The organism is Akkermansia sp. (assembly GCF_020860705.1).
GTDB lineage: Bacteria > Verrucomicrobiota > Verrucomicrobiia > Verrucomicrobiales > Akkermansiaceae > Akkermansia.
The window spans coordinates 1-41,798 of sequence record NZ_JAJBTT010000047.1 but is presented as its reverse complement, the minus strand read 5'-3'; the positions used below and the strand labels follow the sequence as shown (position 1 = coordinate 41,798).

Below are 41,798 nucleotides of genomic sequence, written 5' to 3'. Positions count from 1 at the left end.
CCCCGGGTTCTCCAGTTCCTGCCCCCGCCCCGGTGCGACTATTTCGGACGTGCCGCCCACTCGGGGTTGGGGGGGCAGACCGGGGGGCACGGGCGGGTACTGCACCGGGGGAAGGGCGATGGTGCGTTCCGGAGTCCAGGGGGTAGTCAGCCGGGAATCTTCCAATTCCTTTCCGGGCATGGAGGGAATGGCGGGCTGCTCCTGGCCCGGCTGCTCCACAGGGCGGGATTCCTGCGGCGGATAGGCGCCGGAATCTGACGGTTCCTGTTCCGGCTCCCCTTTCAGGGCGCGGATGATCTGGGCCGGGTACGGCGTGAACAGGGAGGCCGCCATGGCCGCCAGGCAGAGGCAGACGGCAAGCTTGAACCAGGTGAAGCAGGGTATTCCGCGGCGGTGGGCTTTCATGATGCAGAAGAGGGGGAATCATTGGGTACGGCCTGGACTTTCCGGGGGCGCCTGCCCATGAAAAAGCGGATCAGGTCCAGGGGGGCGATGTTCAGCAGCAGGGCCGCCAGCCGTATTTTCATGCCGGGGAACACCCGGGCGCGTCCGCGGGACAGGGCGCGGAGGCTGTCTTTCACGACGGTTTCAATGGAGGTGTCAAACGCGTTTCTGCCCGGCATCATGTTTCCGGTAAAGCCGGGCCGGCGCGCCGCTTTCCCGAAGCCCGTGGAAACCGGACCGGGGCAGACGGCCAGCACGCGGATGCCGTGTTCGCGCAGTTCCAGCCGCAGCGCTTCCGACAGGCTGGAAACATAGGCCTTGGTGGCCGCGTAAACGGCAAAGTCGGGGATGGGAAGGAGGGCTCCCAGGGAGCTGATGTTGATGATGTCTCCTCCGTTCCGCTTCATGCCGGGTATCAGGGCGTGGCACAGGCGGGTGAGGCTTTCCACGTTCAGCCGCAGCAGCGCGCGTATTTTTTCCCAGCGTCCGTCTGCGAATTCTCCATAATCCCCGGCCCCCGCATTGTTGATCAGCAGGGTATTGGCCGGAGGAAGCGCGGCCAGATGGGAAAGGAGCGTGTCCAGGGAGGCTTCGTCCGCTAGGTCGCAGGGGAAGACGGTGGCACGCAGGCCGGGATGCTCTTCTTCCAGGGTGGCGGCCAGCCGCCTCAGGGCGTCTTCCTTCCGGGCAATGAGCACCAGCTCCGCCGCATGCGCAGCCAGCGTTCCGGCAAAGGCTTCCCCGAAGCCGGACGAGGCGCCCGTAATGATAATCCTGTCGTACTGGAGGCGTGAGGGGGACATAGTGGTTTGGAGCAGCCCGTATCATGGTCAATCCGGTGCGGAACCGCAATGAAAAAGGGGGGTGGAGAACGCAAAAAATGGAAGCTACCCTTTTCTTTCCCAAGGGAAAAGAGAACTGCGTCCGCCGTGCTGTTTTCATCCCCGGAGGATAGGCGCCAGCGTGCCCCTGGGAAGGAGGGGCTCCGGCCCCTCATCATTACATGCAACCAACATACAGTAAGATCGGCCTCCGCTTTGCTTCGCAGTTTTTTAGTACGAAGGCCGGGAAGCCTCCGTTCCCAGGTGGAGGCTTCGTGAGCCAATCGGTCTTCATGGCGGCATGGTACCGGGATGTTTCTTCTTTCACCCCGCAATACTCATCCTCGTAGGATGGGCGTTAGCGTGCTCCTGGGAATGAGGGGCTCCCGCCCCTCATCATTGCATGAACCCGGCATATAGTAAGATTAGTCTCCGCTTCGCTTCGCAGTATTTTTAGTACGAAGGCCGGGAGGCTTTCGTTCCCAGAAGGGAAGCTTCATGGGGCAACTGGTTCCCTGTGGCAGGGAACCGGAAGGTTCTATCTTCCGTGTTCCGGACAGAGAGAAGTTTTCTCCATTTGCCCTAATAAAAAACCGCCTGCCGGATGAACGGCAGGCGGTTTGATGAAAAGGAGATGGATTAAGCCTGGGAAGCTTCTTCCTGCACCTGCACCACGCGGAAAGGCACGCGGGAAGCCAGTTCGCCGTCAACCGTCAGGTCGATGGAGTAGTTGCCCGGCTTTTCAAAGCGCAGGCCCTGGAAGTTCATGATCAGGTTGCGGGTAAAGAAGGAAGCGCCTTCCGGGAAAGCGGGCACCGGGAAGTTGATCTTGATGGGCATGCGTTCCTTGTCCAGCGGCGTGCCGTCGGCGTCAACGATGCTCAGTCCCAGTTCGTGGGTGCCTTCGTCTTCAGGGGTGAGGCAGATGCGAAGCGCAACGGCGCAGACGGGATGAACGACCGGGAACTGACGGGCGACCAGGGAGTCAAAACCGCCCTGGATGCAAAGCTTGCCCTGGTAGTCGGCGGCGAAGTCACAAAGAGTAGAAACTAAGATATCCATGTTGTGATAATGTTGATGTATTTGGCTCGCTTTCTCGTGGAAAGCATGAACATTGGACAGAACTATACTTCCTCGGGACCTATTGCAAGATAAAGGTGTAGAAAATATTGTCATTTCTCCGTGAAATTCCGGTTGCGCTTGAGGTGGGAGGGGAATCCCTGTACTACTGGTTCCGGCAACGCGTTTCCTGGCATGATCCGATGGTTTTTCGACATACCCTCCAAGCTGATTCACTGGAGGCTGAACCTCGTCAAGACGCTGGGCGCCTACGTGCCGTGGCTGCGCCGGGACGACGGTTCCATGAAAGTGCATGCCGGCACGCTGGTGGACCTGTTTGCCACGATTCTGAGCGGCCGCCGCCATTTGAGCGCCCGTGACGCGGATGCCGCGCTGGATATTCTGCGTTATACTTTCCCGGAGGTGGAGCACCGCTGGCTTTCCAACCGTTTTGAGCGTTCCATGCGGGCCAATCTGACGATGGCGGACGTGCTGGCTTCCGCCGCTTCCGGCAGGGATGAAACGGAGCGCATGGCGATTGCCCTGGAAGTGCTCTCCCTGCTGATCAATACGGGGGATCCCCGCATGACCGGAGAGTTGTTTGACCAGGTGACGTATGGCCTGGAACTGCCGGGTACGGCAAACCATTTGAGGCAGCTTCTGATGACGCCGGACGTGGAAGCCCAGGAACCGGCTTACAGCGTCAGTTTTTCCGCGGGCATCGGTGCGGAGGTCTCCCTGCCGGAACAGGACAAGGGCATTTCCTTCCGCCTGGTCCGGTGTTCCCGCCTGGTGCTGGTGGTCAATGACGGCTCCCGGTCCATTGTGGTGCGCGGCCGCCATCTGGCTCCCGGCGGCGTGATGCCGCTGACCAACGGACAGGTGGTACTGCTGCCGTCCGGGCCGCTGAGTTTTGAGGACTTCGCGTTTTTCTTGGACTGCAAGCGCTCCGGAAAGCAGGAGGTATGCTACATTTCCCTGGATAACGGCGCCCTTCAGATCAGCCGTGTCCGTTCACGGGCCAGCGAGGTGCGTGTGAACATGGGGCTGGCGTGTGAGGTGGAGGTGCTGAGGCCGGAGGTGGAGTTCGCCGTGGACGGCCGGCGCCTGTACCCCGGCGAAAACGTACGCATGGCCTATTATTCCTCCTTCACGCTGGACGGGGAGGGGCCCTTTTCCATGGGAGAGGTGCAGAATTCCATGTCTGACATCGGGCGCCGCTTCCGCCTGGACCCCGGCACCCGCAAGCTGCGCGTAACCAATCTGCCGGAAAAGGCGCGCAAGGGGGACATGCTGCTGACGCCGGGGCTGGCCCCGGGAGCGGTTCTGGAAGTTTCTTTTTCCAGCGCCACCAATTCCGGTTGGCTGGAAGTGGTGGAGGCCTCCATGCCCCTGCTGCTCAACGGCAGGCCCGTGAAAGGGAGAATATCCCTGCGCGACGGGGATGTGGTCCACCTGAACGCCTACCACGCGCTGCGCTGCCGTTTTTCCGCCGGGGTGCTGGATGAAGAATACCACGCCATCAGAACGCTCAGCGTGGAGGGAGTGACCAAGGAATTCATGCGCTCCGGCCGCGTGCTGGACAACATTGACCTGAGCGTAAAGCGCGGAGAGATGGTGTGCATCCTGGGGCCCAGCGGGTCAGGAAAAAGCACGCTGCTGTCCATGCTGGCCGGGCATCTGCCGCCTACGCGCGGCTGCATCCGTTACAACAACCAGCTTCTGTACAGTGACCCGGACCTCATCCGGCCCTACATCGCCTTTATTCCGCGGGAGGATATTCTGGATGCGGCCATGAGCGTTTCAGAGCATATCTCCCAGGCCACCATCATACGCCGTCCGCGCCTGACCCGGTCGGAACGTGCGCGGCGCGTGAACGCCATCCTGAAGTTCCTGGGGCTTACGCACATCGCTTCCCGCCGTGTGGGAGAGATGAATGCGCGCACCATTTCCGACGGGGAGCGCACGCGCCTGAACCTGGGGCTGGACCTGGCGGGCATAGCGGATGTTTTCCTGCTGGACGAGCCCATCAGCGGCCTTTCCACCTCGGACGCCAAGCTGGTTATGCAGACCATGCAGAACATGAGCCGCGACAAGATGGTGATCGCCACCATGCACCGGCCCAGCACGGCCATCCTGAACCAGTTTCACAAGGTGTTGGTGCTGGACCACGGCGGCCAGATGGCCTACTGGGGGGACGTGCCGGGCATGATGCGGTATTTCCGGAAGGCGGCCGTGGACATGGTTATTGACGTTTCCGAGGAGGCGCGGACGGCCGGAGGCGCGGATTACGTGTTTGAAGTGCTGGAAGCCCCCCTTTCCTGGCATGACCGCCGCAGGCGCCAGCATCCCCGGTTGTGGCAGGAGCGCTTTGAAGGCTACCGGTTCCGCAACGTCATGGGGCATCACCATGAAGGCGGCGGCCCCAGGACCCTGTATGAAGGAACGCTGGAATTTCCTCCTGCCCCCAAACGCAGCGTAATGCAGCTCTGGCGGCTCTTCCGCATCTGGGCCGTGCGTACTTTCCTGGGGCGCGTGCGGAGCCGCATGGGGCTGTATACCATGCTGCTGGAAGGGCCGGTGCTGGCCCTGCTGATTTCCCTGACCCTGCGCGCCTCTTCCAGTCCGGAATACACCTTTGCCACGGCCCTTCACATTCCTTCCTACCTGTTCCTGGCGACCATCGTGGCCATGTTCTTCGGCCTGACCGGGGCGGCCAGTGAAGTGCTCAAGGACCGCGCCCTGCTCAAGCGGGAGAGCAACGCCAAGGTATTTGTGACCGGTTACGTTCTTGCCAAGGCGCTGGTGCTTACCGGTCTTTCCGCCGTTCAGTCCGCCCTGTTCCTGTGGGTGGGGAACGCCATTCTGGAAATCCATGAAATGTTCCTGATCTATCTGGGAACCATGACCCTGACGGCCTTCATCGGCGTAAGCCTGTCCCTGCTGGTTTCCGTCTTCGCGAAAACGGAGCGGGCGGCGCTCAATATGGTGCCCCTGCTGCTGATTCCCCAGATTCTGATGGCCGGAGCCATCGTCCATTTTGATGAAATGAACCAGTTTATCCCATGGTCCGCCCACCGTACGGATGAGCATGGACGCCTTAAACCTGGCCGCGTGCCTCTGGTGGCGGAATTCTGCCCCTTGCGCTACTCCTTTGAAACGATGGTGGTGGACCAGGCTTCCAAGAACGTCTGGGAAAGGGAGCGTGAAATCATTCAGGAGAAAGTGGATGATCTCAAGGCGCGTCCCCACCTGGACAACCGGGAATTTGAAGAATTCAAGCTGCTCAAGATGGCGCTGCTCCATATTGCCGCCATTGGGGCGGATGATCCGGAGCAGGCCAAGGCTGCCGTGCGCCAGGTCCGGAGGGCGGCGGTCAACGGCTATGAGAAAAATTACAGGCAGGTGATCGCTGAATTGGAACGGCAGGGGAAGGGCAAGCCCTCCGTTAAATCCTTTTATGTCAATGACCGCATCGTGATGCTGGATGAATCCGCGGAAATCCAGCGCGTCAGCCGGGATACGCTGGACCGTCCGGAAATTTTCCTGGCGCGCAGACAGCCCCTGCCGTGGGGCAACAGCGGCAAGGCTCCGGACGATCCCGGCTACAGCGCGGACGAAGGCACGGTGCCCACTCCCTGGAAGGATTCCCTGCTGCTGTTCCTGATGGGAGCGGTTCCCCTCTTCATCACGGGCCGTGTGCTCAAGCGGCGTTTGGAAAAAGTCAGGTAAAAAACGCGTCTGCCGGGGTGGAACGCCGTTCTGCGGCTTATGGAGTTAGAGGAGGAGGTATCTTTTGGGAGGATTTTTGTTGACGGTAGATACAGTACTGTTAGAATCTGCCCAATACTTCTTTTTATGGATACCAAACATCTTCTCGTTTCTAGTGTTTCTGTCCTTGGCGCTGCTCTCTCGCTGGCGTTGTCTGGCTGTGGAGGAGCGGGCGATTCCGAGACCATGGTGACGCTGCCTTCCGATCTTGATATTGCTTTTGCTCTGACGGGCACCCGAGACCTGGTTTTCAAGGTGAACGAATTTTCCAACAATTTTTTCTGCGTTATTTATGATAATGGATGGCGGGAAGACTCCGGTTCCGGGAATAACGATACTGCCCCGAACCTGACCAGTCAGTATCAGGTTTACGGGTATAATGCCGATGCCAAAACCATCAAGAGTCTTACTCTGATTTGGAAGGAAATAATTCCCAATCCCATTTACAGTTTCAAGAACAACCTCACGATGACTGAAATCAAGTTGCCGTCCGCCCATCAGGGTACGGGAACCGTAGGTCCGTGGAACGGCTCCATGTTTGACTGGGATACAGAGGCGATGGGTCCCGTGAGCGGGGCTGCCGGTACTGTTACTTATGCCAACTGAGTAAAAAAGAGAACGCTTAGTCTGTAACTCAGGCTGTAAGATGACGGGAACATTCGTGGAATGTTCCCGTTTTTTATGTTGCCGGATTCAGGGAGAGTTATGGTGCAGGGAAGTTTTCGCCAGAGAGGATTGGGGGAAGCGGGGCAATATTTTGCCTGATTGAAAAAGGAGCTGCCCCAGATGTATCTGGAACAGCTCCTTATATCTGAAAGGAAAATCTTTTTTTCTAATTTGTGGGAGCAACAGAGTTGGCGTCACTGATCGTGATTGTGGAGGGGGATACAGCTGCGTTGTTGGCAAAGGGATTTGCCTGCGGAGGAACGGCGTGCGGAAATTCTACGGCAGCCTGGGGAATGTTGATGATGCAGTCTCCTTCCGCATGCGTTCCGTTGTTTCCGTATTTCAGCTCGTTCCAGGTCAGATGCATGTTATAGGAGTTTTGGACAAGACCTCCAACGCCAAGAAGGTTCGTACGTTTTTTTACCGTGTAGTAGAGTTTCAAAGATGCTGTATCCGTGCCCGTTTTCTGGTAATAATAGGATATATAACCGCCGTTGCTGATATTGCCCGTAGAGCTTGTCAGCGTACCCGTCATTACGGAAGAGGGAGTCATCACAAAACCGCCGATGCCGGTTTCCGCAAGAGCCGTTTGAGCTGCTTCAGGCAGATTGCCCGTTTGAATGACGATGTTGTAGACTTTGCCGACGAGGGATTCTCCTGTCTCCCCACTATTGCCGCTGCCTCCGCAAGAAGCAAGCCCGGCGCCGATAAGCAGGGAATAAAAGGATGTACGGAAAATGGGAAAAGATTTGGGTTCCATAGAAGAATGATTATGGCGCATGTTAGCAGACTCCCTGCGTGCGTCAACAGAAAACCTCCCCGTCCATGGTTTTTTGCTATTTAAGCACTTTCCCGATCTGCCGGTTGGCGGAAATGATGATGGGAATGGAGGAAACCAGCACGCAAATGAAGAGGGAGATGCCCAGAAGAGTGAGGTCCGGCATGATGTCCTGGAGGGAGAGGGAGGTGTTATGAAGTTTGAAGAATTCCCCCAGCACGATTTTCTGCGTTTTCATGAAACAGAAGACGGCGGCGATGAATGCTCCCCCCACCAGGAAAATGTTTTCCATAATGAAGTTGAGAACCAGAAAAACCGGACGCACGCCGAAACTTTTCATCAAGGTGTAAACGTATTCATTCTGCTGGAATTCCATGGAAGCCAGGGCCGTCAGCAGAATGCCCACAATCACGGCGATGCCGATGGAAAAGGCGGCGCGGCATTCCGCCTGGTTGCCCATCAGGATATCCAGCCTGCGGAGGATGGGGGCGGTACTGCGGATGGAGGTAAAGCGCTGGTCCAGGCGTACCAGGTTGTTCAGGGTGTTTTCAATGACGGAAATCAAGGCGGAGGTCATTTCCGTGGCCTGGATGATGTAAATGTTGGTTCCGCTTTTGCCAAGGGCGCCCTGGGAGGAAAACGTTCCCGACGGAACGATGATGAGCCCCTGAGGAAAGACCTTTCCCAGAACGTGGTGTTCCGGCAGATGGCAGGCGTGGATGGGAAAGGAGAACTGGTTCATCTGGATGGTACGGGGTCCTTCCTGCTCCCGTTCCTGCTTGAGCCCGAAAAGCAGCAGTCTGGGGTGTCGGTTGATGGGCAGGTCCTTCAACTGGCCATACGCGGCAATGCTGTATTCCACAATCGGGTAATTGACTTTTCCCAGTGTGGCGGAGGCTGCCTGTTTCAATGTTAGTACATTGCAGGAGTGGAGCCGGGGGAGGTGTTGCTGAAGAAGGGTTTCCAGGGGCGGTTTCCCATCCGGGTTTACGTCATAGGCGATGATGAGGTCCCCCCCGCTCTGCCTGATTTCATCCTGAAGCATCTTAGTGGAAAGCACGTAGTTGGCCAGGAAGGACAGGGCGCACAGGGAAAGGAAAAAAGAAACCAGTACGCGGGAAAGCGGACTGGCAGGACGTTCCTTCCAGCGGTGCAGCGTATCCTTAAAGAGATACAGGAGCGTTAAAATCAATGATTTCATGGGCTATATCCAGAAGCCGGGAATCGTGCGTGCTGACAATGCAGATTTTATCAGCCGTTTGGGTGGCGATGAGATCCTTGATGATGCCTGTGTTGGTATCGTCAAGTCCTGAAGTGGGTTCATCCAGCAGGAGGATGGAAGAGTCTTTCATCAAGGTTCTGGCAAGGGCTGCGCGCTGGGCCTGTCCTCCGGAGAGCGTTCCGGCCTTTTTGTGGCGCAGGTCGCCCAGGCCCAGTTGTTCAATCAGCCGGGAGGACCGTTCCTTCCATTCCCTTTTGGGCAGCATGGCCATTTCCGCACACAGCTGGAGATTGCGTTCCACGCTGGCCAGGGGCAGCAGGTTGATGCCCTGGAACATGTAGCTGACTTCTTTCCTACGGTATTTTGTGTTGGAAAGGGGGACGCCGTGCGGAGTGACGATGCGTCCCGAACGGATATGGAGATAGCCGGCCAGGATTTTGAGCAGCGTGGTTTTTCCGCAGCCGGAATATCCCTTCAGGATGGTGATGCCGGAACGGAAGGTGCGTGAATAGTTGTCAAAAATCAGGCTTCCTTTCGTGTAGCCGAAACAGACAGCCTCACAAACGAGTTTCATTTTTTGCGGGCTATCAGTTGGCTTTCCCCTTCCAGGATGAGTTCATATTCCGGATGGACGGCTTCCAAAAGCTCCTGCCAGGATGCGCTGGTTTTGGCCGCGGGAGAAGAGGCAAGAGCCATTTTATCCAGAAGAATGACCGGCGTGTTGGGGACGTAGTACAGCCGGGCGGTGCAGTTGGAGCCGATCATGCCGTGGGCATCGTCGTGCTGCGCAGGCGGAAGTTTGAAGAAATAGGCCAGGATGTTGCCCCCGGTGGACGGGTTTTTCTCCACCCTCTTGTGGGAAAAGATTCCGGACATGGAGCCTCCGTTGGCCAGGGGAATCTCCACCCGCAGGGTGGAGGGATCCAGACGCGTCAGGTCCGGGTTGGAGATGGAAACGGTGATGTAGTAGGCGGAGTCGTCACAAACGGTGGCGATGGGGGTGGAAGGTTCCAGGTAAACAGGCTGTGCTTCGTCCGCCGGCAGGGTGAACTGGTATTGCAGCCTGCCGTCAAAAGGCATGCGGAGCACGTAATTTTCCTCCTCTTTTTCAAAGTCCCGGCGGGGTTTGATGTCGATGAGTTCCAGCTCCTTTTCCGCCAGGGAGATTTTTTCCTTGAGGGATTGGACGGCTTCCTTGTCGGAGGGGTTCTTTTTGTCGTGCCAGCGTTTTTCCTCCGGTGTCAGCCCCGCATAGAAATTGATTTCCTCCAGTTGTTTCCGGAGAGCCACGATTTCATCCCGCTTGGCCGTCTTGTCCTTCAGAATCTGGATTTCAAGCTCCTTCCGCTTGAGTTCCATATCCTCCTCATTCACGGTGGCGATGATGGCGTCTTTTTGTTCCCGGGTTCTGTCAGGCAACCAGTTGTTGACATGCCCGGCGGCCGGCATGACGAAGGTGCGGATGCGTTCGGGCGTGATCTGGGCCTGCATCTGCATGATGAAGACGCGGACAGCCGGTACAGCCTCCTGCAGTGCAGGGGCGGGAGTTTCCTCCGCCCGGGCGAGGGCCGGGATGCAAAAAAAGGCCGCTATTCCCGCGATCCACCCTGTCAAGGCAGGGAATCCGGAAGGAACGCGGCCCGCTGAACGGTGGATTTTCAATCTCACTGGTTATTTGCCGACATAGTCCGCAGACGGATAAATGGTCACGGTGCCTCCGTCCAGAAAGGTTTCTCCTGTGTCGAATTTGCCAGGATTGGAGGAATTGGTGCTGCCCTGGGTTATAAGGCGGTATTTGGCCGTACCAGTGACAATTTTGTTGTAGGGATCGTCGGCGGTGTCAAAAGTCAGCGTACTGTTGATGGACACCTGTACGAACTCATAGCTCTGGACCGGGCCGGGACGCGTGATGACGTTTGAGGAAACGGTAGCGCTGGTGGAAAGGGTGCCGGACGTGCCGTTTCTGCGGAAGATGACTATTGTGGGATTGCCGTTTCCGGCGCCTCCGGTGGAGGTGGGGATACTGGTAGTCGTGTTGTTGAACAGGAGCGGCATGGTATCGGTGCCGGTTCCGGTGGCGAAAAGGGTGAAGGCATGACGGAAAGCATCTCCTTCAGGCAAGTTTTCATATTCCGGATTGGATGAAAGCACGAGAACCTGCCCCACGCCCAGCTGGGAGGAACCATCTGTTCCGCTGCCGCCGCAGGAAATGAAGCCGATGGCTACAGCAGTGAGGGAGAGAAAGGCAATGGTGCGGTTGCGGGACGAAGTGGTCATAAACGAATATTGAACTTTAAAGTAGGCTATCTGTTTTTATCGTACCCGTCAATCATGAAATTCTTTTGATCTTTCAAGCTTGCGCAGTGAGGCGTGCGGAATGCTTTATGGCTTGACTTTTGAAAGGGTGCCGTAAAAATCCCCGGAAGATTTATGGCTCCTCTGTTACACCCGGCCGGCACGGTTCCGCTGCCGATGGCTGCCGTCCGGCAGTGGCTGAGCATAAGTTTCTTGTGTTTCCTCTTTTTGCTGCCGGCGTCATGTTCCGTGAATCGCCATATGGAGGAGAAGACCAGGGAGATGATGAAGCAGATTGATGCGGAGCCTCGCTGGGAGCAGCTGCCGGAGCGCACCATCTCCTGGGATGCAGCCATCAAGATGATGATGGACAATAATTTGGAGCTGAAGGAATCACAGCTGAATCTCCAGCAGGCGGAGTGGTCCGTAAAAAGGGTATTTACTCAGATCATTCCCGGAGTAAATCTGGACCTGATGATGACCCGGGACATCAGCGGCCTGTCCAGCATGAGCGCGCGGGACATGGAATACCATACCAACATTCTCTTCAACATGCCGTCCCTCACCCAGGTCCCCTTTGACTATTATTCCGCCAAGGCTTCCGTATATGCCTCCAGGAATATGCTGGAAATGAAGAAAAGAGAGCTGGTTTCCCAGCTTTACCGCCAGGTGCTTTTATATGATAACGCGCTGCGTTCCCGCCAGAATGCCCTGGATAGCATTCCCTTTGACGACGACGGTACCCAGCGGGCCAAGGCTGACCGGGAATGGGAGAAAACCAGAAAGGACATCTCCAAGGCGTTTGTCGCGTTATTCGGGGACATGAGCGCCCGGTGGTTCGTGGAACCCTCCACGGTGCCGCGCATCAGTTGGGCAGCTTACCGCAAAGCCTGCCGCAAGCTGGATTTTCTGGTAGTCTCCATCATGGCGATGGAACTGGAGGCGTCCCGCCTGAGCGTGCTGAACGTCAAGATGCGTTTCTTCCCATCCATGGACATCAACTTTTACAGTCCTTCCCTTTTCTCCGGATCAGGCGGCACTTATTCCGGCTTCTTTGCCGGGGCTGGAGACATGCAGGTCAACATGAGCCTGAAGGAGCAGCTGGATACGCGCCTGGATGTGTGGAACCAGTACCGGAATGCGCGTGAGAATCATAAAATCTTGGAAAAGAAAATGCGCATGCGCCTGGTGGAGCGCCGGGAGAAGGTGGAGGCTCTGATCAAGAGCCGTGATGAATTTGAAAGCTGGCAGTCCTACTACAGGAAGAAAGCCGCTTTCCTGAAAAAGCGCCTGGCTTTTTCCGGGGAGGAATACTTGCAGCAGCGCAAGGATCTTCAGGCAATCTACCACGATCTGGATTCGGAAGCCGCTAAAAACGCGGAAGTGGAAGCGGCCCTCATCATGGAATACGGCTGGTTGAAATAAGGTCACAGGAAGTGAAAGAGTGCGCCCCTGTGTGACTGCGGCGGCTTCCCTTCTTGATGCCTTCAAGAGCTTGTGCTAGGGTCCGGATATGCAAAAAGTTCGGCAGCCCGTGGGTATGGCGTTGATGATTCTGGCTTTTCTGTCCGCCATTTACGGAACATTCCCGTGGGGAATTGCCGTGGGCGCCTTTTTGTTTCTGCTGGGTGTGATCGTGGCGGTCAGCCGTTTTTCAGCCGTGGTGTGGTCGTGGTGCCTGTTTGCCCTGGGGATTTATCTGGCCGCGCCTTTTATCTGGATGTGGAATCCGGACTATTTTTTCAGCCGCTCGTTTGACGTGCTGTTCGTAAGCGGTTGCCTGGTGGGCAGCTTGGTTCTGCTTACGATCCGGTTTGCGGTCATCCCCGTGCTGTGGCCTAAAATCTTCCATCATTTTGTGAAGGGAGGCCCCACACTGGAAGACCTGGCCCCGGAAAGGGGAAAGACGGTGGCGGAACTGCGGAACGGCATTGAACCCAGGCAGGTGAACTTCCTGTTCGGGCAGGCGGATGAAGAGCTGGTGGAAAAATGGGGGAAGATCGCCCAGGGCATTGCAGCGCTTTCCAAAAGCCGTAAACGTCTGACGATATGGGTAGTATCCGTTCTTTTGATCTGGCCGGCAGCGGTATTTCTCCTTTCCGGAGGAATGGGCGGCGCTCTGGACCGGGATATTGACCGCATGTGGGCAACCCGTCCGTTCCGGGACGGCATGGTGGTCTCCACCCCTGAGGCCATGAATGCGGCGCGGCGTGTTTTCAGGAATGCCCGCTCCCTGCGGGGACTGACGATGGAACAGGCGCGCTCCTGGTTGAAAACGGATCAGAGAAATGCGGCATTCAAGCTGGGAAAACCCAGGTACGATTTTGAAGAGGATGAAACCGTGCTGGTGCTTTCGGACGGCCGGGATTCCATTCGCCTGGTGGCGGTTTTCAATGACGCGGGCCAGATTATCCATTCCTGGCCGGAAGAATACATGACCCTGATGGTCCGGGATCTGGAAAAAGACTAGATACGGAATATTAAAGACGAAAGTTTAAATTAGTCTTTGATATTTAGTATTTAGTAACTTTAATAATCCTGCGACCTCTCCGTTAAAGCGTGCGTTTTTGCGGGGGCGTCAGGTTCAGCCTTCCTTCACTGATGTGGATGCCCATGCCGCTTTCCTCGATCATGTGGACGAGCGGCAGGTAGGCCTGGAGCAGGTTTTCAAACGCGGGAAGGAGAAAGATCATGTAGCCCTGGGGAACGGAAATGCTGCCGATGGTGCCCCCCACATGGATGCCCCCCGGCAGGGTCTCGTCATTGTAGAATTCAAAGCGGGTCTGCACTGCCATGTAGTTGTGCGGGTCCATGGACTGGAAGGGTGTCAGGAACAGGGAAATCGTCTGGCGGGATTCGATGCCCGTATAACGTTCAATGATGATTTCCATGCAGCCTTCCCCCACCGTGCCGTCCGGCTGTGTCTTGCCGCCGTGCAGCCGGACGCCTACGGCCGGATTGGTGGCGAAGATGGCCATGACCCCGTGTTGCTGGGGGCGGACGGAAGAAGCCAGGTAGCGGTTGATGTCTTCTTCCGAAAAGGAAACGGAGGCGTCCCTGTTGATGGCCTGCTTCAGGATTTTGGGGATGTCCGGGGCGTTCTCCTTTTGGCGGAAACCGGGCAGGTCAGCCGTGTTCTGCGGGCACCAGGAGGAATAAACCAGCCAGGAAATAGCCGCCAGAATGGCGATGGTGAACAGGAAAATAAGATTGCCGATCAGGGAAAAAGGCGTTTTTTCACGAACGGGCTTCTCCTCGCCGGCCTGCTCCTCCGGATCGTAGAAATGTTCCACGATGTTTTCATGTTCCGGCAGGCCGCGCAGGGCTTCCCTGCTGTTGGAATCGTTCCGGAGGGAATTTTCGTTGTCGGAGGAGGGGGACATGGTGCTGGGGAATTACGGGAGCCTGGGGAATTTGGAGAAATCCGGAGCGCGCTTTTCCACGAAAGCGTTTTTGCCTTCCTTGGCTTCCTCGCTCATGTAGTAGAGCAGGGTGGCGTTTCCGGCCAGGTCCAGCAGGCCCATCTGCCCGTCGCAGTCCGCGTTCAGGGAGGCTTTCAGGCAGCGGAGCGCCAGGGGACTGTGCCGGAGCATCTGGCGGCACCAGGAAAGTGTTTCCTCTTCCAGCTTCTCCAGGGGAACCACGGTGTTGACCAGTCCCATGTCCAGCGCCTGCTGCGCATCATACTGCCTGCACAGGTACCAGATTTCCCGCGCCTTTTTCTGACCCACGATGCGCGCCAGGTAGGAAGAACCGAGTCCGCCGTCAAAGGAGCCCACCTTCGGCCCTGTCTGGCCGAATTTGGCGTTGTCCGCGGCGATGGTGAGATCACAGACGACATGGAGGACGTGGCCTCCGCCGATAGCGTAGCCGGCCACCATGGCGACGACGGGCTTGGGCATCGTGCGGATGGTGCGCTGAACGTCCAGGATGTTCAGGCGGGGCACGCCGTCTTCCCCGATGTAGCCGGCGTTTCCGCGCACTTTCTGGTCGCCTCCGGAACAGAAGGCGTCCGGGCCTTCCCCGGTCAGGATGACCACGCCCACCTTGGGATCTTCATGCGCGGCGTTGAGGGCGTTGAGCATTTCGTGCACGGTCTGGGGACGGAACGCGTTGCGGACGTGGGGGCGGTTGATCGTGATTTTTGCGATGCTGCCGTCGTCCGTTGTCTCATACTTGATATCCGTATATTCCCTGGCGGTGGTCCATCGTGTGCTCATGCGGACTACTTTAATAAGGCGCCCGTCAATGGGAAGCTTAAAATGCGCCGCCTTTCCGGGACATCCGCGTCTTGGTGGGGGTAGCGCGTCAGGGTGAGCCCGCCCGTGTTTTTCCACGTTTTCCGGGAGACGCTTCTTGCTGTGCTGTCCGGTTCGCCCCCTTCTTTCTTTTATTCCGGTTTTTCTCAATTTTCCCGGAGGTCGTCTTTCGTGACGGAAGCTGGCGGCATTTGTAATTTACGGCATGCGCTTCTGTGCTACATTGGGAACGGTATGATACATGACCTACTGGTGAGCGGCGTGACGGTGTTTCCCGGCAGTGAACATTTTGAGTTTGTTCCGGGGATCAATGTGGTGGTGGGCGGCAATGACTCCGGCAAAAGCCATTTGCTGAAATTGTGCTACACCGTAGCCAAATGGAGCGCGGACGGGGGCAAAAAATCCCTGCCCGAGAAATGGGCGGAAGAACAGCGGCTCAGGAAAGACCTGATGCGGGTGTTTGCATCCCGCGGACTGGCCGGACTGACGGCGCGGAACCGCGGCAACGCCCATGCCCGTGTGGAGGCCTCCATGGAAGGGGAAGGCGTGCCGGAGGGAATGGGGAACCTGGTGTTTGATTTTCAGGCAGGGCATGAGGAGGAAGGTCTGAGCATTCAGGAAATGCCCCAGCGCTTCCTGAATGTGCCGGTGGTGTTTCTGGCGGCGCGGGAGGTCCTGACCATTTATCCCAGTTTTGTGCAGGTGGGAAGCAGGTTTCCCGAGTTTCTGGACGGCGGCAGCTGGGACCTCTGCCGTTATCTGGATGCGGATGCGGCAGCGGAACCCATCAGTACGGACGCGGGGCGCGTGGTCGCCAGGCTGGAAAAGATCATTGGCGGAGAGGTGGTGAAGCGTGACGGGCGTTTCTTTCTGCAGCGCCCCGGCCAGCAATTGATTGAAATGAGCCTGGTGGCGGAAGGCTTTAAACGGCTGGGCACGCTGAGCTATCTGATCCGGAACGGTTCTGTGAAGAGGGGGTCCGTGCTATTCTGGGATGAGCCGGAAATGAACCTGAACGCCTCCCATCTCCCCGTGCTGGTGAAAACCCTGACGGGGCTTGCCAAAACAGGGGTGCAGGTGATTCTTTCCTCCCACAGCCTGTTCCTGCTGCGGGAGCTGATGATTCAGCTTTCCGAACCGCGCAATGCCATGGTGCAGAGGAAATTTTTCGGTATGAGCGTTCCCAGGGGAGAGCGTTCCGGAGTGAGAGTATCCTGGGGGGAATCCCTGGAGGATGTGGGGCCGATCGAGTCCCTTGAAGCGGAGATTGAGCAGGCGGACAGGTATTTGAAGCTGAGCTATGAGTCATAAGCCGTCAGAAGCTCATTACGTGGAGGGAGTCCACCGTTTCTGGATCGATGAAGGCTACGTCGTGTGCCGCATTGAATGCTCGGACTATTATGCCCGTCAGGCGCAGAATTTCTGCGGAGGATGCAAGGAGATGGACTTCCTGCTGTATCATCCGGAACGCCGGGATCTGTGGCTGGTGGAAGTGAAGGATTACCGGTTTGACGCCCGTCCCAAGGTAGGGGAACTGGTCTGCGCCCTGAGCCGCAAGGTCAGGGATACGATGTTCCTGCTCCGGGCGGCTTCCGTGGCCGCCCCGGCGGAAGAGCCGGCGGAGGGCATCTCCCTGAGGGAATTTTCCATCCTCGCCTCGAAGGCGGAAACGCTCCATCTGGCTTTTCTCCTGGAAATGGGCATGGGCGGCGTCTGGACGGACGGAGGACTGCTGGCAAACGTTAAAAACCTGCTGGTGGCCTCCATGCGTTTTCTGGATGCGGAGCTGATTTGCGCGCCCATTACGTATCCCCGCCGCATCGGACCCTGGCGCGTGACCTCCGCCCATGGGGAGGTGAGCAAGCGGGTAGAAATCCGGAGGGCCAAGAAATTGGCGGAAATTCAGGAACAGCGGCGCCGGGAAAGGCAGGAGGCGCAGGAGGAGCGTGCGTGGCAGGAAAGAGGCCGGAAAGGGAACGGTTTTCATGCAGCTGAAACGGAAGAAAAGGTGCCCCAGTGGAAGCTCCGCCTCCAGCAGCGTTTGAACGGGGAAAGCGCCAATCACGGGGGACGACGCAGAAAAAGGAAACGGGACTGATTCCCGTACTGTCTATTGTCTCATTGCCGGAAGACGCTTCCCGGGGTGGAACGGTTCGTTTCCCTCCTGCGCCGACTGTATGGCATGTCTCGGAAAAAAGTTTTATTTTACAAGGACTCGCGTATCATGCCGCCCGATTCATTAACTTCTGTGTGCTAACCACATTATGTCTGACAGAATGCCTCCCAGTCCCCCCCGTCCTCCCAAATTTCCCGGCTCCGGAAAGCCCGAATCCCCCAACTGGGGCGTGTGGGTCATGGTTCTTCTCATTGTAGGCGTCCTTGCGTTTGGTTTTTTCACCCCGGAATCCTTTGGCCTGGGGCCCCGCAAGGAAAACCTGGAATCCTTTGAGGCCCAGTACAAGGCCGGCCGCGTGGTACTGAACGATCCGAAGGCTCCCGTGGAAGTGGTACTGAGCGAGAATGGCTCTGAAGGCGTCATTCATGCGCTGGTGTATAAAAAGGATATTCAGCCGAAGGTGGAAATGAAGCCCTTTGTGCTGACCTATTCCATGTCCCTGCCGGACCGGGACAAGCCCCTGCTGAATGAAATTTCCGGTTATAAGATCGTGGAAAACCCGTATCAGGCCAAGGATGGAAAATATAGTTCCATCGTTGCTGATGAAGCGCAAAAGCTGTCCGTGCCCGAATTTAACCGCCTGGCTTTGGAAGGCCGCATTGCGGGCGGCAATGAAGGCCTTGTTCTGGTGGAAGACGGGAATCAGAACATGCTGGTCGGCCAGATTGTCACCCGCATCTGGCCTGCCGCCACGGGGGATGCCTCTGTGGACAAGCAGCGTTTTGAACGGGTGGAAGTTCCTTTTACCCTGGAATTCCAGGGTGACCGCGTCAAGCAGCTGCTGGGGCCGGATACGAAGTTCAAGCGTGAATCCGGTTCCTGGGGCGGCATTCTGCTGAACCTGCTGCCCATCGTGCTGATTCTGGTGATTCTGTTCTTCATGTTCCGCGCGCAGAGCGGCGGAGCCAGGGGGGCCATGAGCTTCGGCAAGAGCCGGGCACGCCTCATCGCCCCGGATAAGAACAAGGTGACGTTCAAGGACGTGGCCGGCATCAGCGAGGCCAAGGAAGAAGTATGGGAACTGGTGGAATTCCTGCGCAATCCGGAAAAATTCCGTGATCTGGGCGCCACTATTCCCCGTGGCGTACTGATGGTGGGTTCTCCCGGTACGGGTAAGACTTTGCTGGCCCGCGCCATTGCCGGGGAATCCAACGCCTCCTTCTATTCCATCAGCGGTTCGGACTTTGTGGAAATGTTCGTAGGCGTGGGCGCGAGCCGCGTGCGCGACATGTTTGAGCAGGCCAAGAGAACGGCCCCCAGCCTGATTTTCATTGATGAAATTGACGCCGTGGGCCGCCAGCGCGGCTACGGCATGGGAGGCGGCAATGACGAACGTGAGCAGACGCTGAACGCCCTGCTGGTGGAAATGGACGGTTTTGAAAACAACGCTAACGTGATTGTGATCGCAGCCACCAACCGCGCGGACATTCTGGACCCGGCCCTGCTGCGTCCCGGCCGTTTTGACCGGCAGGTGGTCGTGAACCTTCCGGACGTCCGGGGGCGCGAACAAATCCTGCAGGTGCACGCCAAGAAGGTGAAAATGGCTCCCGGAGTAAGTTTTGAGCGGATTGCCCGCGGTACGTCCGGCTTCTCCGGCGCCCAGCTGGCCAACCTCATCAATGAGGCCGCCCTGCTGGCCGCCCGCAAGGGACTGAAGGAAATTACGGAAGCCGAACTGGAAGAAGCCCGCGACAAGGTCAACTGGGGCCGTGAGCGCCGCAGTCTGGCGATCAACGAACGCGGTCGCCGCATCACCGCCGTGCACGAATCCGGCCATGCCATCTGCCTGCTGAAAACCCCGCACAGCGAACCCCTGCACCGGGTGACCATCGTGCCCCGGGGTGGGGCATTGGGCATGACCATGTGGCTTCCGGCGGACGACAAGATGCACCAGCTCCGTTCCGAAATGCTGGACCAGCTTGTTGTAGCGATGGGCGGGCGTTGCGCTGAACAGATCGTGTTCGGTGACGTGACCAGCGGCGCTACCGGAGACATCAAGAGCGCCACCAGCCTGGCGCGCCGCATGGTGTGCGAATTCGGCATGAGCGAAAAACTGGGGCTGATCGAATACGGCGAGCACCAGGGGGAAGTTTACATTGCCCGCGACCTGGGCACGCGTTCCCGCAACTATTCTGAATCCACGGCGGAACTGATTGACTCGGAAGTCCGCTTCCTGGTGGACAGCGCCTATGAACGCGCCATGTCCATTCTGATGGAAAACCGGGACAAGCTGGATATTCTGACGGAAGCCCTGATGGAATTTGAAACGCTGGAAGGAGAACAGGTCATGGATATCCTGGAATACGGGGAAATGAAAAATCCCCCCGCCAAGGTGACGCCGCCCCCCATGCCTTCCGAGGTGGAAGAACAGTCCGGGAAGAGCGATTCCGACCATCCCGTGAAGAAGGATTCCGAAAAGGACTACCCGGAGGAGACTGCGGAACCGAAGGAAGATAAAGGCCCCGCGGAACAGGACCCTTTCTCCTACAATCCCGTCGAGGAATATGGCCGGGAAGGTGAAGAAAAGAAATAATCCAATAGAAACGAATCGAATATGGTAGCCAACGATGCGATGGAACTGGCCAGGATATGCGCCCGCGCCGCGGATGACGCCAAGGCTGAAAATGTGCGGGTGTATGACCTGCGCGGCATGTCTTCCCTGACGGATTTCATGGTGGTGTGCACAGGCTTGTCCGTCCCCCATCTGCGCGCCGTCATCCGGGAGCTGGAAGAATCCGTTCAGGAAAAAGCGGGAGCCCTCCCCACCTACGTGGAAGATACGCCCGTAGCGCTGTGGTCCGTGGTGGACTACATTGACGTCATGGTCCACATCATGGGGCAGGAAACGCGCGAGTTCTACGGAATGGACACCCTGTGGAAGGATGCTCCCCTCGTGGAATATTGATCCTTGGTCATCCGAGTTTTCCCGCCGTGCCGCTATTCGACAAGCGGCACGGTTTTTTTTGTCTCTAAAGTTGTTTTTGCATGGACTCAGGATCCTTGACAATGGCCTTTTTGCGGCTTTGATCATGATGAGTACGTCATCCAAGCCGGGAGAGAAAGATACGATGGTTGCTCCGGGAAACGGAATCCCGGTCCGGTTCTAACAAGATTCCAATCTTGCTTTGGGAGCGTAATCAGATTACTCTTCCACCGTTATTTATGAGTAATTCCGGACCCACTGCAACCCCCATGATGGACCAGTACCTTCGCATGAAGAAGGGGTTGCCGGAAGACGTCCTGCTGTTTTTCCGGCTGGGGGACTTTTACGAGATGTTTTTTGAGGACGCCAAGGAGGCGTCCGCCATTCTGGGGCTGACGCTGACCAAGCGCCACGGCATTCCGATGTGCGGGGTGCCCCACCACAGTGCGGAAGGGTACATCGGCCGTCTGGTGAAGGGCGGCAAGCGCGTGGCGATTGCGGAGCAGACCACTGTTCCGCAGCCGGGCAAGCTGGTGGAGCGGGAGTTGACCCGCGTGATTTCCGCCGGAACCCTGGCGGATATGAATCTGCTGGATTCCTCCCGCCACAATTACATTGTGGCCCTGTACAGGGACAAGAAGCATTTGGGGTTGGCATGCGTGGACCATACCACGGGGGAATTTTCCGTAGCCCAGTTTGAACACATGGACCTGCTTCTGGATGAATTGTCCCGCATCAATCCTTCCGAACTCCTGGTCAGCGACGAGCAGACGGATTGCTTTCCCGGAGCTCATCCCACCCTTTATTACGACGGGTATACGTTCCTGCCTTCCACGGCCATTCCCAATCTGCTGAGCCATTTCCGCGTGCATTCCCTGGATGGCTTCGGCTGCGGGGAGATGACCGCCGCCCTGGGGGCGTCCGGCGCGGTGCTTCATTACCTGGGCTACCAGCTGCGCCGTCCGACGGATCATTTGCGCCGCATTTCCGTGCGCGCCACGGAGAACGCCGTGTTGATTGACCAGGCCAGCCAGAGGAACCTGGACCTGGTGGATTCCCGCGGCGGCGTGAAGCTTTCCCTGCTGGGAACCCTGGACAGGACGAGCACCCCGATGGGCGCGCGCAAGCTCCGGGACTGGCTGCTCCACCCCCTGTGCGATCTGGAAAAGCTCCAGGCGCGGCAAGAGATGATTGCGGTTCTTTTGCAGGAACCCTACCTGATGAGCAAGCTGCGGGAGAGTCTGAAAAACGTCCGGGACATGGAACGGCTGACAGGCCGCATTTCCCAGGGCGCCGGGAACGCCCGGGACCTTCAGGCGCTGGCTTCCTCCCTGGGGCGCATTCCTGCGCTCAGGGATGATCTGGAGTCCCTGCCCGGGGGCGGGGAAATGCTGAAAAGCATCCGTTCCCGCATGGGCTGCTTTGACGAGTTGGTGGACCTGCTCCAGCGGGCCCTGGTGGATGAACCGCCCGTGACGATCAAGGAGGGCGGCATTATCCGTGAAGGATACCACGCCGGGCTGGATGAATTGCGCCTGGCTTCCCGCGACGGGAAGGAATGGCTGGCCCGGCTTCAGGAGAAGGAGCGCAAGCGCACGGGCATTGATTCCCTGAAAATCCGTTTCAACAACGTCTTCGGCTATTATATCGAGGTGACCAAGTCCCATTACGACAAGGTGCCGGACGATTACCAGCGCAAGCAGACCCTGGTGAATGCGGAACGCTTTGTCACCCCGGAGCTCAAGCAGATGGAGAATACGATCCTGGGGGCGGACGAACGTTCCCGCCAGGTGGAGTATGAACAGTTCCTCCTGTTGAGGGAGGAAGTGGGCCGCCACATTGACGGCATCCAGATTACGGCGGACGCCATGGCGGACCTGGACGTGCTGCTGGGGCTGGCGGAGGGGGCGCAGCAGTACCAGTACTGCCGCCCCGTGCTGGACAATTCCATGACTCTGCGGATTGTCAACGGCCGTCACCCCGTCATTGAACAGAATGTTTCCGGCGACGTATTCGTGCCCAATGACGCTTTTCTGGAACCGGAGGAAAACCGCCTGATCCTGCTGACCGGACCCAACATGGCGGGCAAGAGCACTTATATCCGCCAGGTGGCCCTGATTACGCTGATGGCCCAGATCGGGGCCTACGTTCCGGCGGAGTCCGCCCACATCGGTTTGGTGGACCGCATTTTCTGCCGTGTGGGAGCCAGCGACGACCTGGCGCGCGGACAGTCCACCTTCATGGTGGAGATGAGCGAGACTTCCCTGATTCTGAATAACGCCACGGAACGTTCCCTGATTATTCTGGATGAAATCGGGCGCGGGACCGCCACGTTTGACGGTCTTTCCATCGCGTGGGCCGTGGCGGAGTACCTGCATGACGAGTTGAAGTCCCGCACCCTGTTCGCCACGCATTACCATGAACTGACGGATCTGGCCCGTTCCAGGGCAGGCGTGCAGAATTACAATGTGGCCGTGCGGGAATGGAAGGAGGAGATCGTCTTTCTGCGCAAGATCGTCCAGGGGGCGGCGGACAAGTCCTACGGCATCCAGGTGGCCCGTCTGGCGGGCATGCCGGCCGTCATTGTGGACCGCGCCAAGGCCATTTTGTCCCATCTGGAAATGAATTCCACCAGGCCCCGGAGGAAGGAGCGCGCCCGTCTGGCGGAGCCCAGGGCCAAGAATACGGACATGGATGACGACATGCCCACCGGGGAATACGCCCAGCTGGAGTTGTTCTGACATGCCTTTGCCCTCAGACATGATAGGCAGCCTGCGCTTTGCCGCCATTGATTTTGAATCCGCCGGAGCGGCCCGGGGGGAGACGGACCAGCCCGTGCAGATAGGCATTGCCGCATGCCTGTGCCTGGAAGGGGAGCCGGAGCTGTGGACGTCTTATATTGCCACGGACAAGCCTGTCCTGTGGTCCGCGTCCCAGGTGCACGGCATTACTACGGAGATGCTGGCGGATGCTCCTTCCTTTCCCTCCCTGTGGCCGTCTATCCGCTCCCGGCTGGGGGATGCCGTAGTGGTGGGTCACAATCCCGCCACGGAGAGGAAGTTCCTGCGGCGTTTTCCAGGGCACGGCTTCGGGCCGTGGCTGGATACCCTGGCACTGGGGAAGATGTGCGTGCCGGGCCTGCCGGATTATTCCCTTTCCACTTTGTGTGATTCCCTGGGCCTGACTTCTTCCGTGGATGAGTTGCTTCCCGGCCGCCAGTGGCATGACGCCCTGTATGATGCACTGGGCAGTCTGCTGGTCGTCCGGTTCCTGGTGCGGGAGCTGAAACTTTCCTCCCAGCCCCTGGAGGTGCTGGGGAAGGCGCTGGGGAAGTGATGTTCTTCTTTTTCTCCGCCAGAGCAGGGTCCTGCGGAATGATCCGTCTTCAGCGGGTCATTTCCTTTTCCAGGAATTCCAGCAGGTAGGAGGGGGACAGGAGTTCCCGGGTGACGACGGGTTTTTTGCCCGGCAGGTACAGGGCGTTGACGGGAACTGCCGTGCGGCCCAGGTTTTTGAGTTCCTGGTCAATGACGGGATTCGTGCGGGTCTTGTCCGCTTTCATCATGACAATGCCGTATTTTTTGAAGGCGGCCAGCACTTCATCCGTGTAGGACGCCTTGTTGACCTGGCAGGTGGAGCACCACCGGGCCGTGAAGTCCACATAAACGGGCTTGCCTTCATTCAGGGCGGCCTGCATGGCTTCCGGGCTCCAGGGAGTCCACACACTTTCTTCCGCATGGCGCGCGGGAGACGCCGCGGAGGAAGCCGCAGCTCCGGAATCCCCGCCGCGGCCGAACCAGGCGGCTCCCTGCGGGGGCAGCATGTAGTACAGGCCCGCCAGCAGGAACACCACGGAGAAGATGCCGCCCGTGATGCGGGATTTCCTGCTGCGGTACATGGGGCACCATCTGCCGTATACCCAGAAGGCGATGGAGAACAGCACCAGGCCGAAGAACAGGAACAGAATGTCCTGCGGATGGTTGTCCGCGTCAAAGAACGCCATGTAAATCCAGAGGAAATAGGCGGCGGTGCCGAACATCAGGAAGGACATGGCCTGCTTGAAGGATTCCATCCATGCCCCGGGTTTGGGCAGGTATTTGGTCAGTACGGGGAAGGCCCCCAGAATGATGTAGGGCAGGGACATCCCGAGGCCCATCATGGTCAGGCAGAGCACGATGCCCAGCGGCGGCTGGAGCATGGCCGCTCCAATGGCCTGCCCCAGGAACGGAGCGCTGCACGGGGTGGAAATGACCGTAGCCAGGGCTCCGGACCAGAAGGAACCTGCATAACCCTTCTTGTGCTGGAGGTCGTTGCCCATGGTGGTGGCTTTCACGCCTATTTCAAAGACGCCGAACATGCTCAGCCCCATGGCGAGCATCAGCCCCAGAAGACAGAAGTTCACCCAGGGGTTTTCAAACCAGAAGGCCCAGTTCACCACGCCTTCCGCCCCGTGGCCCAGCCAGAAATCACTACTGAAGATGCCGGGACCGGCGGGAGCGGACCAGTCAAACATGTTCGCTTTCAGGGCAATCAGGATAGCCGTAATGATCCAGAAGGAGATCAGAATGCCCAGGACGAAGGTCAGGGAGTGCGCCAGCACTTTTTTCCGTTCGCCGCCGCCCAGCTGGACGAAGCTCATGATCTTGAGGCCTATCACCGGGAAGACGCACGGCATCACGTTGAGAATGATACCGCCGATGAACATGAAAAACATGATTTCCCCCAGCCCCATCAGCGGGGGCGCGGCATCGGGGGAGGGAGAGGCGGAGGAGGTTTGGGTTCCTGCCTGCGCTCCCCCGGAAAAGGGGCGGCTGTCCGCCGTGAGGCTGACGCCTTCGTTCCCTGCGCGCAGGATGCCGGAAAGGCTGGCCAGCGGCTTTCCCTTGTCCGCGTCCGGCACGTTATTGGGGTAAAGGCCGTCCGTGGTGTCATTGTACTGCATGGACAGCTCGTAATTGGAGTCGTCCAGTTTTTTGAAGCTCTGGGGAGTAGTGGGATTGATTTCCCCTTCGTTGCAGAAGAAATAGACGGAATTTTCCGGAATCGGGCGTCCGTTTGTCCTGAGGTGCAGGGTGACGTTTTTTCCTTCCTGGGAAATCCTGGCCTGCATGCCTTCCGCCCACATTGGAGTGGAAAGGCCCACAAGGCCTTTTTCCAGTTCCGCCGCGTCGGGCGCCGCTTTTCCGTCCCCGCGTTTCAGGGTGACGTTGAAGTTTTTGGTTTCCGGCGCGGCGCATTGTTCCGCACACATTTGCCACGTCATGGTGGTGGTGAAAGTGGCTTCCGCAGGGGCATCCTTTTCCGGAGTCACGCGGAAGGCCATTTTTGCCGTTCCGCTGTAACCGTAGAAGTTCACCAGCCCGGTACCCAGTTCCGGAACCTGCCAGTAGGGGCCTTCAATGCGGAAGCCGGGCGTTTCCTTGAACGAGGCTTCCAGAGGCAGGCCTACGGACCCCGGATTCTTGTAGTAAACGTGCCAATGGTCCGGCAGCGTCAGCTCCGTTACAATGACGAAGGGCTCCGTATGGTAGGAAGAGACCGTAGCCTTGGAGGCTCCGGAAGCCTGGGGAGCTCCAAAATCTCCTGCACCGTCAAAGTTCATGGCTCCGAAATCCTGTGCTTCCCCCGTACTGGCTCCCCCGGCAAAAATACCCAGGGAAACGGCGGCGGCTTTCAAAAAGTTTCTCATAACAAAGGCGGGTACCATAAAGAAAGGGAGGATTCAATGTTTGTGTGTTGCATGGAGGGGTGGCTTGTATAAAATACGGTCATGGTAAAAACTAAAACGACGTATGAGGGGGGCCTTCACTGCTCCATGGTGCATGAGCCGTCCAAGGCTGTGGTTTCCACGGATGCTCCCGTGGATAATAACGGAAAGGGAGAGTCCTTCTCCCCCACGGACCTGGTGGGCGCGGCGCTGGCCGGCTGCATGAGCACGATTATGGGCATTGTGGCCGCCCGCAAGGGGATCAATCTGGAAGGCATGACGATGGAAGTGGGCAAGCACATGAATGCGGACCCCCGCCGCATTGGGAAGCTGGAAGTGGTCATTACCGTGCCCCTTCCCGCCGATCATCCGGACAGGAAGCTGCTGGAGCAGGCTGCCCTGAGCTGCCCCGTCAAGCACAGCCTGCATCCCGATATTGAAATTCCCATCACCTGGAACTGGGTCGGTTGAAAAGCCGCCGTGTTTTCTTGAGGCCGCCTGTGAAAACAGGCGGTTTTTTTTGATGGGATAAAAATGTTGGAAAAATAAAATAATAGTTGAGTGAACTTGACTTATATTTTTGTGTTGTGCATTTTTCCGGACGTGAATAAGTTTTTTCCTGTTCTGTTTTTGCTCCCGGTGACGATGATTGGATTTTTGACCGGATGCGGCGGAGGGTCGGGAAAATCCGGGGATGACGGGAATGTTTCCCTGAGTGGACAGCAGATGAGCCTGTTTGAAGGAGGAAACATGCTGTTCAGGCTCCAGTTCCGCGGGCAGAACGTGGATGTCACCAAGATGGAGACGAGGACCGTGTACGATGGTGTTTACACATACCGGTTCAATGGCAGCGCAAATTCCGGATTTCTCCATATCACCCCGGCTTCCAACAGCCGTTCCGCCTGCTGCATGACGGATGTGAATATTTCCTTTGACGATTCCGAAAGAAGTACGGGTGTGATTGAATCAGGAACCATCACGGAAACCGGGTTGGATCTGGACCCCTCCATTGACGGCGTTGCCCGTCCCATGGCCGGATGGACATGCCGGGTGCACCGGGATTAGGTTTTCGGGCTGGGTCAGCAGTCCTGCACGAGGGGAAAGTGCTTGCTGAGCGGGTAATCCGTGACCTGGATCAGTTCCACGCCGTAAAGGCTGGCAATGGCGGGAGCTTCCGATTTGTCATACGGCTCGCAGTAATAAATGGTTTTCACGCCATGGGCGCACAGGGCCTGCATGCATGAGGTGCAGGGCATCGTGGTGCATGCCACCACTTTGGCTTCTCCTCTCCGGAACAGGCTGCACAGGTTGATTTCCGCATGCAGCATGTATTTCTGGCGTTCGTCCCGGCTGGCCCAGAAGGAGTTCTGGGCCTTGAACCCGGGATACAGGCCGTTGTACGCGGTGCCGATCACGCGGTTGTCCGCATCCAGGGCGGCGGCTCCCACCTTGCGGTACGGGTCTTCCGACCGCAGGGCTGCCGCATGCGCCAGCGTCATTACATACTGCGGGATGGGAAGGCGGGATGGAGATGAGTTACTGTTCATGGTTGGAAGACTGAAGTTCTGCCAGGAATCCCGACTCGTCCACATACAGGTTGGGCGGCAGGGAATAGGGCGTGGGAAGCGTAGCTCCGGCGATGACGTTGGAGAGAGGCGGATTCAGGTAAAAACCGGGCAGGAGGCGCCCCCTCGTTCTGGCTCTCATGCCAAGCTGGACAGTGCCGTCATCCAGCTTGAAGACGCTTCTCTTCATGGACATGGCCAGGATGATGCCGCGGTCCGTGGCGAAACACGGGCGCCAGCCGATGTTAGGCAGCACCAAGTCTCCGGAACCGCTGAAATCATAAAATGGCGTGCGCGTTTCCGGAACCAGGCTGTACAGCCTGCGGCGCAGGAAGTCGGATCCCGCTATCTGCTTGATGCCTTCCGGCATGCTGTGATCCCCGTCGCCGATGAGGTACACGGGGGTGCTGGTGAGGATGGGCCACAGGACGGAAGCCACCGTTTCATGCACTTCATCATGTCCCACGCTGGTCAGCAGCAGCTCCCGGGGCTGGAGGGAGTTCACCCGTTCAAGCTGCTGGGCGTTCATCCAGAAGTCACACAGGCGGCTCTGGGAACGGGAGCTGTCCAGAAGGGTGGTCAGCCACTTTCTGAGTTCCGGATGTTCCGCCTCCACGGTATCGTTCATCAGGCATTCTGCTATTTCATACCCGGTGATCCGCGCGTTTTTGGCGATGACCAGCGGTTTGTGGGCGATGTGCTCCAGATGGTTCAGGATAGTGTCCCTGCCGATGCTGGCGGCAATTTCCAGGCAGGTGGAGGAAAGTTCCCTCAGGGTGTTGATGACCATGCGGGGATTGACAGCGTCAGGTGCAATGGGCTCTCCGATAGCGGCCGTGAAGCGGTAGGGGACGTGGAGGGGGGCTTTGGAGAAAAAGCGGTTGCCGGAGTAGGAGAAAATGCTTCCCCACAGCTCGTCCATGTAAATGGGTACAATAGGGCAGCTGGATTTTTTGGCCAGCATTTCCAGGCCCCTGCGTGCGGCGCAAAGGGTGCCCGTACGGGTGAGCTGGCCTTCCGGGAAGATGCAGATCACTTCCCCGGCCTTGAGGGCCTGAATGGCCTTGGACAGCGCTTCCCTGGGATTCCGGGAGGAAATGGGCAGGCAGTTGAAGAGTTCCAGAATCCAGCCGAGCCAGCGGATGGCGACGAATTCCTCCGCTACGATGAAGCGGATGGGGCGCGGGCAAATGAGGGAAAGAAACAGGGCATCCCCGTAAGTGACGTGGTTGGACACGATGATGGCGCCTCCGTCCTCCGGGATGCGGTCCTGGTGGATGACGCGGGAACGGTAGACGATCCGCATGATCCACAGGCCCATCATGCGGATGAATTCACGGGGAATGAGGCGGAACGCCACAATCGTGATGACCACGCCCAGCGCGGCCAGCACCCAGAATTGGTTCTGGATGGAGAAGATATTTCTCAGCATGAGCTGGACGCCGACGGCCACCAGGCCCATCAGGCAGTCCATCAGGTTGCCCGCGGCGATGACCGTGCTGCGGTTGGAGGGGTCGCAGTTGTCCTGGAGGTGAGCGTTCAGCGGCACCAGGTAGGCGGCGGCGAAGGCCCCCGTGATGCCGAAGCCGATGTTGCTGGCCAGGGAGCCGGGAGCAAAGAAGGACATGAAGATGCAGCCGATCGTGAAGCCGATGGCCCCCAGGGGAATCAGGCCCAGTTCAATTTTTTTGCGGCAGATGATGGAGGCAATGACGCCGCCTACCACCGTTCCGCCGCTGAGCCACGCCATGAGAATGGCCGCGGACATGCTGAATCCGGAGCCGTTGATGGGGTGCTCCTGGGCGATTTGCAGGGAGATGAGCATGAGGGCCCCCGCCAGGAACCAGAAGTAGGAGACGCCTATTTCACTGAGCCTCAGGTCCCGCTGCTTCCACAGGTATTTGAGCTGCACGAAGTGTTCGTAAAAGAGCTTCCATTCAAATTTCCGGGTCTGGTTGGCCGGATACCGGGGAAGGGACAGGGCCGCAATGGCCACGGGAACGGCGATGCAGGTGAGGATGAACGTGGGGAAGGCGGCGGCTTCCCAGCCGTCGTTGGAGGAGACTTGCAGGATATCGAACCAGACAAAGATACCGATCTGGGCGGCCAGCATGGACAGGATGAGGCTCATTTCCATCAGCCCGGAGGCGTATCCCAGCTGCCGGGATCCCACCATGTCCTTGACCACCCCCTTTTTCGCCGGGCTCAGGATAGTGGCCTGGACGGAAAAGACGCAGAACCAGAAGACGGCCATTTCAATGTTTTCATACTTGTAACATAGGAACATGGCTCCCAGCACCAGAATTTGGAGGAAGGACATGAACTGGATAATGCGCGCCTTGCAGAAGCAGTCCGCCAGCCATCCGACGAAGGGGGAGAACAGAATGTAGGGCAGTACAAAGACGCAGGCCAGGATGTACTGGAGGGAGTTGACCCAGGAATCCGGTCCGTACGCAGGGTTGTTGGCGGCCAGCCAGACGCCCAGCGGAATCAGCAGGAACTGGGCGGCTTTTTCATTGAAGGCGTTCTGGGCTTGAATGAGAATCAGGGAATAAAAACCCCTCCATTCCTTTTTTGAGGGCATTTTTTTCTTAGATGTCTGTACGTCATCCATGTGGGGCGGATTGTAGCAGATCATGGGGGGTAGGGAAGGATAATCTGTTTCTGTACAGGTGCGTTCCGGGGGAGGTGCATGCGCGTCTTTTTCCGGTTTTTGGAAGAGAAAAGCGGGCGGGAAGGGTGGAACGGTTCTGTCCGGAAGGCGGTGAACGAGCATACCCCCACGGTTGGGACGGAAGGCGCCTTTCCGGGCCGGAAAGCTTTCAAGGAACGTTGCAGGCCTTTGCGGCTTCTGAATGGACGTATGTCCAAAGGCCACTCCTTTTAAAAGGATAGTATTTCATTTTTGATGCCGGATCTCTGACGTTCAATGTCTTTTTGATTGTCTCAAAGCTCTTTGGAACTTCCTACCTTCCACCAGCCGGGACCCTTCCGGTTCGTTTTTTACGCGTTTTCCGGTTAAAAAGGCGTTGTGCGGGCGCGGCGGGTTCATGCGGCTGAGGAACGGTTGTGCGGTCAGAGGCCGGAGAATCCTTGTCATGAAGCGGTTCAGCAAACAGGCTTTATGGTTGACATGAGGGTGGCGGGCCTTAGGATGCCGATAGAAAGCTATCACCCGAAGAGAGATTATATGAATACTTCCCAGACGATAGGCGTGCTGCTGGCCGCAGGCTCAATCCTTCTGCCTTCCTGTGAAACGGAGCGCGTGAATGAACGCCCCATCGGCATTTATCCTACGGAGAATGTCTATCCGTCCGGGGTCATGGGCGCCCAGAGCAACAGCCTGTTGAATGACGTTCAGCGTGACAATTCCCTGGATCCGGCGGGGCAGAATTCCGGCTTTAATCCGGATCCTGCCCAGACCAAATCCGGCACTATCAGCAACTTGGTGGGCGGGGACAATAATATCGCTCCTCCGCCTCCCGTCATTCCCTCGCCTACTGTTTCCAATCCTGGGGGTGGTTCTTCCAATTCCGGCATTGCTCCTCCCAATCCTGTGGTGCCTTCCACTGCTTCCGCCATTCCCGTGGCGTGGCCCACGGCAGATCCCACGGTGGTGGTCAGTCCCTATGACCGCACCAAGAAGATCAAGATTCTGAACAGGAGCACCAATAAGCCCTATCCTTCCGGCACCGTGTTGCGGGACACCAATTTCCCGAATGAAATCAAGAAGTTCCGCGTGCCCTGATACGGCCGCCGCAACAAGATGATGCCTGCGCCCCTGAACATGCCGCATGTTCCGGGGCGCTGACGTATCCCCCGTGAAACCATGAGCGACTCTTCCCGGAAACAGCTTTCCTTTTCTTCCGTAGCCATTCTCGGCCCCGGCCTTCTGGGCGGTTCCCTGGCGCTTGCCGTGAGGACGCAGATGTCCCATGTCCATGTGCGGCTGTGGGGCAGGAGGGAGGAGCCTCTGGATTACGCCCGCACCGCCGGAGCCGCCCATACTGCTTCCACCCGGATGGAAGAGGTGGTAGAAGGAGCGGACCTGGTCGTGCTGGCTACCCCGGTGGGGGTGATGCCCCGCCTCGTTCCCGGAATGCTTCCCCAGCTGAAGCCGGGCGCCCTGGTGACGGACGTGGGTTCCGTGAAAGGCTGCGTTCACCAGGCGGTGGGTTCCGCGCTGACGGAGGCGGGCGTGGCGTTTATCGGGTCCCATCCCATGGCCGGTTCTGAAAAGCAGGGCATGGAGCATGCTTCCGGAGACCTCTTCCGGGATGCCACCTGTATCCTGACCAATGATGAGCACGTGCATGAAGATGTGCTGCTGCTGCTTCAGCGGTTCTGGGAGCGCGTGGGCTGCCATTGCATCCGGATGAAAGCGGCGGACCATGATTCTTCCGTAGCGCGTATTTCACACATCCCCCATGCCTTGTCCGCCCTGTGCGTCCACAGCGCCCTGGACGGGGGGGACGTGAAGCTGCTGGGGCTGGTGTCCGCCGGCGGATTTCGCGACACTACCCGTGTTTCCATGGGAGAGCCGTCCATGTGGGCGGAAATCCTGACGGAAAATGCTCCGGCTGTTCTGGACCGGCTGGACGAGGCCCTGTCCCAGCTGGGAGAAGTGCGTAACCGTCTGGCTGCCGGAGACAAGGAGGCCCTGCGGGAATGGCTGAAAGCCGCGGCTGAAAGCCGGGCCCAGTCCCTTGGCCTGTAAGGGAGAGCAGGGAAGTGTTCAGCAGATGGATATTCCTTGGCGGAAAGGGAAAAGGGCTGCCTGTTATCAAATTGTTAATAATCGGGAATGGACGGTTCGCCGTTCCGTTTTATACTTGTCCCATGCGTTTATCCAACATGAATACTCCGCGTGACCGCCGTCAGGGGTTCGGTTTGCACCGTGCCGCCGCCATTGGGAGCCTGCTTGTTCTCGGGCAGTCAGCTTATGCCGATACCCAACCCGCCGCTGCGGAAGAAGGAGTTCAGGAAATGCCGGAACGCGTGATGACCATCCGTTCCAAGTCCCTGCGGGCGGAGAAGGTCAGTTCCGCTACGCTCACGAACATGAAGACGGAGGAAGTTCCGCAAACGGTAAACGTTATTACGCGGGACCTGATGGATTCCAAGGGTTCCGATTCCCTGGTGGAGGCCCTGCGCATGGATTCCTCCGTCAATACGGGGGGGGACATGCTGCTGTCCCGCACGGCGGACCAGTATACTATCCGCGGTTTTGCCGGTAGCGACGTGCAGATCGGCAATATGCCTCTTCCCCGCGGCATGGGATACGGCATGGATACGTCCCTGATAGAAAATATTGAAATTGTCAAAGGCCCCATCGGGTCTATTTCCGGCGGCCAGACCAGTACGCTCGGGGCATACGGCGCCGGCGGTTCCATCAACCTGATCCTGAAGGCGCCTGATTTTGAGGAACGGACGGAGCTGACGGCTTACGCCCGTCTTTCCCATCATGGGCAGAAGTATCGCGTAACGATTGACGACACCCGGTACAGGGGTGATGAAACGGACGGTTTTGCCCTGCGGACAGTGGTAGCCGCTGAGTACGAACGCCCGTTCTGGCTGAGCAACGGAGCCAACGGTGGGCAGAAGTACACAGTTTCCCCTATTTTCCGCTGGCAGCATGATTCCCGTACCAGGACGGTGCTGACGACCAGTTTCCAGTACCAGAATTCCCCGACGACGATGGGCATTCCCGTGCTGGGCGGCCACTTTGTGGGGCCGTATGACGCCTGGTATGGCTCTCCGAGCGGAAGGCTCAATTCCAAGTCCCTGCTGGCGATGCTGGATTTCGAGCGCAAGCTGGAAAGGGTCTGGACGATCCGCATCGGCGGCGGCATGGGGTACAGCGATGTGGACTACAATGTCTGGGGCATTTCTTCTTCCGCCGGGCGCGGGACGAGCACGGAGGATTATTACAACCAGATGATTGCTTCCGGAAAGGCCAAATACGAAGCCGCGTGGAGCGACGAGTGGAACATCAACTGGAATTTCTATTCCAACGCGCTGGCGGAGTTCAAGACCGGACAGGTGGAGCATGAAGCCCTGATGGGCGTTTCCTACACGGGGAGCAGCACCTATGGCGACGGTTCCAGCCTGGTGACGAATGCTACCGCGAATACGAACGGTTATTTTTCCCTGTACAATCCGCCGCCCTTTTTCCCCGCAGGGCGCGACTACTCCGGTGCCAATGCGACGGACACGGTAGTTCAGCGGGCGGGGCTCCTGTTGCAGGATGTTCTTAGCTACGGACAGTGGCGTTTCCTGGCCGGCGTGCGCGGAGACGCGCATTTCAGCCTGGACAATAATTACGCGTTTGCGTGGAGCCCCCGCTTCGGAATTACCCGCATGTTCGGTGAGCGCGTAGCGCTGTTCGCCAATGCGGCCCGTACTTCCGCCCCTAATTTCGGGTATCTGGATGAAAACGGGAAGGAACTGACCGATTCTTGGCGTACGGACCAGATGGAATTCGGCTTCCGGGTCAGCCCGGTGGACAAGGTGTGGTTCTCCGCTTCCTGGTTCGACATCATCCAGAACAATACGCCCGTAGCCATAGACGGATATACCAACCGATACTATTCGGACGGCTCCAAGAGGGCGGAAGGCGTGGAACTTTCCCTGAACGGGGAAATCACCAAGAACTGGAGTTCCTACCTTTCCTACACCTATACCCGCACCAAGAACCGGACCACCGGGGAAGTGTATCCCACCATCGCTCCGAATGCGCTGGCCCTCTGGCAGAAATACCGCATTGACGGCGGCCTGTTGAACGGAACGGTGCTCGGGCTGGGCTACCGCTGCAAGGATTCCTACTGCGCCACGTTCCGCGGTGCAAAGATCGCGGACAATTACACCATTCCTTCCTACAGCGTGTTTGACTTCACGGTGGAAATTCCCCTGCCGGAAACCAAATGGCTGAAGGACGCCACCCTCAGGTTGGCCGTATACAACATTTTTGACAAGAAGTATGTGCAGTCCACCCGCCACGCCGTGCAGTGCACGGTGGGCGAGCCCCGCACGTTTGAAGTAGGCGTGAAGACCACCTTCTAACCATTCCTTCCAGCCATGAGTTCCCCCGTCATTTCCGTCACCCGCCTCAAGCGCAGCTTCAAGTCTGGTTCCGAGGATATAGCTGTTCTGAAAGATATCAGCCTCACCGTGAACCAGGGAGAGTTCGTGGCCGTCATGGGCGCGAGCGGCTCCGGCAAAAGCACGCTGCTGAATGTGCTGGGGGGGCTGCTGCCGCCGGATGCGGGCACGGTGACAGTGGACGGGCTGGATCTCGGCTCCATGTCTGACGCCGCCCTGACGGTATACAGAAGGGACCGGGTGGGGTTCATCTTCCAGATGTTCAACCTGGTGGGTACGCTGAACGTGGAGGAAAACATTCTGCTTCCCTCTCTGGCGGGAGGCAGGAAGGTGGATTCCTCCACCCTGGACGCCATGATTGAAAAGGTGGGGCTGTCCCATCGGCGGCATGCCATGCCGGATACGCTCAGCGGCGGCGAACAGCAGCGCGTGGCGATAGCCCGTGCGCTGGTCTCCGGGCCGGCCCTGGTGCTGGCGGATGAACCTACGGGCAATCTTGATTCTGAAAACACCCGGCTGATGGGTGACCTGTTCCGTGATTTGCACCGCACGCAGGGCTGCGCCTTCGTGCTGGTGACGCATGCGCCGGATGTCGCCATGTGGGCGGACCGCGTGATTGTGCTCAAGGACGGCCGCATTGTGGACGACAGGCCCACGGCGGAATTTGCCGGGCCTGTGGAACTATCCTCCTTTTATGAACGTACATTGAATGACGCCTTATGACGCTTCTGTCCAAACTGATTTGGAGAGACCTGCGTGCCAACCCCGGCCGCGTGGCGGTCAGCGTGTTCGCCATTCTTGTCTCGGTCAGCCTCATCGTCTGGATGATGGGGAGCTATGATACGCTGGTCAAGGAGTTCGACAATGACGCCGAGGCCTACATGGGCAGTTATGACCTCTGCCTGGTGCCGGAGGCCCCGCGGGGGCCGCTCCCTCCCGGACAGTATCCGCAGTTCAGTGATCCGGAGCTGGCATCCCGGCTTGCTTCCTCCCCCCTGGTGGAATCCGTAAACGCTGCCTGTCAGGTGCCCCGCCTCCAGATCGGCTGCGGGAATGAACGCGGCAGTTTTGACGAGCAGACGCGCGACCGCATGGGGATTCCTCCGCAAAGCCCCATCCTGGTGGGGAATCATGCCGTGGAATGCCCTTATGACCTGAAGGAGGGCGTCTGGCCGGATATGGCTTCCTCCTCCGCCATGGAGGGGGTGCTGGGCAGCGGAAGCGCCAAATACTTCCGTGCAGGAGTGGGAACCATCATGAACGTGCGTGTGGGAACGCATGTGTATGATGTGAAAGTCGTGGGCATCGTCAAACAGGCCAAGGCCACCCCCGGAGTCATCATGGGACCGGGCGGCATGTCCGGGCCTGCCTTCTCTTCTCTGTTTGTTCCCGTAAAGGTGTGTGAAAAGATCACGGGGAAGGCTTTTGCTCCCAATTTGATTTACGTCCGGCTCAAGGAAGGAGTGGACAAGAAGGAGTTTGTAAACGGCCTCCGGGAGGAGCTGAAGCAGGCTTCCGCCGTGGTGGCGGACACGGATTCCATCATTCAGAGGCTTTCCAGCGACCGTTCCGTTCGTTCCCAGAAGGACAGTGCGGAAATGTCCGTCTGGCTCGTCCTCTTTTCCTGCGTATTCATTATTTTCACGACCTTGAGCATCGGTGTCAGCGAACGCACCCGCAGGCTGGCCCTGATGCGTGCGCTGGGCATGAGCCGCATGCAGATCGCTCTGCTTATTGTGGGAGAAGGGCTGTTCCTGTGCATTCCCGCCCTGCTGGGCGGCCTGGCCGCGGGCTTTTGCCTGGTGTACCTGCTGGAGGAGGGGGCTTCTTCCTTGCCTACCCTGACCTGGACGACGGTGCTGATCGCCGCCGCGTGCGCCGTGGGTGGCGCGTTGCTGGCTTCCATCATTCCCGCGTGGCGCGCTTCCCGGCAGTCTCCTCTGGAAGCCGCCGTTCCTTCTTCCGGATTCATGGGGAAGATCAGCCGGGTTCCCGTCTGGTCCGTGATTGCCGGGTTCGTGTGCGTGTCCCTTCAGCCTGCGGCTCTGCTTTTGCCGGGACTGGAGGTGGAGACGCGCAAATGGATCTTTTTCTGGCTTGGGTATCCCGGCCTGGTGGCGGGAGCGCTGTTCCTGGCCCCCTCTTTCGTGCGCGTCACGGAGTGGGCCGGATCATGGATCACCGGAATGCTGCTGCGCGTGCCCCATTCTTTCCTGAAAGTGCAGCTCAGCCGCAACCTCAGCCGCTCCGTGGGAACGGCCGTGTCCATGTCCGTGGGCCTGTCCCTCTTTGTAGGAGTGCAGACGTGGGGATATTCCATGCTGGTTCCCTTTTCCCCGGATACTTCCACGCCCGGAACGCTTGTTTCCTTCCTGCATACGGAGTTCAAGCCTGCCGACGTTCCCGGGCTGATGGCGCGTCCCAGCCTGCGGAATTCCCGGATGTATCCCATTTACGTGGATGAGCCGGACATTGCCCCGGCGCAGATGAAGAGCCCCAGTTTTTCCGGAATGCGCAACCGCTCCATCGTGCTGGCCGGCATTCCCGTGGCGGAAATGGCGCAGGGGAATCATCCCCTGTTCAGGCCCGTGTTCGTTTCCGGCAATCCGCAGGAGGCTTATGCGATGCTGAAATCCACCCGCTCCCTCCTGATTCCGGATACGTTTGCCCGGACGGTGGGATTGAAGGCCGGAGATGACCTGATGCTGGTGAATCCTGCCCTTCAGGGGCACCGTTCCGGGAATGGCCCGTCTGCCGCCAGTGCTCCCGGCCGGGGCAGAGGCCCCGGCATGCAGGGAGAACCCTGGAAGGTGGCGGGAGTCGTTTCCTTCCCCGGCTGGCACTGGCTGACCAAGACCAGTGGCATGCGCGTGCGCCGCGGCGGCTTTGTGGCCGCCCTGGCAATTACCGACGAACGCTGGCTCAAGGAGGATTACGGACACCGGGGGTTCCAGTTCATCTGGGGGGATACCGCGCCCGGAGTGAGCAATGTGGAGCTTCAGGACGACCTGGGAGAATACGCCTTGATGAACGTGCGCCGGAAAGAGAACGGCGGAGAAGGCGTGAAGCCGCTGGTAAAGGCCCTGACCCGGGAGAGCCTGGGAGGAAGCGTCATCAGCCGCGGAGACGACGTGATTTTTACGATGAGCAAGCTTCCCATCATCATGATGGTGATTGCCGTGCTGGCCGTGCTCAATACCGTACTGGCTTCCGTCCAGTCCCGCCGCCGGGAATTCGGATTGATGCGTGCCGTCGGCGTGCCGGGAGGCATGGTGATGCGCATGCTTTTGGCGGAAACGCTGATGATCTCCCTGTGCGCCATTGTCATGAGCGTGGCTCTGGGCGTTCTGGGGGCCTGGTGCTCCATCCAGATTCTGGAATACGGTTATCACTTCGGCATTGTTACTCCCCCCATCACGATGCCGTGGGCCCATCTGGGGTATGCGGTGCTTCTGGTGCTGGCCCTTTCCTCCCTGGCGTGCCTTCTGCCCGCGTGGCGCATGAAGCGTGCTTCCGTAACGGATTTGCTTTCCGTGCGTGAGGGATAAGGTGCCTTCGGAATCATGTTTGTTGGAAAAAGTATTGATTGCTGATACTTAAACAAATAGTATTAGCTGTCTACTTTAGGATGAGATATTTTTATCATGACCGGAATGGAGAACTGCATGGTCCTGCGGAGCTGGATTTTCTGGTCTGTGAGGTAAAATGGGGCGGTCTGCCTGATCATCTGATGGTCCGTCCAGTGGATGGTGAAGAGTGGATTGCCCTGGCGGAGGCGGTGAAAAGGGAAACGGGAACCGGGTTTTACCGGAATGTGATGTCCGTTCCTCCGGAAGAGGCTGCCCGCCTGCCATACTGGAAGCGTCTCTGGTATTATTACCGGCGATCTTGGAGAATGGCATTTGTCTTTTCCGGACGCGCTTCCCGGCGGGAATGCTTGTCCGTTTTCCTGTCCATGACACTGGTGAATGGACTGGGGCTGGCGGTTGTTCAGCTTTTGCTGGGGTTTGCTCTTCCTCTCTTGGTGCCGGGAGTAGACATGTTTTCTTGTTTATTTTTTATCTCGCTCATATTGAGTTTGTTACTGGAGATGTTGATTGTCCTTCAATCTTTTGCCTTGTGCTGGAGAAGGCTTCATGACTTGTCCCTGGCAGGCTGGTGGTCGTTTGTCCTTCCTTTTGTCTTCCTGGTTGGCAGTTTGTCGGTAGAATGGTTGTTTGGGCATTTGTTCCGGTCTGAAGCCTGGGGCATGTTCCTGGAACATGCGGGAAGCGCCGGAGTAATGGCGGCAGGAGTAATGGCGGTGGCTGTTTTCGTGTTGTCCGGAACCTGGGTCGTTGCGATGCTCGGCCTGTTTCCCGGTACGAAGAAGGAAAATCAATACGGTCATCCTCCGGAGGTATGACCGTTCCGTTTTCTAGATAGAGAAGAACCGGGGATTTTTCCTTTCATCGGAAAGGTATGATAATATCGACAAACTCCGTAACGCATGTTTAACTAAAAGGGCTTCCCTGTGAACCTGTCTCCTGTCAGTCCCAGTCCTTTTTCCGAAAGGAAATTCAGCTTGCCCAAATGGACGGCGGGAAGATGGAAGTGGCTGTTTTCCTGGTCCGGCCGCATTTCCCGTGCCTCTTATTTATACGCATGGCTGGTGTACGGCGTGTGTATGAGAGCGCTGGTTTTTTCAGGATATTGGGCCACGGTGGATGGAGGCAGGCATCCGCGTTTTATGGTAACAGCTGAACATGGAATAAGCCTGGCGTGTTTGAGTGCGGCCATGCTCATCCCATGCCTGGGGCTTGTTTTCCGGAGGCTCCGTGATCTGGATCTGGGTCTCCTCTGGACGGTTCCCGTTTACGCGGTTTCCTTGGGATGTGCGGAGGCAGGCTTTTATTATTGGTACGGATGGGCGCGAGCTGCGGCGGGAGGAAATGCCTCCTTTTTAATTTGTTGTGCCATGTTTTCCGGCATGTTTCTGTTTTGTTCCCTGGTGCCGCTTGTGCTGGGATGTTTTCCCGGCACAAGCCGGTCCGGTATTTCCGGGAAAACCGGGGAAAGAATGAAAGGAACAGTTGTGAAACATTATTATTATCATACGCCGGATGGGGAATTGCATGGGCCGGCCGATTTTGATTTTCTCGTCAGGGAAGTCCGCTATGCCGGATTGCCGCTGGGTCTGATGGTCCGGGAAGAGCATTCGGAAGACTGGATATGGATAGGAGACGTTCCCGGAACTCCGCCGGAATGGAGGTTGTTCAAGGAACGGTATGCCGGAACCGGGGAGTGGATGAAAGCCGGCAAAGTATGGAAATGCGGCAGGGAAAGTCGTTTCAAGTGGATGTCTTCCCTGTTGGCGATGCAGGGCCGTTCCTCGCGCGGGGAGGCGGCTGTTGCCTATGGTGTTCTTCTGGCGTTTGCCTCTCCCGTCTGGCTCGTATGTTTTTGTGGAGCTAACGATTTTTTTGACCCTCTTCCTTTTGGAATGCTTTTTGCCTTTCTGCTGGAGCTGTTACTGTTGTTTTTCTTTTTGTTTTGCTTCATTGCGCTGAGCGTGAGGCGTTTTCATGATGCGGGGCTGAATGGATGCTGGTTAGCGATCGTCTGGCCGGTATGGATAGCGGTCCTGATTTGTTCTTTTAAGGGAGAGTTTCTGGCAATGTCCTTTTGCTGGGATCTTGTGGGGGGAGTATTTACGGGTATAACTACCTTGACGGCTCCCGTCCTGTTCAGTCTTTTGCTGCCGGAGCAAAAGCGTAAAAACATGTATGGAGAGTCTTCCTGGAATAGAAAATAAGTGCATGAAAAAGAAAATAGAAATCGCTTCCTGGCCGCGAAGGTCTCATTACGAGTATTTCCAGACCTTTGACTGCCCCATATTTTCCATTACGTCCCCTGTCCGGGTGGACGCCCTGTACCGTTATGCGAAGGAGGCTGGAATTTCCTTTTTTGTGGTGTGCCTGTTTGTTTTGTTGAAGGCGCTGAACGGAGTGCCGCAGTTGCGGCAGAGGGTGGAAGAAGGGGAAGTCTGGGAATATGAGTCTGTGGATGCGCTGGTTCCGGTTCTGGCTGCGGATGGGGAGTTTACGCAGATTCTGGTGGAATACCGGGATGATTTGTCTGCTTTTCTGGATCATGCCCTTCCTCTGATTCAGGCTGCCAAGGAAGCTCCGGCTCAGGCGAATCCCTGCCACCGGACGGATATTGCCGTGTTCAGCTGCCTGCCGTGGATTCCCTTTACACAGGTAGCCAGCGCCTACAGGGTTTTCCGCGGGCAGTACCTTCCCCTCATCCATTGGGGAAAGATGGAGCCCGACGCTTCCGGCAGGTTGATGATGCCCGTAGCCGTCCAGGCGAATCATGTGCTGGTGGACGGGGTACATGTTGGCAGTTTTTATAAAAATATTGATTATTTTTGTTCCCGGTTTTAAATGGAGGCATGGCTTCCCTGCTGCGTCCTTCCGGCGATTACCGTTCTCTGCTTTCCTACAGGAAGGCGGAGCAGATTTATGACCTGACGTCTTATTTTTGTAAGACGTATTTATTATCTCGCGACAGGACGGTTGATCAGATGATTCAGGCTGCCCGGTCCGGAAAGCAGAATATTGCGGAGGGAAAGGAAGCCGGGCTGGTTTCTATGGAAACGGAGATTAAGCTGACGAATGTAGCCAGAGCCAGCTTTGATGAATTACTGGCTGACTATGAAGATTTTTTGAGGGTAAGGGGGTACTCCGTGTGGGAGAAGGATTCCCGTGAGGCCCTTTTTGTCAGGAAGAAGGGCGCAGACAAGGGGCTGGATCGGGATTATTTTTTGGAACTGGCCCGGACAAGGCCGCCGGAGGTGGTTGCCAATATGGCCATCTGCCTGATTTTTCAGGCCAAGTTTTTATTAATGCGGCAGCTTAGGTTTTTGGAGGGGAAGTTTCTCAGAGAAGGGGGAATGAGGGAAAGGATGAGCCGGATGAGAAGGGAGGCAAGGGGGAGGAGATGGCAGGGTGATAGGGGTGATAGGGG

The 41,798-nt window shown here is 57.8% G+C and carries 33 protein-coding genes and 1 pseudogene; 21 read left to right on the top strand and 13 right to left on the bottom strand.

Features of this window, described 5'->3' with window-relative positions; all coding sequences use genetic code 11:
* The 3 genes and pseudogenes from LIO64_RS11180 to LIO64_RS11170 form a co-directional block, all read right to left on the bottom strand.
* Nucleotides 1–405 (bottom strand): annotated as a pseudogene (locus LIO64_RS11180) (hypothetical protein); the annotation flags it as partial.
* Nucleotides 402–1,247 carry an SDR family oxidoreductase gene (locus LIO64_RS11175; protein WP_290549527.1) on the bottom strand — a complete coding sequence of 282 codons (846 nt, stop codon included), beginning with the start codon at nt 1,245–1,247 and terminating at the stop codon, nt 402–404. The gene LIO64_RS11175 and the pseudogene LIO64_RS11180, both read right to left, overlap by 4 nt.
* 657 nt (nt 1,248–1,904) lie before the next feature.
* Nucleotides 1,905–2,327, bottom strand: a complete 423-nt coding sequence (locus LIO64_RS11170; RefSeq protein ID WP_290549526.1) for a hypothetical protein — start codon at nt 2,325–2,327, stop codon at nt 1,905–1,907.
* Between the two features lie 192 nt (nt 2,328–2,519).
* Between LIO64_RS11170 and LIO64_RS11165 the strand changes: the two genes are divergently transcribed.
* Together LIO64_RS11165 and LIO64_RS11160 are read left to right on the top strand one after the other, a co-directional pair.
* Nucleotides 2,520–6,056: an ATP-binding cassette domain-containing protein gene (locus LIO64_RS11165; protein WP_290549525.1), complete on the top strand. Its 3,537-nt coding sequence runs from the start codon at nt 2,520–2,522 to the stop codon at nt 6,054–6,056.
* A 126-nt stretch (nt 6,057–6,182) separates the two neighbouring features.
* Complete coding sequence (locus LIO64_RS11160; RefSeq protein WP_290549524.1) at nt 6,183–6,701, top strand: hypothetical protein; 519 nt, start codon at nt 6,183–6,185, stop codon at nt 6,699–6,701.
* A gap of 226 nt (nt 6,702–6,927) precedes the next feature.
* On the opposite strand, the gene LIO64_RS11155 is transcribed toward LIO64_RS11160, so the two are convergent.
* The 5 genes from LIO64_RS11155 to LIO64_RS11135 form a co-directional block, all read right to left on the bottom strand.
* Nucleotides 6,928–7,521 carry a hypothetical protein gene (locus LIO64_RS11155; RefSeq protein ID WP_290549523.1) on the bottom strand — a complete coding sequence of 198 codons (594 nt, stop codon included), beginning with the start codon at nt 7,519–7,521 and terminating at the stop codon, nt 6,928–6,930.
* Between the two features lie 76 nt (nt 7,522–7,597).
* Nucleotides 7,598–8,740 (bottom strand): FtsX-like permease family protein, encoded by a 1,143-nt coding sequence (locus tag LIO64_RS11150; protein WP_290549522.1) that lies wholly within the window; start codon nt 8,738–8,740, stop codon nt 7,598–7,600.
* On the bottom strand, nt 8,703–9,335 hold the full coding sequence (locus LIO64_RS11145) for an ATP-binding cassette domain-containing protein (protein WP_290549521.1): 633 nt from the start codon (nt 9,333–9,335) through the stop codon (nt 8,703–8,705). Before LIO64_RS11145 ends, LIO64_RS11150 begins: the two co-directional genes overlap by 38 nt.
* Nucleotides 9,332–10,375 (bottom strand): hypothetical protein, encoded by a 1,044-nt coding sequence (locus LIO64_RS11140; RefSeq protein ID WP_290549520.1) that lies wholly within the window; start codon nt 10,373–10,375, stop codon nt 9,332–9,334. The genes LIO64_RS11145 and LIO64_RS11140 overlap by 4 nt, the downstream gene beginning before the upstream one ends.
* Before the next feature lie 57 nt (nt 10,376–10,432).
* Nucleotides 10,433–11,038 carry a hypothetical protein gene (locus tag LIO64_RS11135; protein ID WP_290549519.1) on the bottom strand — a complete coding sequence of 202 codons (606 nt, stop codon included), beginning with the start codon at nt 11,036–11,038 and terminating at the stop codon, nt 10,433–10,435.
* Between the two features lie 267 nt (nt 11,039–11,305).
* Between LIO64_RS11135 and LIO64_RS11130 the strand changes: the two genes are divergently transcribed.
* Complete coding sequence (locus LIO64_RS11130; protein WP_290549518.1) at nt 11,306–12,481, top strand: hypothetical protein; 1,176 nt, start codon at nt 11,306–11,308, stop codon at nt 12,479–12,481.
* An 88-nt stretch (nt 12,482–12,569) separates the two neighbouring features.
* Nucleotides 12,570–13,526 (top strand): hypothetical protein, encoded by a 957-nt coding sequence (locus tag LIO64_RS11125; protein ID WP_290549517.1) that lies wholly within the window; start codon nt 12,570–12,572, stop codon nt 13,524–13,526.
* 82 nt (nt 13,527–13,608) lie between these two features.
* Here the strand turns inward: LIO64_RS11125 and LIO64_RS11120 are convergent, their stop codons facing one another.
* Together LIO64_RS11120 and menB are read right to left on the bottom strand one after the other, a co-directional pair.
* Nucleotides 13,609–14,439 carry a hypothetical protein gene (locus LIO64_RS11120; protein WP_290549516.1) on the bottom strand — a complete coding sequence of 277 codons (831 nt, stop codon included), beginning with the start codon at nt 14,437–14,439 and terminating at the stop codon, nt 13,609–13,611.
* Nucleotides 14,440–14,451: 12 nt separating this feature from the next.
* Nucleotides 14,452–15,276: a 1,4-dihydroxy-2-naphthoyl-CoA synthase gene (gene menB, locus LIO64_RS11115; protein WP_290549515.1), complete on the bottom strand. Its 825-nt coding sequence runs from the start codon at nt 15,274–15,276 to the stop codon at nt 14,452–14,454.
* Nucleotides 15,277–15,549: 273 nt separating this feature from the next.
* Here menB and LIO64_RS11110 point away from each other — a divergent pair, with 273 nt between their 5' ends.
* The 6 genes from LIO64_RS11110 to LIO64_RS11085 all read left to right on the top strand — a co-directional run bounded on the left by LIO64_RS11110 (nt 15,550) and on the right by LIO64_RS11085 (nt 23,750).
* Nucleotides 15,550–16,626 carry an AAA family ATPase gene (locus LIO64_RS11110; protein WP_290549514.1) on the top strand — a complete coding sequence of 359 codons (1,077 nt, stop codon included), beginning with the start codon at nt 15,550–15,552 and terminating at the stop codon, nt 16,624–16,626.
* Nucleotides 16,616–17,413, top strand: coding sequence for a hypothetical protein (locus LIO64_RS11105; protein ID WP_290549513.1), 798 nt, complete (start codon nt 16,616–16,618; stop codon nt 17,411–17,413). The genes LIO64_RS11110 and LIO64_RS11105 overlap by 11 nt, the downstream gene beginning before the upstream one ends.
* Nucleotides 17,414–17,579: 166 nt before the next feature.
* Complete coding sequence (ftsH, locus tag LIO64_RS11100) at nt 17,580–20,024, top strand: ATP-dependent zinc metalloprotease FtsH (RefSeq protein ID WP_290549512.1); 2,445 nt, start codon at nt 17,580–17,582, stop codon at nt 20,022–20,024.
* A gap of 21 nt (nt 20,025–20,045) precedes the next feature.
* Nucleotides 20,046–20,396: a ribosome silencing factor gene (gene rsfS, locus LIO64_RS11095; protein WP_290549511.1), complete on the top strand. Its 351-nt coding sequence runs from the start codon at nt 20,046–20,048 to the stop codon at nt 20,394–20,396.
* Between the two features lie 257 nt (nt 20,397–20,653).
* On the top strand, nt 20,654–23,155 hold the full coding sequence (gene mutS / locus LIO64_RS11090) for a DNA mismatch repair protein MutS (protein ID WP_290549510.1): 2,502 nt from the start codon (nt 20,654–20,656) through the stop codon (nt 23,153–23,155).
* Between the two features lies 1 nt (nt 23,156).
* A complete protein-coding gene (locus LIO64_RS11085; protein WP_290549509.1) occupies nt 23,157–23,750 on the top strand; it encodes a 3'-5' exonuclease in 594 nt (197 codons plus the stop codon).
* Nucleotides 23,751–23,799: 49 nt separating this feature from the next.
* Here LIO64_RS11085 and LIO64_RS11080 read toward each other — a convergent pair whose 3' ends face one another.
* The gene (locus LIO64_RS11080; RefSeq protein ID WP_290549508.1) at nt 23,800–26,103 is read right to left on the bottom strand and encodes a thioredoxin family protein; all 2,304 of its coding nucleotides are present in this window, start codon (nt 26,101–26,103) and stop codon (nt 23,800–23,802) included.
* Nucleotides 26,104–26,184: 81 nt separating this feature from the next.
* Here LIO64_RS11080 and LIO64_RS11075 point away from each other — a divergent pair, with 81 nt between their 5' ends.
* Together LIO64_RS11075 and LIO64_RS11070 are read left to right on the top strand one after the other, a co-directional pair.
* Nucleotides 26,185–26,592 carry an OsmC family protein gene (locus LIO64_RS11075; RefSeq protein WP_290549507.1) on the top strand — a complete coding sequence of 136 codons (408 nt, stop codon included), beginning with the start codon at nt 26,185–26,187 and terminating at the stop codon, nt 26,590–26,592.
* Between the two features lie 174 nt (nt 26,593–26,766).
* A complete protein-coding gene (locus LIO64_RS11070) occupies nt 26,767–27,186 on the top strand; it encodes a hypothetical protein (protein WP_290549506.1) in 420 nt (139 codons plus the stop codon).
* Between the two features lie 14 nt (nt 27,187–27,200).
* On the opposite strand, the gene LIO64_RS11065 is transcribed toward LIO64_RS11070, so the two are convergent.
* Entirely contained in the window at nt 27,201–27,668 is a 468-nt protein-coding gene (locus LIO64_RS11065) for a deoxycytidylate deaminase (protein ID WP_290549505.1), read from the bottom strand.
* A complete protein-coding gene (locus tag LIO64_RS11060) occupies nt 27,658–30,324 on the bottom strand; it encodes an MFS transporter (protein WP_290549504.1) in 2,667 nt (888 codons plus the stop codon). The genes LIO64_RS11065 and LIO64_RS11060 overlap by 11 nt, the downstream gene beginning before the upstream one ends.
* Before the next feature lie 552 nt (nt 30,325–30,876).
* Between LIO64_RS11060 and LIO64_RS11055 the strand changes: the two genes are divergently transcribed.
* The 9 genes from LIO64_RS11055 to LIO64_RS11015 form a co-directional block, all read left to right on the top strand.
* Nucleotides 30,877–31,434, top strand: coding sequence for a hypothetical protein (locus tag LIO64_RS11055; protein ID WP_290549503.1), 558 nt, complete (start codon nt 30,877–30,879; stop codon nt 31,432–31,434).
* 81 nt (nt 31,435–31,515) lie between these two features.
* The gene (locus LIO64_RS11050) at nt 31,516–32,403 is read left to right on the top strand and encodes a prephenate dehydrogenase/arogenate dehydrogenase family protein (RefSeq protein ID WP_290549502.1); all 888 of its coding nucleotides are present in this window, start codon (nt 31,516–31,518) and stop codon (nt 32,401–32,403) included.
* A gap of 137 nt (nt 32,404–32,540) precedes the next feature.
* The gene (locus LIO64_RS11045; protein WP_290549501.1) at nt 32,541–34,748 is read left to right on the top strand and encodes a TonB-dependent receptor; all 2,208 of its coding nucleotides are present in this window, start codon (nt 32,541–32,543) and stop codon (nt 34,746–34,748) included.
* Nucleotides 34,749–34,763: 15 nt separating this feature from the next.
* On the top strand, nt 34,764–35,510 hold the full coding sequence (locus tag LIO64_RS11040) for an ABC transporter ATP-binding protein (RefSeq protein ID WP_290549500.1): 747 nt from the start codon (nt 34,764–34,766) through the stop codon (nt 35,508–35,510).
* Nucleotides 35,507–38,335, top strand: coding sequence for an FtsX-like permease family protein (locus LIO64_RS11035; protein ID WP_290549499.1), 2,829 nt, complete (start codon nt 35,507–35,509; stop codon nt 38,333–38,335). Before LIO64_RS11040 ends, LIO64_RS11035 begins: the two co-directional genes overlap by 4 nt.
* 38 nt (nt 38,336–38,373) lie before the next feature.
* Entirely contained in the window at nt 38,374–39,192 is an 819-nt protein-coding gene (locus tag LIO64_RS11030; RefSeq protein WP_290549498.1) for a DUF805 domain-containing protein, read from the top strand.
* 882 nt (nt 39,193–40,074) lie between these two features.
* Nucleotides 40,075–40,581 carry a DUF805 domain-containing protein gene (locus tag LIO64_RS11025; protein WP_290549497.1) on the top strand — a complete coding sequence of 169 codons (507 nt, stop codon included), beginning with the start codon at nt 40,075–40,077 and terminating at the stop codon, nt 40,579–40,581.
* A gap of 4 nt (nt 40,582–40,585) precedes the next feature.
* Complete coding sequence (locus tag LIO64_RS11020) at nt 40,586–41,215, top strand: CatA-like O-acetyltransferase (RefSeq protein ID WP_290549496.1); 630 nt, start codon at nt 40,586–40,588, stop codon at nt 41,213–41,215.
* Between the two features lie 8 nt (nt 41,216–41,223).
* Nucleotides 41,224–41,798: four helix bundle suffix domain-containing protein (locus tag LIO64_RS11015; protein WP_290549495.1), on the top strand; the 575-nt coding region annotated here is incomplete at its 3' end.

Bases quoted from the DNA above. Each gene is read 5' to 3' on its own strand.
- ftsH (WP_290549512.1), top strand. From the start codon at position 17,580: ATGTCTGACAGAATGCCTCCCAGTCCCCCCCGTCCTCCCAAATTTCCC.
- LIO64_RS11175 (WP_290549527.1), bottom strand. From the start codon at position 1,247: ATGTCCCCCTCACGCCTCCAGTACGACAGGATTATCATTACGGGCGCC.
- LIO64_RS11080 (WP_290549508.1), bottom strand. From the start codon at position 26,103: ATGAGAAACTTTTTGAAAGCCGCCGCCGTTTCCCTGGGTATTTTTGCC.
- LIO64_RS11170 (WP_290549526.1), bottom strand. From the start codon at position 2,327: ATGGATATCTTAGTTTCTACTCTTTGTGACTTCGCCGCCGACTACCAG.
- LIO64_RS11035 (WP_290549499.1), top strand. From the start codon at position 35,507: ATGACGCTTCTGTCCAAACTGATTTGGAGAGACCTGCGTGCCAACCCC.
- mutS (WP_290549510.1), top strand. From the start codon at position 20,654: ATGAGTAATTCCGGACCCACTGCAACCCCCATGATGGACCAGTACCTT.
- LIO64_RS11085 (WP_290549509.1), top strand. From the start codon at position 23,157: ATGCCTTTGCCCTCAGACATGATAGGCAGCCTGCGCTTTGCCGCCATT.
- LIO64_RS11070 (WP_290549506.1), top strand. From the start codon at position 26,767: ATGATTGGATTTTTGACCGGATGCGGCGGAGGGTCGGGAAAATCCGGG.
- LIO64_RS11160 (WP_290549524.1), top strand. From the start codon at position 6,183: ATGGATACCAAACATCTTCTCGTTTCTAGTGTTTCTGTCCTTGGCGCT.
- LIO64_RS11120 (WP_290549516.1), bottom strand. From the start codon at position 14,439: ATGTCCCCCTCCTCCGACAACGAAAATTCCCTCCGGAACGATTCCAAC.
- LIO64_RS11050 (WP_290549502.1), top strand. From the start codon at position 31,516: ATGAGCGACTCTTCCCGGAAACAGCTTTCCTTTTCTTCCGTAGCCATT.
- LIO64_RS11060 (WP_290549504.1), bottom strand. From the start codon at position 30,324: ATGATCTGCTACAATCCGCCCCACATGGATGACGTACAGACATCTAAG.
- LIO64_RS11025 (WP_290549497.1), top strand. From the start codon at position 40,075: ATGAAAGCCGGCAAAGTATGGAAATGCGGCAGGGAAAGTCGTTTCAAG.
- LIO64_RS11040 (WP_290549500.1), top strand. From the start codon at position 34,764: ATGAGTTCCCCCGTCATTTCCGTCACCCGCCTCAAGCGCAGCTTCAAG.
- LIO64_RS11125 (WP_290549517.1), top strand. From the start codon at position 12,570: ATGCAAAAAGTTCGGCAGCCCGTGGGTATGGCGTTGATGATTCTGGCT.
- LIO64_RS11020 (WP_290549496.1), top strand. From the start codon at position 40,586: ATGAAAAAGAAAATAGAAATCGCTTCCTGGCCGCGAAGGTCTCATTAC.
- LIO64_RS11105 (WP_290549513.1), top strand. From the start codon at position 16,616: ATGAGTCATAAGCCGTCAGAAGCTCATTACGTGGAGGGAGTCCACCGT.
- LIO64_RS11055 (WP_290549503.1), top strand. From the start codon at position 30,877: ATGAATACTTCCCAGACGATAGGCGTGCTGCTGGCCGCAGGCTCAATC.
- LIO64_RS11110 (WP_290549514.1), top strand. From the start codon at position 15,550: ATGATACATGACCTACTGGTGAGCGGCGTGACGGTGTTTCCCGGCAGT.
- menB (WP_290549515.1), bottom strand. From the start codon at position 15,276: ATGAGCACACGATGGACCACCGCCAGGGAATATACGGATATCAAGTAT.
- LIO64_RS11150 (WP_290549522.1), bottom strand. From the start codon at position 8,740: ATGAAATCATTGATTTTAACGCTCCTGTATCTCTTTAAGGATACGCTG.
- LIO64_RS11145 (WP_290549521.1), bottom strand. From the start codon at position 9,335: ATGAAACTCGTTTGTGAGGCTGTCTGTTTCGGCTACACGAAAGGAAGC.
- LIO64_RS11065 (WP_290549505.1), bottom strand. From the start codon at position 27,668: ATGAACAGTAACTCATCTCCATCCCGCCTTCCCATCCCGCAGTATGTA.
- LIO64_RS11075 (WP_290549507.1), top strand. From the start codon at position 26,185: ATGGTAAAAACTAAAACGACGTATGAGGGGGGCCTTCACTGCTCCATG.
- rsfS (WP_290549511.1), top strand. From the start codon at position 20,046: ATGGTAGCCAACGATGCGATGGAACTGGCCAGGATATGCGCCCGCGCC.
- LIO64_RS11155 (WP_290549523.1), bottom strand. From the start codon at position 7,521: ATGGAACCCAAATCTTTTCCCATTTTCCGTACATCCTTTTATTCCCTG.
- LIO64_RS11045 (WP_290549501.1), top strand. From the start codon at position 32,541: ATGAATACTCCGCGTGACCGCCGTCAGGGGTTCGGTTTGCACCGTGCC.
- LIO64_RS11165 (WP_290549525.1), top strand. From the start codon at position 2,520: ATGATCCGATGGTTTTTCGACATACCCTCCAAGCTGATTCACTGGAGG.
- LIO64_RS11135 (WP_290549519.1), bottom strand. From the start codon at position 11,038: ATGACCACTTCGTCCCGCAACCGCACCATTGCCTTTCTCTCCCTCACT.